The organism is Paenibacillus sp. FSL K6-1122 (assembly GCF_037977015.1).
In the GTDB taxonomy this organism is placed as follows: domain Bacteria; phylum Bacillota; class Bacilli; order Paenibacillales; family Paenibacillaceae; genus Paenibacillus; species Paenibacillus amylolyticus.
In genome coordinates, this window is record NZ_CP150272.1 from 1729818 (window position 1) to 1787488 (window position 57671).

The window sequence follows — 57671 nt, forward strand, 5'->3', positions numbered from 1 at the left end:
GGTGATTCTGATCTCCGATATTGATCGGGGCGGAGTGTTTGCTTCCATTGTAGGTACGCTGGAGTTGCTGGAACCCCATGAAGTGGTGCGAGTCAAAGGGTTCATTATCAACAAGTTCCGCGGTGATCTGTCCCTGTTGCAGCCGGGACTCGACTGGCTCGAAGAACGGACAGGCATTCCAGTATTAGGTGTATTGCCTTACATAAGAGATATTCAGATTGAAGCAGAGGATTCGGTGGTACTGGACTCCATGCGTCATGGGAAATCCGGCAAAACCGAGCTGGATCTGGTGGTGATCCGATATCCGCGAATTTCCAACTTTACAGACTTTGACGCACTTTCCCGTGAACCGGATGTGAATGTACGGTACGTGACCTCGCCAGAGGAATTGGGCAGTCCGGATGCCATTCTTCTACCGGGTACAAAGGATACCATAGGTGACCTGGCATTTCTGCGTGAGTCTGGGCTGGAGCAGGCGATTGCCAGTCAGACCGAGCGTGAGCATGTTCAGCTGGTAGGAATATGTGGCGGATACCAGATGCTGGGACGTCATCTGAAGGACCCGTTTGCTGTGGAGGCGAATCAGATCCAGGAAGCAAAAGGACTTGGCTGGCTCCCGCTATCGACAACATTTCTTCAGGAAAAGCAGACCGTCAGAGCTTCCGGACGGGTGCAGCCTGATCACCCGCTTCGTCTGTATGGTGAGCGAGATGTAGCAGATGCTTCATTACCCATTAACGGATATGAGATTCATATGGGCGTTACGGAGTGCCACGAGCCTGAACGTGTAACCGCGTTGTTTGAAATCTCACATCCAGGAGATCAACCTTTCCAAGAAGGCTGGGGCTCAGTAGATGGCAGGGTGTGGGGAACCTACCTGCATGGTTTGTTTGAAAGTGATCAATTCCGACGTTCTTGGCTGAATGCCTTGCGTGCAGGAAAGGGACTGGCTCCACTTCAGGAGACGTATAGTGCGCATGAGCGTAAGGAGATGGAGTTCGATCGGGTAGCTGAATCGTTGCGTTCGGCATTGGATATGAAGCGTGTGTACGAGATTATGGGTGTTCAGGCACCTGAGTGAAACAACAATACCCCCATGTCCGACAAACCGTTCTCTAGAAACGGAATGTTAGCGACATGGGGGTATTGTATATCCTATGATTAAATGAGGTTTAAAACAGGTGATGATAGGTTAATGGTTAACCTGTTAGTTTATTTTGAAATTTTTCATAGCGGATTGCAGCTCTACAGCTTGTTCATGCAGGTGACGAACTGTATTCGAATGTGAATCCATCTCGCTGAGCTGCAGATCTGCTGTTGAAGCAATCTGTAACATGCTCTCACGGGATTTGGTCGTAATCTGTGCCGTTTCTTCAACGGATGCACTCACTTCTTCAGCACCAGCAGATACTTGTTGTGTAGAAGCCGAGACTGTCTGAATGGTCAGATTCACGTTCTGAATCAATTCATTCAGTTGCTGGAAGGCTGAGCCTGCTTGTTGAACGACCGTTGTGCCTGAACCAATCTCCTGGGTTACACGGTTCATGGCATCAACCGAACGTTCAGCATCTTCACGAATGGTACCCAGATAATCCGATATTTCTTCCGTGGCTGTCTTGGATTGCTCGGCAAGTTTGCGAACTTCTCCAGCAACAACAGCGAATCCGCGGCCATGCTCTCCGGCACGTGCTGCTTCGATGGAGGCATTGAGTGACAGCATGTTAATCTGTTTGGTGATCTCAAAAATGGAAGCAACAATGGTGCCGATGGCTACCGAACGTTCATTCATAGTTTCCACATAACGCAACGATTCGCTTGCTGTCTGGCCTACACGCTCCATCTGCTCAATGGCATTCTGAGCCAGTCGGTTACCGTTAACTGCCTCGTTGGCTGCTTCACCAATCTGGTCAGACACTTCAGCGGAAGAAGAAGCAATATGCATGATACCTTGCGTAATTTCTTCCATAGCTCTGGCGTTCTCGGATGCGCTTGACGCAATGCTGATGCTGCCTTTTTCTGCATCTTCTGCAGAGCGGCTGGAGTTTCGAACCATACCGGACATCGATTCAACCCGCTGAAGCAGGTCATTGGAGCCTGATACAACTTCATTGGACGTGGACAAGGCACGGCTAATCATTTCTTTCAGGTTATGCGTCATCGTCTGGAAGCTTGCGGCAAGTTGGGCAATTTCATCTTTACCTTTGATCTCTAGTTCAGCGGTTAGATCACCCTGGGATATTTGTTTACTATGTTGGACGAGCTTGATGATTGGTTTGGTAACTCTTTTGATCATACTAGTGGAGATAAGCCAGCCGAGCACAAACACTAATGCTGTAATCCCAAGACACAACCAGAAAATCTGAGTAATCTTGTCTTGAATGAACTGGGCATCCATGCTCACAGCCATAATCATGTTACTTCCTGCAATGGGGATAAAGGCTGCTTTATGTACACCAAAGGAATCGGAGTAGACCTCACTGATTACCATTTCTTTGTTCTCAATAGCTGCATTCATTGCAGGTTCTACACTAATCTCATCCTGGGCTTTCATGTTTGAGGAAGAGTTTGCCACAACCACTTTGGCTGAGCCATCTTGAATAGCAACAACGTAAGCTGCATCCAGATTATGTTCTTTTGCTTTATCTGCCAGGTACGATTCCACGGTCATGGCAGCACCTTCAGAACCGGCTCCGCCACTCTGTACCTGCAGGATTTTGGATGCTGAAGTATTCTTGTATATATCCTGAATGGACGTGTTTAGGACTTTGTCAAACTGCGGTAGCACGTAGCTTTGAATAATATTCATCGATACGGCGTAAAAACTAATACTGAACAACAGGGAAGCAACCAGCAGAACGAGGAACAAAGTGCCTCTGATTTTACCGGCAACGGTGCGATTACGAAACATATGATCATCCTTTCACGTCATGTTCATTAACATTATCGCTTTTCCGTAATCATAAGACCTATCTACCAATGAAGAAAGACCTAAGTTATACGTTGAGAAAACTTGGGAATAAGCGGATATACCTATATTACAAAATTAACCGGAGGTTGAATAGAACAATTTTCACGATTTAGTGTATTTTTTTCAGAAATAGATGAATCTGTTACATGCATATTACATAATATCAATTAATACCTACCAGAATAGTTTGTTATATGTTATATTGTAAAATGTCTTTGTCGGAAGTACAAAAGATAGAAGAGAAAACTGGATATGTTCCGGTTACACACATGCCTGAGGAGGATTTAAAGAAATGGATACTTTTCTAGTCATATTGAATGTAGTGGTTATACTTGCCTTACTTGGCGTCCTCTACTGGATGCAGAAAAAGCATATCTCCTTTACGAAACGCGTATTTGCGGGTCTGGGACTGGGGGTTGTTTACGGGGTTATTCTCCAATTGGTGTACACATCAGGTTCTGATGTAGTTACGAAATCAGTCGATTGGTTCAATCTGGTCGGTTCAGGATATGTTCGTTTGTTACAAATGGTCGTGATCCCATTGATCATGGTGTCGATCATTTCTGCCATTATGAATCTGAAGGGCAAACAAAATCTCGGCAAGATGAGTGTTTCCATTATTGCCATTCTGTTGATCACCACAGCGATTGCCGCAGGTGTCAGCATTGTAACGAGCCTTGGCTTTAACCTGACTTCCATTGAGATTCAAGGAGGAGACCGGGAGAATGCGCAGATTCAGAAGGTGGAGGAACGGCTTGTTGATGTGAAGGATCAGACCATCCCGCAGCAAGTGCTGGAATTCATTCCTTCGAATCCATTTGCAGATATGACAGGAGAACGTCGTACATCCACACTGGCGGTGGTTATCTTCTCCGCGTTTATCGGTGTAGCCGTTCTTGGACTGGATCGCAAAAAACCTCAGCAGGCGGAGACGTTCCGCGGTATGGTTAATGCGGTATATGCGGTGGTTATGCGAATTGTTACACTGGTGCTGAGGCTTACGCCTTACGGGATTTTAGCACTGATTACAAAGGTAACGGCGACAACCAATGCGGAAGAGATATTAAAGCTCATCAAATTCGTCATTGCGTCCTACGTGGCCCTCATCGTGATGTTTATTATTCATCTGATCATTATCTCGCTGTCCGGCTTCAACCCGGTTACGTATTTAAAGAAGGTGCTACCAACACTGGTATTTGCCTTTACATCCCGTTCAAGTGCAGCGGCGATCCCGCTGAATGTGGAGACACAGACGAAGAAACTCGGCGTATCGGACGGCATTGCGAACCTGTCTGCAAGCTTTGGGGCTACGATTGGGCAAAACGGCTGCGCCGGGATCTATCCGGCCATGCTGGCGGTGATGATTGCTCCGACGGTCGGCATCGACCCGCTGAGCTGGGACTTCATTGTGACTCTGATCCTCGTAGTCATGATCAGTTCGTTTGGTGTGGCTGGCGTTGGCGGCGGGGCAACCTTCGCTTCCCTAATCGTATTGTCCACCATGAATCTGCCTGTGGCTCTGGTTGGACTGCTCATTTCCGTGGAGCCGCTGATCGACATGGGTCGTACAGCGCTTAACGTGAACGGGTCGATGACATCAGGACTCGTGACGAGCAGAATTTTGAAGGAAAACGATCGGGACACGTTTAACGATCAGAGCCGTGAGCTGGATTCTGCGGCTCAGGCTTAATACAAAATGGATTAGATAGAAGCTCACATTAAGATAACTAGAGCCGTCTACAAATCAAGTAAGAAAAGCCGTCCTTCGGTGGAATCCGGAGGGCGGTTTTTTTGCGGCAATCAAACTATGCTGTGCACAGTGGTGAAGGGGTCTTCTTTTTCTATACATGGTGCAAGGGGAATAGAGGTAGGAAAAACTAGTATGGTCGAGAGGGAAGCGGGAGGAATATAGAAGGGGTCGTAGTCACTCAGGCACGCTTGGAGTTATTTAGTTCTGTTCATGGGACGAGAAATGTGATAGAGTATTCATGTTTTGGCCCTGAGCCAAACCGCGGTTCGTAACCATCCCGCGTAATCAAAACTAGGAAGGCAGTGTATGTATTTATGTTTAACTTAGGGTGGGGAGCAGTTTTTGTTCTCGTAACTTATGGATTTTTCCTGTTGTGTTACCGCTTGTTCGGTAAAAAAGGTCTCTATGCCTGGATTGGTGTGGCTACGGTTATAGCCAACATTCAGGTGACCAAAACGATAGATATCATGGGAATTGTGCTGACGCTTGGTAACACGATGTATGTCAGCATGTACCTGACCAGTGACCTTCTTAATGAGAAATATGGACCAGGTGAGGCACGCAAAGCCGTATGGTTCGGGTTTTTCACGCTCATCATGACAACGGTTCTGATGCAGATGGTGTTGTTCTTTGAACCGGCACCAACGGACTTTGCACAGGAATCTATGGCGAAGCTGTTTGGACTGCTGCCACGTTTGGCACTCGGAAGTCTGACGGCATACTTCATAAGCCAGTTCCTGGATGTTCGATTGTACTCTTGGCTGCGCAAGGTGGCCCCAGGGCGCAATCAGTTGTGGATACGCACCAACGGTAGTTCGATCATCAGTTCATTTGTGGATACACTGGTGTTCTGCACGATCGCGTTTGCGTTCATCTACCCTTGGGATGTTTGGCTGGAAATCTTCCTGACTACGTATGTTATCAAATTTGTATTAACTGCGGTCGGAACGCCATTTCTGTATGCTGCACGTAGCTTTAAGTTTAAGGATGAAGCTTAGACAATATTCAAAGAGTATCACTTAAAAAAAACCTCTGCGCGGTCAATTGTAATTCGGACTCTGCAAGGGTTTTTTTCATAGAAAAGACCCGAAACAAGAAAAATCCTTTTTACATTTTTATGAAAAAGTTATAATATAAACGACCTGTCGTTATGAGCGTGTATCAATAGGAATGATCATTTCATACAAAGGGGAATCGCACATGTACTCTACACTGCGTTATACACTGGAAAGCAATGGCACAACCTACGAGAATGATAACATTAATGCTTCGTTATTGGTGGAGTTGATCTCCAATCTGGAATTGCAGGAATTCGTAGTACTTCAACCTTCGGAGCTGGTGGAGGGAAGTATGTATATGCAGGCTGCTGCGCTTGAGGAACCAGGGCAGATGGTGGCGGAGATTCGTTTGCAGGAAGGCGAGGACGGTTTCCGACATTACAGCTGCAGAACAACAGATACGACTGGGATTATTCAATGGTTTCTGGATTACTGGGGGAAGCAACAGCTGCCACAGCTGGAGTCTTGGCAGGATATTACGCATGAGTTTGACTAATGGTAAATGAGTGAGCAGGAATAAAATTACGTAGAATGCAGACGGAGTAATTTAGGATATGCTTTGTATTAATTAAAATCCCGCAACCCATGATATTCATGGATTTGCGGGATTTTTGTGTTCGCGTGTGTACTTGCTACTTTTTCTGTATACAGGCCTGAGGCGTACGCGAAAAGAGTATATTATTTTGAAGATACAGTTCAGCACAGTTTCGTGCAGTTTAGTTCATGATGCATAATATCGGCTGAGCATTGATGTATATGGGCTGTTTTGACATAGATCCAATTGGATTAGTCGCTAAGGATTTGCAGTTCTTTTGGATATGTCGTCAGAACTTCGATACCCGTCTCGGTCACAATTACATCATCTTCGATACGGACGCCGCCTGCTGCGGTATAGATGCCCGGTTCAATCGTGAATACGGTACCTTCATTCAGGATGTCCATATTCTCTCCATGGAGAGAAGGATACTCATGTACGTCGATACCCAATCCATGGCCTACTCTATGCATAAAGCGCTCGCCGTATCCCGCTTCTTCCGTGACCTGGCGTGCTGCACGATCCACTTCGGCGCAGGTGATGCCTGGTTTCACGATTTGGATAGCAGCTTCGTTCGCTGCGAGTACAGTGTTATAGATGGTTTTGAGTTCAGGTGAGATGTCACCAAAGGCGAATGTACGTGTGATATCCGAGGCATATCCTCCAGCATACACACCCATATCAAACATCAACAGGTCACCATGTTGCAGTTTCCGTTCACCGGGTGTACCGTGTGGCAGACCTGTTTTGGGTCCCGTGAGCACCATGGTATCAAAGGAAGGGCCGTCGGCACCCAGCTTTTTCATCTGATACTCCATCTCGGCGACAAGTTCGATCTCGGTTACACCTGTGCGAACATGAGAGAGTCCTTGACGCAATGTTTCTTCAATCAGATAAATGGCGTGGCGAATGCGGGCTACCTCATCCGGTGTTTTTTTCACACGTAATGTGCGAAGCAGGGGGCCAACATCTTCAAAGCTGGCAGCACCTAGCGCGGCGGTCAGCTGCTCATAACGTGCGACCGTCACGTATTCTTTCTCGAGACCAACTCGGCCCAAGCGCCCCTGATAACGATCAAACAAAGCGTATGGATTATCCGTATCCGTGTGAGTGGCAATGTTGGATACCGAAGAAGCGGCTGCGGCAGCTTCAGCATCGAGCGCAGGTACAATCAACAGGGGCTCTTCGCCGCGTGCGAGAACCAGACCTAGGAAGCGTTCATGCGGATTGCTCGCAAATCCAGTTAAATAGTAGATATGTTTTGGATCTGTGATCAGCATGGCGTCCAATCCTTGCCCGGACAGATTGGCTTCAAGACGAGATAAAGGGTTTTGATTCATAAGTGTAGTTGTCCACCTTTCCATTCATACTATCCTTCTATTATAAAAGATTATGATGGAATTCCAAACCGCAGTGATTTCATGTCCTCGAAATCCCTTGAATTCTCGGTTTAAGTGGTTGGTATGAAGGGTAATACAGGGCGAAACCGCTTTACAGATGAATAATAACACCACAACTATAGCGAACAATAAGTTAACAATACGTTGAAGCTTGGCTTATTTATTTTATACAGAAGAACGAAATACGAAGGGAGATGTAATCATGAATAATCGAGTAACCGTTCCGCTGTATGCTTCATTATTAAGTGTGGCACTGTTAACCGCGTCATGTTCTTCAGGCGAACCTTCTACGGGAGGAACAGAGCAGACGTCTCAGGGACAGGGAACAGGTCAGGGACAGACGGCCAACGGAGGCAATACCGGTGCAAGTGGAAATGAGAGTGGAGCGCAGGGAGAGACGGTTATTCCGTATCAGGCTTCCGTACTGGTTGAAGGATTGAATGCACCATGGGAGATTGTGAGTGTGCCTGATGGTCGGATGTTTGTAACGGAACGCCCTGGTGCGATTCGGGCCATTGAGGATGGAAAACTAGCCCCTGAACCACTGATTGAATTCTCAGCCCCATTTAATGAAGAAGGTGAGGGAGGTCTGTTGGGTCTTGCAGCTGATCCGGACTTCGAGGATAACGGTTATTTGTATGCATACCACTCCTACCTGGAAGGCGACGACATTGCGAATCGAGTGTTACGTCTCAAGGTGAATGATGGCAAAGCGGTCATAGATCAAGAGTTGCTTGGTAACATTCCAGGCGGAACAAATCATAACGGTGGGCGGATCAAAATTGGCCCGGACAAGTTGCTCTATATCACGACAGGTGAACGTTATGAACCGGAATTGTCACAGAACGAAGATAGCCTTGGAGGTAAAATATTGCGGATAGGTCTCGATGGATCGATCCCGGCAGACAACCCATGGCCGAATTCACCTGTATACAGTATGGGACACCGTAACGCACAGGGACTGGCATGGAATCCGGACAACGGTTACCTCTATTCTACCGAGCATGGTCAGCGGAATCATGATGAGATTAACCGGATTGTAGCTGGTGAGAATTATGGCTGGCCCGAGGTGGAGGGAGACGACGATGACAATGGCGCATATCAGGCTCCGCTTGCACATAGTGGGAACGATACATGGGCGCCGTCTGGTGTAGCTTTTGTAGAAGAAGGACCTTGGGCTGGATCAATGATTGCTGCAAATCTGCGTGGAGAGCAGCTGCTGAAGGTCACTCTTTCGGAAGATGGCACACAGGTGGAGAAGGTGGAACCCATCTTCGAAGATGAATGGGGCCGGATTCGCAATGTGAGTGCTGGTGAGGACGGGAAGTTGTATGTGCTTACGAACAATCGGGATGGACGGGGATCACCACGAGATGGAGATGACAAGCTGATTGTACTTACTCCGGAGAGTTGAGTCGGGGTTAAGGGGAAAGATACTGTGCAGATGCCAGGTGTAATATAAGATACTGCGTGCATACCGTGCGCAATAGGTGCTACCATACGGTCAACTCCAGTGCAGTAGTAGAAATGCGTGGTTAATTAATTAAAGGAGCTGTCCCCGTCAAATTCATGACTTATGGGACAGCTCCTTTATTGTAATGTATGTGTCATCCTAATCTTGAATGAGCTACAACGCACAATGCCGCACGAAGAGAAACAACGTTAACAGGATGCTTGTGTCATTCCAAAAATACTCACAAGTCCGCGTTCTTTACTATTCTGCGCTCTCCGCAAGTGTGGCAATACGCTGAGCCGGATCATTCATGTACTCTCCACCGTGATAACAGAGAACCTTATTGAGCTTAAGGTCGGTCAGTTTCTTCAGGCTTCGCAGCGCTTCAGGCATGTCCGGTGTCGCTTGTGGTGCAGGGCCAACCAGTTCATCATCAACCACACGAAGTTCATCGGCAGCGAGCAGGAACTGTTGCTCCCCGAAATACAGGCAGATATGGCCTGGCGTATGTCCCGGTGTATGAATGACCTGTGTACCACCTTGAAGGGGTAATATGTCCCCGTCTGCCAGCGTTCTGCTAATGTTCACTTCAGGCAACTGCAAGAGCAGTTGATCTGCCAGTGCCAAAACGGGCGCGGGCAGCAGAGCACGACGTTCAGGTGTGAATTTGATCAAAGGCTTCTCACCGGTTAGATATGGAATCTCATCGGCATGTGCCCAGATTTCCAGATCAGGGATGGCATCCAGCAGAGCACCCACGTTACCGATATGATCGATGTCCTGATGAGTAATAATCACACGTTTGACGTCCGAGAGCTGTACGCCCTCTTGTTCCAATGCGGATTGAAGTTCTGCAAATTGTCCGATCATGCCTGTATCCACCAAGGTAACGCCATCTACATCACGAAGCATGACGGGGAATATGGGGCTGTTCCCGGAAGGTGTGGGAATCTGAAGATTTAGCACAGTAATCGAAGTTGTTGGATGGCTCATGGTTATTCGGACCGTAGTCCGGTACACCTCCTTATATTTTTTAGCGATGATTGTTGTTATTCAGGGCGATTATATTTCAAGTGTTTTCTATATTTTTTAACGGTATGGAGCAGTGCTTCGAACGTTTCTTCTTCATTACTGCCGTCCTTAACGATGGTGACAAATGAGAAATTATCATGAACAAGTTTGTTCCTCGTCTGAAACACCAGACTAAGGGCTTCAGCGAAGTTTTCTTTTTCGGGTTCCAGAGCAATAAACTCTTTACTCAGTTCGGACTGAATAATCTCCATATTGGAGCGTGCACGGTAGGCAGGAGTTTTCATCAGCTGGGTCGAATTAAACTTTTTCTGATATACGTCTCTATACAGTTGATGTAACATTTGTTCAATAATGGCGCATAGTTCGATGACCAGTGAAGCATATCTTCGGTTTTTGCGTTTTCGGGTGAAGTCACGTGTTTCTTCTTTGTCCAAAATACCGTATTTTTCATACAGCGTAGAATCAACGTTCTGCAAGATTTCCTGATAATCCTGTTCGAGTAGTGCGATTTCAAGTTTGGCTTGTTTTTTAACTTTTTTAAAATCTTCTTTGGTCAGCATACTTGTCCTCCCATGGAAACCGAGATGTGATCCTATCATTATCTCATATTGTCCGTCGTCGCGCCTCTAATTTCGGAACCTCAGGTTCAGAAGGGAAGTACCTCATGTCCAATCAGACAGCAATTGTAACAGGAGCTAACTCAGGTATGGGGTTGGCAACCACCATTGAACTTGCAAGGCAAGGATATCGCGTAATTATGGCATGCCGCAGTGAGAAGCGCGGACAGGAGGCTCTTCAGGAAGCTGTGCGTCAGTCCGGTTCTTCTGCGATTGAATTGATACTGTGTGACCTGGGTTCACTCGAAAGTATACGCCAGTTTGCCGGCACATTCCGCGAGCGTCATGATCACCTTGACGTTCTGGTTAATAATGCGGGGGTAGTGATGGTTAAGCGGAAGGAAACCTCAGACGGGTTCGAACAAAGTATCGGTATTAACCATCTGGGACATTTCCTGCTGACCTTACTTTTGATAGAACCTCTGAAAGCTGCGAAGCAGGGACGGGTTGTGAACGTTTCGTCAGGTGCCTACAAGGCCGGCAAAATCCACTTCGAAGATCCACATCTGCACAAAGGTTATAATCCGATCAAAAGTTATGCTCAATCCAAACTGGCGAACGTGCTGTTCACTCGTGCACTGGCTAGCAAACTGTCAGGTACGTCTGTCACAGTGAACTGTCTACACCCTGGTGCGGTGGGAACGAGTATTGGCGTAGATCGCAATACCGGATTTGGCACACGCATTATGGCGTTTGCAGGTAAACTTCCATTCTTTCTGTCCCCTGAAGAAGGGGCGCGAACGGCTGTTTATCTGGCCACAAGCCCTGAAGTCGTCGGCATCACCGGTCGTTACTTCTATCAACAGAAAGAGCAGCAGCTGAAGGCACATGCCGTTGACGATGCTTCAGCTGAGCGTTTCTGGACGTGGAGCGAAGAACAGGTGGGGCTAAGAGATGACGAGAAGTTGTAATTCAGCACAAGCTGATGAGTGACCCATGAAAAGAGTCGTTACATCTTTTATACTTTTGCTTTTACAGCTTGTTGAATCATTTCAATAACAGCTTCAATACGTTGAATGCCTTGATCTCCCTGACCGTGTGCACGGACAGAGGCGGATGAGGCATTTTTCTCATTCTCACCAAGTACGAGCGAATAAGGCACTTTTTCCATCTGGGCTTCACGGATTTTGTATCCGAGCTTCTCGCTGCGAAGATCTGTTTCTACCCGAATGCCCGCAGCCCGGAGCTCGCTCTGTACTTGGAGCGCATAGTCTGCGTAATGATCTGATACAGGCAGCAGCTTCACTTGTACAGGTGCGAGCCAGAGTGGAAATGCTCCTGCATAGTGTTCAGTCAGGATGCCGATGAAACGATCGATGGAACCGTAGATGGCACGATGGATCACGACAGGACGGTGTTTCAGACTATCTTCGCCAATGTAAGTGAGGTCGAACTTCTCCGGCATTTGAAAATCAAGCTGGATTGTTCCGCACTGCCAGCTGCGCTTCAGCGCATCAAGGATATGAAAGTCAATTTTCGGTCCATAAAAGGCACCGTCCCCTTCGTTAATGCGATACTCCACGCCCCGACGATCCAGAACATTTTGCAAAGCTCTTTCAGCTTGATCCCACAGTTCTTCCGATCCCATGGAATCTTCCGGGCGAGTGGACAATTCAATCTTATATTCGAACCCAAAGATGTCGTACATACGTCCGATCAGTGAGATCGCCTGATTGATCTCGTCTTCGATCTGCTCTGGCATGACGTAGAGATGGGCATCATCCTGGCAGAATGTCCGCACACGCATCATACCGTTCAGGGCACCTGAGAATTCATGGCGGTGAACCTGACCAAATTCCATCATGCGAATGGGTAATTCGCGATAGGAATGAAGTGTGTTTTTGAAGATCAGCATGTGTCCAGGACAGTTCATCGGTTTCAGTGCAAAAGTGGCATCGTCCACTTCCGAGAAATACATGTTGTCCTTGTAATGCTCCCAATGGCCGGATTGCTCCCACAGCCGGTTGTTCATCATGAGAGGAGTCCGAACTTCCTGATAACCTTCCTGTAATTGCAGCTCACGCGAGAATTGCTCCAGTTCAGTGCGAACAGTCATGCCTTTGGGTAGATAAAAGGGCATGCCGGGCGCTTCTTCGGAGAACATGAACAGTTCAAGCTCTTTGCCAAGTTTACGGTGATCCCGTTTCTTCGCTTCTTCGAGCATGTGCAGATGTTCATCCAGTTGGGCTTTGTTCGGGAAAGCAGTGCCGTAGATGCGTTGCAACATCTTATTATCCGAGTTCCCCCGCCAGTACGCACCAGCTACATTCAACAGCTTGAACGCTTTGATCCGACCAGTGGATGGAAGATGGGGACCGCGACACAGATCGAAGAACTCTCCTTGATCATAGATCGAAAGCTCGGCGTCCTCTGGCAAATCCTGAATGAGTTCAAGCTTGTAGGGGTCCTGGATTTCTCCGAAGATACGGAGGGCTTCTTCCCGGCTAACGACCCGCCGACTGATCTTTTCATTTTCCTGAATAATTTTGTTCATTTCCCGTTCAATGGCAGCCAAATCACTGATGGACAAGGCATGATCCAGATCAACATCGTAATAGAATCCATCTTCAATGACTGGGCCGATACCCAGTTTCACTTGTTCTGCACCGTAGATGCGTTTGAGTGCCTGTGCGAGCACATGTGCTGCGCTGTGACGATAACGATACAGACCTTCCGCACTTTCTAAAGTAACGATAACAAGTTCGCAATCTTGCTGGAGCACCCAATCGAGATCGACATTTTGACCATCTACAATACCGCCGATAGCCTGTTTCCCAAGACTTGTGCTGATAGATGAGGCAACCGCACCTACAGTGATGCCTGCTTCGTAAGAACGTATCGCGCCACCTTGCAGATGGACCTCAATGGAATGACTGGATGGTTGAAGATCATTTGCTTGGTTGTTTATTTCGTTACCTGATTTGTTGCTTACTGAGTTACTGTTTTCTTGTTTGCTCATGTGAACCACTCTCCATTTCTTAAAATGAAAGCGCAAAAAACACCCGTCCCGGAAAAGGGACGAGTGCGCTTGGCTCGTGGTTCCACCCTAATTTTGGTTATGGTGCACCCTGCTCTCGGCCAGCCGCCGGAACAGAAAACATCATAACCCTCATTGGAATCCGTTATCGGGGATCAGGCGGTGAACTCTACTGGCAGCATGCCAAACATCCGAGGGAAGTTCGAAATGCTGAGGTTCGAGGTCACGGCTGCAGAGGGGTAATTCCGGTCCGTTCGCTGAAGAAGGTTTCACCAATCCCCTCTCTCTCTGGGCAGCACGCAAACGAAATCATGTCTCTGGTCATCGCCAAATATGTTAGGTCAACTCATTCAAATTATTCTGAAATGTGTTGCATTCAATATTAATATATTGGAACAGGTGTTATTGAGTGTCGATTATATAGACTGAAAATGGAAAGGTCAAGCGGAACATTTTAATTGGTTTCGGACGGCCCATCCCATATTAAGCGAATGATCGTTCCTTCACCAGGGGTGGACTGTACCTCAATACGACCATTCATGGCTTCGATCAAACCTTTGGTTACCGCCATGCCCAGCCCTGATCCAACGTCCGATGTACCTGTATCTGTACCGCGATAGTATCGTTCAAATAACTTCCATACCATCTCGGAGTCCATGCCTCTTCCATTATCGGCAAACTGAATGCTGAATTCATCTGCTTGCTTACCTGAATGCACACTGACAACCAGGATGGACTCGGGCGGATTATGAAGAAGGGCATTGGCGGTCAGATTATCCACAATTCGTTCAAACGACGGAATATGGACAAGTCCATACACAGGCACTTCAGAAGGTTGGAATAGGATGCGACCTTCTCCATATGCCGGATTCCGTTCAGCGCGCTGGACCAGATCACGGAGCAACGTATTTACGTCAGTCTCTTCCACTGCAGGTTGATATCCACCACTGCGTAATCGATAGGTCATGGCAAGGTCGTTGACAAGCCTGTCCATATACATGGACTTATCGAGCATTATGCCTGCGAATTCCCTGACTTCCTCCGCGGTCCAGCTATACTTATCCGCCTCAAGCATATGAGCATATCCCTGAATGGAGGAGAGGGGTGTCTTCAGGTCATGTGTTATGCCAGCGATCCACTCCTCCCGCAGAGAATCGGTCTGTTTCCGAAGTTCTTCATCTTGCTTCAAAGTGTGAGACAGGGCCTGCATGGAGCGAAGCACTTCAGCATACACGTTGTATTTTCGTTTCCATTTTCCGTTACGACGCTGACTGCGAGGCACTCCAGAGGCTCCGGCAGGTTCCTCGTAATGTCCTCGCTCCAGACGTTGTAACCATTGGAGCATATGCAGCATGGGTGAGCCAAATCGGTTGGCATACCAGAAGGCAAGCAAAATGAGCAGCATGATGATAGACACGATCAATACAACCAATGCCGGTTCCAGAATAAAACTGTAGGGGTTTTGAGTTCCGGTCGTCAATGGATCACCAGGTATGCTAATCAGCCAGGTGGTTTCATTCTGTTCGTCGTACCACGTTGCAACAGACATACCTGATCGACTCGGATAGCGAATTTGCAGAACCAGTTCCTGAATGGTGTATTCGCTTGGTACGCCCATGGCTGGTTTGTTATAGGAGGAGAGTTCGCTTCCTGATGCGTCCAATACTTGAAGATAAGCATTGGCGGCACGGAGGGCCTCCTGTTGGTCGGGCTGAAGATTAAGCTTCCCGTTGGTGAAAGCAAGGTCTGAACGAATGTTATTCATTAAGGACTTGGCCGGGTTACTCTCGCCATATAACAAGGTGAAGTTCTTCCCGTTTTTCTCCCGGATCAGCATGACGATCTGATAAGGAAAAGGCTTCTGGCCTTCCCAGTATGCAATCAATTCCCCCGGTTTATAGTGAGTAGGAACATCGGCGGGTGTGTGGTATTCATCAATGGCGTAACCTTGTTCATCCAAAACTTGGAGCCAGCCTTGATATTTATCCACTTGCTTTAGCAATTCGGGGTCATATCGGATCGTATCATCCGGCATGATTTCTGCTGTACTAATCAATTGGTCCAGACCATTGGCAGCAAAATCATCTACCAGATTCACTTCATTTACCTTTTGCACGACCCAGTAAGTGGCTACAGACCCAAGCAGGATGATAAGAACGACTGCACCGGCAAGCATCCCGATAAACCGGGTCATTAACCTGCGACGAATACTCATGGGCGTGACACATGTTCCGGCTGAATCAGTTTGTACCCCAGACCCCGGACGTTAACAAGAAACACCGGATTGGAAGGATCGGCTTCAATGCGCTCCCGAATGCGGTGAATATGAACCATCACAGTATTGTCATCACTAATGGCTTCCGAGCCCCAGACCCGCTCATATAGATCTGATTTGGTGAAGATTCGATTGGGATGTTTGCAGAAAAAGAGTAACAGTTGGAACACAAGTGCCGGACAAGATACGGACTCACCTTCAACACGAAGTTCACCAGCCCACTCCAGCACTTGAAACCGTCCAAAGTCGTACACGCCTTCCGATGTGCTGGGAGATGACGTATTTACGTTAGATGGGACGTGATTCGAGATCGCTGCGGTTTTAGATGGTAAATAACGCTTCAGTAATGATTTAATTCGAGCAACGACTTCCAGCGGATTAAAGGGTTTGGCGACATAATCGTCGCCACCAACGGCGAATCCGGTTAATTTGTCATAATCGGTTGTTTTGGCCGTTAGAAACAGGATAGGCGCATCGGTGACCTGCCGTAGAAAAGGACAGATTTCCAGTCCGCTTTTGCCAGGAAGCATGATGTCGAGCACGATGCAATGATACGTCTTGTTGTTGCATGCCTCCATGGCAGCTTCGCCTGTTGTAACGGTATCAATATCGAGAAACTGCTCTTTGAGCAGAACGGTTTTGAGCATATGCAGAATAGCCTGTTCATCATCCACAAGCAGTAATGAGACGTTATCCATAGTTTAAAATTGACCTCCTGATCCTTCCGTTGTGTGTATTGCTAATCATACCATCCAAGAGGGCTGTATAACGTATGAGCTATCTTAACGGAATCTTAATTATACAGCCTCAAAAGGCGTTGCAAGTTTAACTACATGTAAGATGGGGTTAGACGAAGGATAAGACTCATTCTGTACACTTAACTGGAAAGTATAACGATCAGGGCGTGTCTAAAAACTCTGAAGGAAGCAGATTTTGCCGAATTTTCGTTCCAAGCAAGGAAGTTTTCCGCAGGCGTGCCGGGGCACGTCAAGGGAAATTGACGTAGCAGGGGGCGAAAAGGCGGTAAAAGATGCACTTCAGCGAGTTTTGAGACACGTCCTAGCAGAAGGGATGTTGAGAATGAACAGAGAAGATCATCTGAAATCAGAGCAACATACACATTCGAAATTACAGAATAAAAGGGGCTGGAAGGTGCTTGTGATTACCCTTGGAGCTTGCGTGATATTGTCTGCTTGTGGCAACAGCAACTCGATTACTTCCGACGAGGCGGAGCTACAGTCAGCCGAACAGGCGTCCAATAATGAAGCGAGCGAGAACTCCAATCAGGAGCAGAACTCAAGTTCAGAGGTGAGCGCGGTGGTTACACCGGACAATTTCATAGATACGCTGATGAACGGTTCAAAGGATGCAATCTATAATCAATTCTCTCCCGAATTGAAGGGGACGTTAACGCTTGAACAGTTCAAAACGACGGCCGATCCTTTTTTGGAGGGTGTTGAATCATGGGAGCAAGTGGTAGACGCCAAAATGAATCAAATATCTGAGGTGGCCTGGAAGGATCAGACTGGGACGAAAGGAATTCGAGCCTATTTTTCCGAAGAAAATCAAATTGAAGGTCTCTCGATCCAACCGCTGCAAGCTCATGAGGACACGGATGCCAAATTCTCCAAAACGGAATTTCAATTGCCGATGAAGGGGGAATGGTACGTATTCTGGGGAGGCAATGATGCCTTGTCAAACTATCATTATGAGCACGAAACGCAGCGTTATGCACTGGATATCGTTCGGACCAAAGAACAATCCAGTTATCAAGGTGATGCAACGGCAAACGAAAACTATTATGCTTTTGGTGAACCACTCTATGCAGCTGCCGATGGTACTGTCGTCGATATCAAGAACGATATACCGGACAATGTGCCGGGTGTCATGAATCCGGAAGAACCGGCCGGTAACTATGTGGTAATCGACCATGGCAACAGTGAATACAGCATCACAGGACACATCAAGAAAGGCAGTGTTTCGGTCAAAAAAGGAGATAAGCTCAAGCAGGGAGACCCTATCGGTGAGCTTGGTAATTCGGGGAACTCCAGTGAAGCTCATCTGCATTTCCAGGTTTCGGACGGCCCGGATCTGTTCACATCTCGCTCAATTAACATTCGTTGGGCAGACCAGAGTCAGCAGTTAACTCGTGGGAACACAATTCAGGGACTTCCAGAGTAATGCTATATATAAGTTAAAGCATTGAATTTACACTGGACTACTACGCGGTCAGAACCATCTTCGGATCGCTGTTATCCCCAGATTTTATTGATTCCCTTATATAAAGGGGCAAATCCGGGGATAAAGGCGCAGTGTATGCTTCCGAAGTAGCTTTCTTGCAGAAAGCTTTTAGCTTCGCTTCTTCTGATTGGTTCTGTCCTCTCCGTTGTCGTGTAAATGTTTACTTAAACATTTACAGATTTCTCTGTCAGAATGTTAGGGATGACGAAGACTTCTCTTCTCCGTTATAATATCTTCTATAATTAGAGGTTTGATCTGGAATGATGGAGGAATAGCGATGAAACTGGAAGATGTGCAGATTGAATATGCGCGCCTGGAGGACTTGCCGAGGATTGTGGAGATTTATAATTCTACTATTGAGGGCCGTATGGCAACAGCGGATTTGGAGCCAGTGACGGTGGAGCAACGTTTGCCTTGGTTCGAGGAACATACACCGGAACATCGTCCGCTTTGGGTGATGAAGCAGGCAGGGCAGGTGGTAGCTTGGGCAAGTATCAGCTCGTTCTATGGGCGCCCTGCATATAACGGAACGGTGGAAGTCAGTGTATACGTGGATCAGCAATGTCGCGGAATTGGGGCTGGTGGACGTTTGCTCGAAACGGTATTTGCGGCGTGTCCTGCACTTGGAATTACGACCATTCTTGGATTTGTCTTCGGACATAACGAACCGAGTCTGGGGTTATTGCGCAAACATGGTTTTGAACAGTGGGGATATTATCCCGAAGTGGCCGTGCTGGATGGTGTGAATAGAGATCTGGCGATTTTGGGCAAAAAAATATAAGTGTCGTTCTTATTCGTAACATAAGAACACTGAAAACCTCCAACCTAAATTAATAGGATTGGAGGTTTTTTTGTCGTTCGACTATATTTTTCGCTATGTGAAAAAGGAGGTTGTGTTTATACGCCAAGCTGCTGTTTAATCTCTTGGATCTGTCCTAGATGACGTTCCTCATGATAACTTGTAAAGTCAATCCATTGGGTTAGATCCATCTCACCAAATACGGGATGAGGAAAGGACTTGCTACGCAGCAGGTCAGGATCATGATCCAATGCAAAGTTGTTTAAAGCTTGGTGAGATTCGTCCAGATCACTGCGTACGTCTGCAAGTGCTTCAGGTGCTGCTGGAGGCTGAAGATGGGGTGGTGCCTCGACGGAGCGGCTGCGGTCCAACGATAGTTCATATGGTTTTTTGTCCACAGACACCGTCTGTTCCTTTTCGAGGGCCAGGCGGGCTTGTTTTCCAATTACATTTTCCATCAGATTCAGATGTCGTAGTACTTGCATAATACTCCATTGTTGGGGTGAAGGTTTTCGGTTCAATTGTTCTTCTTCGAGTCCCGAGACTGCTTCCCAGATTTGGTTGCGTATATTGTCATTACGAGTAAACATTGTGGAATCCTCTCCTTATATACAGGTTCTATGATGCGGGTAGTCTGTGTATGTTCATTACCCCAAATGTGGATGCTTATTCTATAAGCATTGAGAATGGAAAGAGTGAATGCGAATCTAGGCAACATTATCCTTTGTTAGATGTAATTCGTGGCAAATAAAAAAAGCCGTTCTCCATGAACGGTTCATTTAAATCCATCCCAAGTCCAAAAAAAGATTGACGGGCAGACCCCGGCAAACTATAATCGGTACAAGTAACTTGATATGTAAGGAGTCCTGACATGATATGTTAGTAATCGACGAGGTGTATCACCATACAGCATTGCAAATATCATCGTCCGATTTATTGTACCTTATCGAACGGCTGAAGGTCAAAAAAGAAAATGAGATCGAAACGCTCAAGAAAAAGATCGAACAGTTCGAACAAAAGCGTCGAGCGGAAGAGGTTGCTTATCAATCGTTGTCGCCTGTACGCAAATGGTTTGCGGGACGCCCCGCATCCCATCATCAGGCGGTGGAATATATGGTTCAGGTGAAGGAACGTTTTCGCAAGATGGAACAGATTCGCAGACGCATACGTGATCTGGACCAGATTGCAGAACGAATTAAGCATCCGGACAGCATTGAGCGGGACGAGATTGAGCTTGCGCCCGATACAATCCGTGAGCTCAGACAGCTTAGTGAAACGGAGGATGTACAAGCATGACTTTGGAGACGTTAAGCACCGGGATTGATACGGTCTGGGTCGTATTGAGTGCAGCGATGATTTTATTGATGGAGGGTGGATTCGCCCTGCTCGAGGCTGGCTTTGTGCGTTATAAAAATAGTGTGAACATTATTATGAAGGTATTTGCTGACATTACGATTGGAACGTTGCTGTTCTATGCCATCGGTTTTGGACTGATGTATGGTTCGGACGTAGGCGGTTTTGCGGGAGTAACGGGATTTTTCCTGAATGGGGATTTGTCTCACCTGGACGTGCCGGTATCTCTGGAGACATTCTGGTTGTTCCAGGCGGCCTTTACCATTGCCGTTATTTCCATCGTTTCGGGAGCGGTGGCCGAGCGGATCAACTTCCGTGCTTATCTTTTGTATATCATATTGATGACGGCGATCATTTATCCGATTGGTGGACACTGGGCATGGGGCGGCGGCTGGCTTAGTCAGCTGGGGATGCAGGACTTTGCCGGTTCGGCTGTCATCCATGCGCTCGGCGGATTCTCAGCACTGGCTGCTGCGATTATCATTGGCCCGCGTAAAGGGAAGTACACGCCACTTGGCGTAAGTGCCATTGCACTCCCAAGCAATCTGCCACTGGCATCTGTAGGTGCATTTCTGTTATGGTTCGGTTGGTTTGGCTTTAATGCTGGTAGTACACTCAGCGCGACGGATGTAAGAATTGGTCACATTGCGATTGTCACGATGTTATCTGCGGCTTCGGGTGGTGCGGTTACGTTGCTGTATACGTTATTCCGCTTCAATCGTTCAGATGCACCCTCGGTCATTAACGGTTCGCTTGCTGGACTGGTCGGTATTACGGCAGGCTGTGCTTTTGTTGGTGATGTAGCAGCGATATTTATTGGGGCAGTGTCCGGCTTGTTGATGATGGCTGCCACTAACTGGCTGGACCGTCGACAGATTGATGATCCGGTTGGTGCTTTCCCGGTGCATGCCGCATCAGGAATGTGGGGCACGATTGCTGTAGGTCTGTTTGCCACGGATGGTGGATTATTTATGGGCGGCGGCTGGAGGTTGCTGGGTGTTCAGGCACTTGGCCTTACAGCCTTGGTCATCTGGGGATTCGCCATGACCTGGATCGGGCTGAAGTTGATTGGCAAAATTGTGCCTGTACGTTCGACAGAAGAAGAGGAAGATCTGGGTCTGGATATCAGCTATCATGGTGTGATGGCAGCCCATCAGGCCCATGAATTCCTGGACGGTGAGGAGCATATGCGTGCTTACCAGGAAAAGTCTTCTGATCCAAATCGTTAAATGGAATATAGGATGAAGAAGTAGACTGACAGGGGATGTCAGTCTCTTTTTTTGCTAGAAGCAGGGAAAGACGTCCGGGCGGAAGAATATACAGGTGTGAACCTGAATATGTCTCAGCATAGGTGTATTGTCAAAAGGGGAGGATCTATATGATTAAGCCAGAACAATGTGAACGTCTGACCAGAAAAGCCCGTAAAACACTTGAGGAATATGGTTTGGGAGTTGCTGCCGATCTGCTGTTGTCCTCAAGCCGCTGGGGAATTCGCCTCGATGTATCCACACTGGACGAATATCGCAGAACAGGAAACTCACGTGTGGGTGGACATCCGGATTTGCCAAGTCGCATGGAATGGCCCGTAACACAAGAAGGAGTTCCAATGACTTTCCTGGCCCAACTGAACCTGGTGGATTTGTCGCCGTATACGCCGAATGATGGGCGCGGGACTTTGCCTGAACGTGGAATGTTATACTTTTTCGTTGGCAAGGATGAATCTGCTTGTCCCATTGAACATCGTGTGATTTTTGAGCCAAGTTCTCATAACCTCATAAGGCGAGAGCCTGAAGGTGATACCGCGCTGGATGGAGCACCGTTTGTTGCACATTCGGTGACTGTGCTGCCTAATCTTGAGTTTCCTACATATGCATATATTGACGCCAACGCGCTGAATGAGCTCTCGCCTTCTCTGCTTGAGACCGATGAGGCCGAAGCGGAAGTGAGTCTGTATGACCGTTACCTTGAATTCGAGTCGAGTTGGAATCATCCAAGTACGCTGAATTGGGGTGGGATGTTTGGATATCCTGACGGGCAGCATCCGGATGCCGAGCATCGTGCCTTGTTACAGATCGCACTGGGAGAAGAGTACGATTATAATGAGCAGGAGTGTGAGAAGAAGCTGACCAAACATTACGGCGGTGATGAGGATCGGACATGGCAGGAACTATCCGATACGCTACTGCTGTTGAAGATAGATACACATGATGCTATTGGTTTCCAATGGTGGGATTGCGGGGAACTGCAATTTTTCATTCGCAAGTCTGACTTGGAGGCTGGACGATTCGAGCAAACGTATTGTTCGTTATACTCAAGTTGAGCAAAGATTTGAAAACAAATAGGCAACAAAATGTCCTGAATCCCGTCTATATGAAGGAGGAAGGACTTTTTTTGTTCGTAGATTGTTATATAAATTGAACTAAAGAATATTTACACTGCACACTCCGATGATAGAACAACCTTCCGATCGCTGTTATCCCCAGATTTTTTTGATTCCTCCTATAAAGGGGAAATCCGGGGATAGCGTATGCTTCCGATGTAGCTTTCTTGCAGAAAGCTTGTAGGCGAAGTGTATGCTTTCGAAGTAGCTTTCCTGCAGAAAGCTTGTAGCTCCGCTTCTTCAGGTCCTTTCTGTCTTCTCCGTTTTGTGTAAATGTTTTGTTCAATTTATATAGATTTGGGGTATATATTAAGGAGGGATATCTTGGTTGATAACCGATCATATGTTCTGTATAATGGGATAAAAAGGAAGTGTAACTGTTGATTCAATCTGCGTTTAAACATATTGACGTGGCTGTAACATCTTTAATCGATATATGTGATCAGCTGTCGGAAGAAGACTTGGCTTTGACTCCAATTGAAGGTAAACGACCTGTTGGAGAATTACTAGCCCATCTGTCTGTGATCTGCCGAGCGGATGTTTATATTTCCGAAGGTGCATCGGAGGAAGAGATGGCTCAATTCTATGCAGAGAATCAGGTGCATTCGCTCGGTGAGATCAAGCAGGCTCTGATTGATAACCAGATGTATCTATACCAACGGTACAGGCAGTTTAACACGGAAGAGTTATTACATGTGACGGATTCGTACTGGGGAGCTTCCTATAGTCGGCTGGAGTGGTTACTTGAGATTATGGGGCATGTATATCATCACAGAGGACAATTGTATACGATGCTGACCCTGACGGGCAAAGAACCCGAATCAGTACTTTTTAAATAGAAACGGATAGAATACATATAAGCATGTTATAGGAAATATCATGGGTTAAAGTGGGAATAGACCGACGATACTACACGCCATACGTGAAATAACGGAGGATTCGGGACGTGGAACAACACGATACATGGAATGCATCGATGGACAATACGTTGATTGACAGGTTAAAACAGATTCCTGAACTTGGTCAGGCCACGCGGATTGAACCTGTTATGAAGGGTTATTCAGCAGATACTAAATTCAAAATGTTTGTCCCTGGTCAAGGCCATGTGCTGGTGAGGGTGTATGATATTGCTGAGGAATGGATGAAGCAAAGGGAATATCAATATTTGCAGAGCATGCAACAATTAGGTGTACTGTGTCCAGCAACGTTGGGCACAGGTAGATTGGATGAGAAGAACGGATATATGATTCTTAGCTACATTGAAGGCGAAGATGCTTCTGAGAGATTGCCTCAGCTGAATGAACAGCAGCAGTGGGCGGTTGGTTTGGAAGCAGGAGCGCAGCTACAGCTGATTCACCAGTTGCCGATGGAGGAACAGATCGAATCATGGTACATACGCAAGAGCACCAAGCATCAACGTTACGTGGAGCGCTATAAACAGTGCCCTATTGTGATGAAAGAGGATCATGTTATTCTAACGTTTATTGCAGACCATCTCGGTTGGATGAAAAATCGTCCAGATGGATTTCAGCATGATGACTTTCACCCGAGCAATCTTGTCGTTAAGCAGGATAAACTCGTAGGAGTGATTGATTTTAATCGTTATGATCAAGGTGATCCCATTCATGAATTTTTGAAGCTGGGTTTGTTTGCTTCAGAGATCAGTATTCCATATTCCATAGGTCAAATTCAAGGCTATTTCGATGGCAATGAACCGGATGAGTTATTCTGGAGATTGTATTCACTGTATACGGCTATGGCGCTGGTGTCTTCTGTAGTGTGGATTCAGCAGGTGAAGCCTGAAGAGACGCTTGAGATGATGGCCAAGATCGAGCGTGTCCGTGAAGATCACGATGATTTTCGCAGTTTCATCCCTCGGTGGTATACTTTGAACAGGTAAGGAATTATGGAAGGGAAAGGAATAATGCCGTGGCACAGCCAGCAACCATTCTGCTTGTGGATGATGAGCAGGAGATTATTAAACTGATGGAAATTTATTTTGGCAACGAGGGTTATCGGATTCTCACCGCGAATGATGGGCTTGAAGCACTGGAACAATTGAAAAAAGAGTCGATCGATCTCATTATTCTGGATGTCATGATGCCAAATATGGACGGAATCGAAGCTTGTATGAAAATTCGGGAAGAGCAGAAAATGCCGATTATTATGCTGTCCGCCAAAAGTATGGATATGGATAAAATCACAGGGCTAAGCATCGGTGCCGATGATTATGTGACCAAGCCGTTTAACCCGCTTGAACTTGTCGCACGGGCGAAATCCCAGCTGCGCAGGTATCATACCTTCAATGAAGGTCGGGAGAACAAAGAGCACGAGTGGGTTATTGATGATCTGGTCATTAATACCGATACACATGAAGTTTGGGTGGACGAGCAGCCGGTTCGTCTGACTCCGCGTGAATTTGCAGTTCTTGAATTACTGGCTCGTCACCAAGGTTCAGTACTTAGTATGGAACAGATCTATCGTCAAGTATGGAAAGAAGAATTCATGGAGTCGAATAATACAGTCATGGTACATATTCGCAAGATTCGTGAGAAGATTGAACTCGACAGCAAACACCCCAAGTTTATTCAGACCGTATGGGGTGTTGGTTATAAGATGATCAAACCGCAATAAACATGTACATTCACAGGATGTCGTGTAACATGAACACATTCAGGGAGTTCCTACTATGAATTCAAAGTTGATTAATACAGTCCGATGGAAATTTATCTATGCATTTTTGCTGAGCGGCATATTAACTGCAGTTATTTTGTACGGGGGCAGTAAGGTGGGGCAGACCATCCTGGAAGCTCAGACGTATCCGAATTATTCCATTCCAGCCCAAGGGATCAGGTGGTTGGTGAATAATATCGGTTCGGTGCCTTTGATGATTGTGGTAGGCGTGCTGGGTTTTGTGCTGTTTTTTTTCCTGTTTTCTCGTAAGGTGATGCGGGTTCTGGATGAAATTACGGCAGGAATTCAGGAGGTTGCCAAAGGAGAGTTATCCCATCGCATCGAAGTGAAGACCTCGGATGAATTCGGAGTGGTTGCTGCAAGCATTAATCAGATGGCTGAACAATTGCAGTTATCTCTTCAGGAAGAGCGTAATGCGGTAGCTGCCAAAAACGATCTGATTACGGGGATATCACATGATCTGAGAACACCACTCACTTCTATTCTGGGATTTCTGGAGTACATCGAGAAGGATCGCTATCAGGATGAGATTGAGATGCGCTATTACGTTAGCATTGCCTATGAGAAATCCTTGACCCTTCGCAAGTTAATCGATGACTTGTTCGAATATACGCGTGTGAGTGGCGGAAGTCTTCCGATATCTCTGCAAGCGTTGAACCTGAATTCGTTTCTGATGCAGCTGGCTGAAGAGTTTGCTCCCATGCTGGAGGATGCTGGCATGACCTACAAGATCATCGGCGGGCAAGATCCACTATGGATACAGGCTGCTCCCGGGGAGCTTGTAAGAGCATATGAGAATCTGTTCAGCAATGCCATTCGGTATGGTTCGCAAGGTAAACGAATGGAGATTGGGCTGGCCCTTGAAGGTAAAGAGGCTGTAGTCCGCATCAGTAATTATGGTGATCCGATTCCGGCACAAGATCTGCCACATCTATTTGATCGATTCTATCGGGTAGATAAATCCCGTTCCCGCGATACGGGAGGTACCGGTCTCGGCCTGGCGATTGCTAAATCGATGATTGAATTACATCGAGGAAGTATCGTTGCTTACAGTGAAAATGGCAGAACGGATTTTGTTTCCCGTTTCCCTGTAACCGCTGCTTCACCAAGTACTTACTCAGAGGAATAATAATTAAGAATTTGGTAAGAAGTTAACCACTATCTCATTAAGAAATATTCGGTATTCTACCTCTATTACCATATTATTGTATAGAGGAGGATACCGAATATGAAGTCTCAATTTAGTACAGTAAGACTAAGATACATATACATTGGAGGAGCAAGCGCGTTACTGAGCGTAGCGCTCCTTTTTGTCGTTTATCACGTGCTACGGTTTGCCCACAATCACATCCTTCCAGATGCAGCATGGATAACGCGTATGATGAACTGGGGAATCAATCATATCGGAACAAAGCCGCTCTTTATCTTCATTGGAGGAGCCATGTTTGCGATCTTTTTCTGGATTCGATCCCAGAAGATTGCGGAAGATCTCAGTCAACTTGCACGCGGAACAGCCGAACTTGCATTGGGCCACAATCCTGGAAGAATTGATGTTCTAAGTGGGGGTGAACTACGACAAATTGCTGCCAATCTGAATGTAATTACGTTTCTCCTGCATGAGGAAGGGCTGAGCAGATCAGAACCGAAACATGAGAGAAGAGAGGTAGAGGGAGCGTCTATTCAGCATGAGCAACCCTGCCTTCAGCAACATAATGAAGAAGACAAGGAGAACACTCAATTTATTTCTACACAGGTTGACCTACCGATAAAACTTACTCTCTACGGTATTCAATCTTCTCTGGATGAGATCATCCAAGGGCGGTGTCAGGACGAGATGGAAGTTCAGCATTGGGTCAAGTTGGCGTATGAACAGACATTGCTGCTTCATCATGCTCTGGAGATTACACAACGAGATAGACAGGAACACGAAGTTTCAATTGAACGGGTACACAAGGAGCCTGAATGTTGAAGCACGGGAGCAAGCGATGGATGTATTACGTTTTTGATGCCGCAGTGGTTGTAGTTTTGATATTGACCCTTTTCTATCTCTATCTGATTACTTATGGCGAAGGAATGCTTCGCAATCGTCCAGAGGCCATGCAGGAGGCCTCTTCAACCATTATTACGAATGCAGAGGGGACCGAAATTTCGAGGTTGCATACGCAGACCAAAGGGTATTCCGAATATGCTGAACTGAACGCTATGCCAGATTTATTAAAGATGGCTTTTTTGGCTACAGAAGATCGACGTTTCTACAACCATGATGGACTGGATTTCATCGGACTTGGCAGAACCATTATGCAAGACATCTTACATATGAATCTGAGTCAGGGAGGAAGCTCCATTACGCAGCAACTGGCAAGAAATCTGTATTTGAATGGGGATAAAACGTTGAGTCGAAAGGTGAATGAGATATCGATTGCGATGGCCCTGGAGAAGAAGTATAGCAAGGATGAAATTCTGGAAATGTATCTGAATCAGATCTACATGGGACGCCAGCAGTATGGTGTAAAAGCGGCAGCCTGGCGGTATTTCGGAATTAAGGATATGCACCAATTGAAACTATGGCAGATTGCTACATTAGCTGGAATGCCCAAAGGTCCATCCATATACAATCCAGTAGATCATCCTGAGCTTTCCAAACAAAGACGTGCCGTTATCCTTGGACTAATGCATGAACAGGGACTAATTACACGAAAGCAGATGCTCCAAGCCCGTGACGTCGATTTCACGCCGCCTGAAACCGTATTGAATGCAACAACTTCACCGGGCTTGAGCGAGCCCGCATATGTGTCTGCCGTGGATGCTGTGATTCAGGAGGCTTCTCGGCTCACAGGTAAAAGTGAAGCAGAGATTCAATCGGCAGGTTGGGTTATTCAAACTGGGCTAGACGAACAGGCACAACTGGCGATGGAAGAAACATTTGCAGACGCTACCCGATTCCCCGATGATCGCCAAGACGAGCAGGTCCAGGCAAGTATGGTTATTATCGACCAGCACAACGGTGAAGTGAAAGCGATGATGGGTGGACGTAATCCTTTAAAAGGGGGCATCAACCGGGCGATTATGGATGCAAGGCAGCCAGGTTCATCTTTTAAACCGATTATTGCATATGGCCCTGCGTTGGAGTCGGGGAAGTTCAAGCCAGAGAGCATACTACCGGATAAACGCATGCAATATGGCAGCTATCAACCTTCCAATCTCGGTGGGCGTTACAGTGGTTCAATAGCCATGTCCCAAGCCTTGCAAAAGTCTATCAATGCCCCAGCCGTATGGCTGCTTCATGAGACCGGACTGAACGATGCACATCAATTTGCAGCACGGCTCGGTATTGAAATGGGGAAAGAAGATCTAAACCTCTCAATTGCCTTGGGAGGTGTGCATCAGGGAGTGTCGCCAATGAAGATGGCGCAGGCCTATACGGTGTTTGCGAATAATGGCAAATTGAATACGGCCCATCTGATACGCGAGATTACAGATTCACAAGGACGGACAATATTTGCTCATAAGTCGGAAAACAAGCAGGTAATCTCCTCCAGTACGGCGAATGCCATGACCAGAATGCTGCAAAATGTAGTCAGTCAGGGAACAGGAAGTCGTGCACAGTTAGGTCAGCACAAGGTAGCGGGTAAAACGGGAACAACACAGGCTGCATTACCTGGTGTGGGAAGAGAGGCCAATCGGGATCTATGGTTTGTGGGCTATACGAGCAGCTGGACTGCGGCGGTCTGGATGGGATTTGATCATACGGATGCAAAACATTATATGAAGTCAGGAAGTGGTGTTGCAGCGGAGTTGTTCGCAACAGTGATGAGACGTGCTACCCAATAGAATGCAAGAGAGAGACCTTAGTCCAGATGGTTCTTTCCTTCTCTTGGATAACACAGAATATAGCTTCTAGTGTATAATATGTGTCTTATCTATCGTAAACGGAGGCTGAAATGAACTATAAATATAGGGACTCGGAACTGGATACAAGTTCGCTGCAGCCTAAAAGTGGTATCAGACCGGAACGGCCTGGCATCTCCGGATTAGGCGGATGGCTTATATTAATTCAGATTGGCCTGTGGGTCACACTGGTGCTTCTTATTGCGGATATGTCGCAGGTAAATGTCATTATGGATCCGGTGAGATGGGAGGGTGTCCGTGGTGTTGATTCGGAACTTTATACTGAAGGGATACGCCCGCTCCTTTGGTTCGGAGTCATAAGCAGCGTCATGTTACTCTTGCTCGTTATCGTGAATCTCGTACTGCTGCATAAGAAAAAAAGGCAATTTCCGCGCATGATGATTATTCTGTACATTGCAAATGTATTCATTGGAGTCGTGACATGGATCTTGATCGCACGAATTGAGATTCCGAGAGAGCAACATGTGCTCGATCCAACATCAGCATTTAATTTGACGATACGATCCATTCTGACATGTTGTATCTTTATCCCGTATTTTCTAAAGTCGGTACGTGTGAAAAATACGTTTGTGAAGTAAATAGAATATTGATTGATCTGCTACTCTATAATGCTCTATAAAAAGCGATACTTAAGGCCCGTAGGTATACAAGATTTTATCCTGTATGCTAACGGGCCTTACGTGTGCTGAATATGTGAAAAGAACGATTATTTCGATGATGATTTTGCCCGAAGTGAGGCGGGAATTCGGCGTATCATCTGGTTTAATACCTCGGATAACACAAGGCCTACGGCAATAGCGCCAGATAACATGAGTGCCTTGGCGGCCATCTCCATAGCGGCACTGTAGTCATTTTGCACAAAACTTCGCATTGCATTATACGCCAGTCCACCAGGAACGAGAGGAATGATGCCTGCGACGCTGAAGATGATGACGGGTGCGCGAAACATGCGAGAGAATACCTGGCTGATGACACCTACGGCTATGGTCGCTGCAAGTGTAGCAGGAACCGCATCCGCTGCATATTCAAGCACGATATAGATAATCCAGCCGATCATGCCGACAAATCCACCGTGGAGCAGCATGCGCCGTGGTGCGTTGAAGATGATCCCAAACGCGGCTGAGGCGACAAAACTGGTCAAGGCTTGTTCAATAAAATGGAGCATATCCTGCATTCCTCCGTCTTACATAAAAAGTGAAAATACAACTGCAATGCCTGTACCTATAGCAAAAGCAGTCAGAAATGCCTCGGCTCCCTTGGATAATCCGGAGACGAGATGTCCGGCCATCAGGTCGCGTACAGCATTGGTAATCAGCAGCCCCGGAACCAGCGGCATAACCGAACCAATGATGATTTTGTCCCGTTCATGACCTACTCCCATATAGATCAGGAGAAAAGCGAGTAAGCCAATGACAAAGGATGCCGTAAGCTCGGCAAAGAATTTGACCCGCACCAACCTGTGAAAGGCAATAACGGCTGCATAACCTATGCCCCCGCAGATTAACGCCGGAAGAAAGTCGCTCCAGCCCCCGCCAAACATAATGGTAAAACAACCACTGGATAACGCTGCGGCCGTAAGCTGCACAGCCGTTGAATAGGAGGAGGGCTTTCCTTCGATCTGTATCAACAGATCATGGGCTTCCTGAGCGGATAGCTCACCTTGTCCGATGCGACGGGAGACCGCATTCACCTCGGACACCTTGTCCAGATCCGTCGTACGCTCGGAGATACGAATGAGCTTGGCAGGTTCGGTTGCATCAACAGAGAAGAAGATGCCTGTCGGAACAACGTAACTGTGCGAATGGGGTAAGCCCAGCGCAGCTGCCATACGTTTCATCGTATCTTCCACACGGTAGGTTTCACCACCGCTTTGTAGCATGATTTTGCCTGCGAGCAGACAGATTGCAATCACGCGTGATTGTTCAGTAGGATTGCTGCCAATCATACCCGTCTCGGCTTGTGATACGGGTGATGAATCATGACGTATGTATTCCAACCGGATCAAGCTCCGTTTCATATGAGATATGGGGTGGTGCGACACCATTGTATCATATTTCACACGCTCGCAAGGAATCATACGGCACCATCGCCAAGACGATAAAAAAGCCTCGTTCCCAAGACTTGAAGATCTCAGGAGCGAAGCTTCTTGGAACAGGTTCGGATATAGAAGTATAATACCACTACATCAACAGTGTGATAACCAACAATTCATACAGCACAAGCGGCAAAATCGTTGGTCCAAACAAGGCGCGCGGTTCAGGATATCCATGCATCGGGGTAACCTGGAGATACAAAATTCCCCGGTCTGCACTGATGATGACACCTTCCCACACTTGCCCATCGATATTCTGGACTTGTACCTTCTTGCCTACATGCTGCCGGGCTGTATGATGAAGCATATTCCGCACACTTTGCACGGATTGAAGCATCGGTTGATTGGCTTGATACACGACACCTGTGGATGGCGTGGATGTGGATTCAGACATGATGCACAACCCTTCCTCAAAATAAGTTCTTACTTCAAGGTATGCATCTGCCTATAAAAGGTGATTACACAAACGCCATCTCAAGGCTCCCGCGTCCATTTTCATAAGCGACTTTGCCTAATGCTCCATTCACAAAGGTGAGCTGGGGTGGAACATGGCCGAGATCCACATCGTACAGTACAGGGACATCCAGATCCCCAAGTGCAGAGGATAGGGCATCGGTAAAATTGAAATCGGCTGTATCGGAATAACCCGCAGGTCGGCCAAACATGAAGCCTTTCACACCAGCAAACCAGCCGGCCTGTCTCATCTGCCACAGATGACGGTAGATATCGCCCGCATTCATTTCACAGCTCTCCAGATACCAGATCGTTCCTTCGTCTGCACAGTACTGATCCAAATACGATTGGACGGGTGCATACGGCGTACCAATCAGACTGGAGATCGTATCCATACAGCCACCGATCAGCCGACCGGAGAACGACACAGCGGTGTCTGCATCTTCCGAGTGGCCGAGCTGTTTCCATTGCGAAGGTGTATCCAGGTTAAATCCAGGAGATTCCGGTTTCCATGCCGATTGATAATGTGTAGAAGACGATTGTGTGATCTGTCCGCCGTATTTGGTCTGTAACACATCAATCCAGCGCGCAGTCACGGGATCGAGGGCGTTTGATCTTAGATCAACATAGTTGGTGCCATGTGCTGATGCTGTTCCGGTGATCAGGGTATAGGCTAACAGGAACGTACTGATATCCGAATATCCCATGACCCATTTGGGCGGTAATGTTTTCAAAGCTTCCCAATCCAGCAGGGGGAGGATATCCATCAGAAATTCCCCGCCCCATGGAGGGATAATGGCTTGAATATTTGGATTGCGGAAAAACTCATTCATCTCTTCGGCGCGTTCCTCTTTGGAGGCACTCACACATTTGATATTGTGGCGGAGCGATGGGCTTTCCAGCACGTCAAAACCAAGGCGCTCCATATTACGTTTGCTCTCCTCAAGATAATGGTATAGGGATTCGCCTACACCGCTGGAGGGGGCTGCCACACCGATGGTATTTCCCGGAGCGAGTGGCTGCGGATAACGGATGGAACGTTGATTCATATCTAAACACACCTTCCCTATGAACATCATTGCTCGTAATAATGAATGTTTCCATTATATAGAATATTTGCGATAATCACAGCCTACTGGTAGAAAATTAAGGATTAACAGGGATGTCCAATGAGAAGGGAGACTTTACTTTCATCGGATAGGTGGAGATGTTCATTTTCACTTCCCCTTTTAATTTGGCTCCATTTTTGATAGTAGAAGAAACAATCGTATGACTGTCATCCGTTCCCTCTCCACTACTCCAACTGGCGCCAGGGACTTCATATGACTTCCCTGTACTGTCTGTAACTTTCCTGAAAGTTAGAACGAACCCACCGTCCATCCTGCCAGCAACGGAGAAGTCAATAATTAGATCTTTGCCTTCGACCTTGCTGCCTACCATCTTCAATCCAGGTGGTCCACCTGTAATCCGGTGTGACTTCAGATCAAGGGTAAGAGCCAACTCATCTTTATCCAATCCGGAGAAGCCAGATCCCTGTAACGTCAGCTTTTTCGGTATGGAGAAGTACATGCTTTCGAAGTAAATGGAACGTTCATCCTCACCGGTTGAGGTATCTGTTCTCCACGCGCGGCCTTGCTCATCAACCAGTTGAAGATCGCTGAGGCCAAATACCTTCTTGGTATTTTTAGGATCAAAATTCACATCAAGCACAAGACGTGTTGGATACATAGTAGCCTGTTTCACATTAATACGCTGTCCATCCACTGTTAACGTCTGATTCACAGGAATGACCTTTTTCATGCCTTTGGTAAGATTCTTGTCTACCAGGAACGTTATTTTCCACTTTTCTGCACGCGTTGTATCTCTGGCCTTAAACACGACGCTCAGCTCTTCAGGAGGAGAGGTTCCATCCGTGAAGATCACGTCTATCATATTCTCATTCACATTCTCGTCTGGTGAAGGTGTTGGATAAGCGTGAGTAAACGCAACTGGAAGATCTTTACCGTTCTCATCGAGCAGATCAATATCATAGTTGAATTTCTCGGGATCTTTCATGCCTTTCATCGTGTAAAAAATAACCATACGTGACTCGTCTGTGATAATGCCATCAACGGTCAAGGAAGTACCATCATGCTCGTCGGTGACACCGACCTGCTGTAAGAGGGACTTATCGATGGCCATCATTAATCCTTTGTCCTGGCGAATCATACTCACAATGCCCTCCATTCCGGGCAATTGCTCCACGAAGGATGCAAAAGCGGGAGAGACACGGATACATCCGGTAAACAGCAGGATGAAGGCCGCTGCCGAGATTGAACTCATGTACCAGCGCAGCCGGGACTTTCGCTTACGGGCAGCCTGGCGGATTCCGGACTGCACAGCCTGATAGGCGGCGGAATCGGGCACAGGCATTGTTTCGTACTCCGTCTTTCGAGCATTCAGACGTTCTTCCAATGTGTCGAATGAGTTTTGTTCATCCGTCATGAGGATACATCTCCCTTCGTTTCAAGTTGATCACGGAGCTGTCCGAGCGCCCGATGTAATCGAGATTTTACGGTTCCGGTCGGGATTTCGAGAATATCGGCAACTTCAGTTAAGGAGAAACCTTCGAAATAACTCAGGATAATAATCTGTTTGCAATCCCGGTCAAGGGTGGATACGGCCGCAGCAAGATCGGGGTCCGCAGGACGATCCCAGCTGCTGGATTCATGAATCTCGGTGACGGGACTGAACCGACTTTTGCGTTTGCGTTCGTCCGCACAGTAGTTGAGCAGAATGCGGATGAGCCAAGTGCCGAAGTAGGATGGTTCTTTTAATTTTTTGAGCTTACGGAACGCCCTGAACGTTGATTCCTGAATCGCTTCGAGCGCATCACCTTCGTTATGCAGATAGGCATAGGCGATACGGTACAGTTGGCTCTGATGTAATTCCATTAAGGCTGCAAAAGCCTCGGCATCCCCTTTTTGTGCGGCTATGGTGAGCTGAAGAGGGGTCACATGGCTCCTCCTTTCATGATATGTTGAGTATTAGACCGTGTAAGGCATCAAACGGTTCTTATTTTCTTAGAAAATATGTATATACCTGATTTCTATATAGTTGAACTACGTATTTGAATGAGAACATACAGGACAACAAATAACCGTCAGACCTTCTCTTTGTACTCCAAAAAGAGTCCTGACGGTTATTCGCGTATTACTCACGTTATCTAATCATTATTGCTGATGCGCTGTAACGGCTGCTCGCAGACATGAAGCTGTAGACGTGTTACCATTTTCAAGTGAAATCTCTAGTGCGGTCTGGCCTGCTGAGTTTAGCACGTTTGGATCAGCTCCATGCTGAAGTAACATCTCGATAAGTTCGATCTGATCCGTATGAAATGCTGCCGAGTGCAATGCATATTGTCCATCGCTGTCCAGAATACTTGTGGATGCCCCATATTCGAGTAAAAGTTGGATAACTTCTGACGAACGTTCTCCGGCAAGTGCGGCATGCAGTGCAGTATTGGAAGGGATAAAGGAAATCTTGGAATGAGAAAGGGCGTTAACATCCGCTCCATGCTCCAGAAGAAGACGAACTACTTCTACTTGTCCATAATGAGAGGCATATCCCAGCGGAGTTAACCCATCCTGATTTTCAGTATTGGTGAGTTCCGGGTGAGAAGCGAGTAACAATTGCAGGTTGGCCAAATCTCCAGACTGTGCAGCCTGAAATAGTTGATTAATCTGTTCTGCATGATTCATAAGGAATACCTCCATCTGATGAGATAATGTAATTATAGATGTTCCTCTTCAGAGGTTCTTCTTCATAATCACCTTTTTGCCCGCAGCTGGGAAGGAGAGCTATGGAAGCGTCTAGTGAATAATGAACTGAACGAACCGAGGCTTTCGAAGCCCACATCATAACAGATAGTGGTGACAGACCTGTCCGAATATAGCAAAAGCCGCTTCGCAGCCAATAGTCTACATTCAGTCAGATAACGATGGGGTGAAGTACCAAACAACTTTTTATAACTGCGTAGAAAATGATTCACGGATAGTTGTGCAGCCGATGCTGTCTGTTCTAGCGTTAACGGCTGATCATAATAGGCGGAGATATACTCATGCCCGATATAGACTCTTCGGTACAACTCTTCTCGGGTTGAACGTCTGATCATATCCAGTTCGTTGATCTCTTGCTGAACGTTACGGTGTAGATCCAGCATGTGAACAGCAAGCTGATGAAGCTGCTCCGCTATTGCCCAGGAATCCAGCCTGTCTTGACTGTAGAAATTACGCAAATGATTCAGGGCTGCGCCAAGCCGATTATCTATCGCGTATGTACGTTCTACCCATTCCATCTTGCTTGAGGGTGAATAACTATACGGCTCATCAAGTAGCCGAAGATCACTGGTAATTAGATTCCGACCGATCTCTTCCACATAACCGGGAGGGAAGAAGATACAGAAGGATTCAACGGGAGTAGATGAATCAATGTGAAGACTATATTCCTGACCCTCATTCAGAAGCAGATAGTTCTCATTATTGACTGCGAAGTGACCGCGCCCCGCTTCATAGAGCGTTTTTCCGTTACGGAATGTTTTCAGTGATAGCGAGCCGCTGCCTTTCCAATCGAATTGAGAACTCGATTCATGCAGAATGAAGGGTACAGGTCGAGGAAGAGGAATCTCCAACACTTGCAAGCACCTCCAAGCTTAATTCTGGTTATACAGCTTCTTCACAGCTTCCAGCCCAGGTACCGCAAAGCAGGCGAGTGGAGAGGGCAAATCATTCAATGGGAACCAGCCGATCTCACCGATGGCTCCGCCTTCTTCCAGATTACGAGCATGACCGCCAATCACCTTGGTGGAATAGAGCACGGATATCCAATGTTCCTTCTGTTGTGGCTGGATCGTCTCCGCCGTGCAGAGCAGACTGTCAATGGCGATATCCAGATTCACTTCCTCCTTGATTTCACGGATGACGGCAGTTTCGAGTGATTCATAGGGATCGACTTTCCCGCCGGGAATACTCCAAGTATGCTGTTCAGGCTGACGATTCCGCCAGGCGAGAAGCACTTCGCCCCGTTCATTCAGGATGACCGCACCTACGCCGATGCGAGGTGAAATTTCAGATTCACCTTTTGGAACAGAACTTAATTCCGACATTGACAGCGCAGCTTGTTCGTTCCCATTACGTTGTGAAAAACCACCCGCTACCATATCCCCAGATTCAGGAGTACGAGTAGACTGGAATGACAAGGGAAGCCCAGCCTGTGCGGACCATTCTTCAGCAAGAATACTCATTGAGATCAGGTCATAATGCATGCCATCCCGCAAAACTGCTGAACGCTGGCGACCCTCTTCCCGGAATCCGGCTTTTAGGTACGCACGTCTCGCGGCTTCATTGTATTCAATGACTTCCAGTGCAATCCGGTTCAGGTTCAATTCGTGGAAGCCATATCGAAGAATCAGAGCCAGAGCGTCGCTTCCGTAACCTTTACCTCGATCATTTTCTTCGCCGATACCAATGGCCAGACGAGCCGACCGATTGTTCCATTCAATTCGGTAGAGGGCTGTGAATCCAATGAATCGGTTACCCTCCAGTGTACGTAATGCAAATTCAAATCCGTTGTCTCGGCGGACAGACGAAGAACCCGTTTCATCCGGCGTTAACGGGATCGCGATATCGGTATCCATGTTGCGCAAATATTCATAATCATCTGTGAAGCGGGAGAGACGCATGCAATCTTCCGGGCATGGGGCCGCTAATCTGACTTTGGAACCTTGAAAACCATTTAAATGACGTGGAGACATGTTGCACCTCTTTTGTTCGATATGAAATCAATCGTTTCTCCCCATTATACTACGAACAGGAGAGGATACCGAAAAATGGCACCAAACGAGCTACACTCAGGGAAAAACAACAAAAAAAAGCAGCCATTTCGGGCTGCTTGTACATTCATTATTTCAGATCATTCAATAAATTCTTCATTTTTTTGTAATGTCCACTGACCCGATCAACCATGTAGTTATACATGAGCTGATTCTCCGAAAGATTCGCCATTTCCTTGTCAATGTCAACGTTATTGTTGTTATTGTTCATGGCTGTTTCGTTGTTCTCGACAATTCGGTACTGTACGATGGAAGAATTGGGATCACTGATAGGAAAGTGTTTGTCATGAGTCCGCTTCATGGCGAGCTGATCTGTTTTGCCATTTTCAACGATACGTCTCAGTTCTTCCTGAAACTCTACCGTTTTCTTTTTGTAGTTAGGCGTGTCTGCATTGGCTATGTTGTTGGTAATGGCATTGTGCTGTGCAGTAAGCGCTTGTAACAGTGATTCGTTACGTCTTGTCGTATTCGTTTCGATCACGGGCTCAGTCTCCTTCACTGTAGATTGTACAGTTACTTCTATAATAAGAAATAAAGTTGCACACTGTCAACATAACAAAGAAAAAGACAAGCACATGCCGGAGGTCCCCCGATAAGAAGAACCCTGCCTTCATGAAATCTTGTCTTAGATTTTGCCCTCATGGATCAGCGTTGAACAACCTCTTTAAGAGGGACGATTAATATTTTTGCCGTAATAGATCTCGTCCATCTCCAGCTTCAGCCATTCTGTAATCTCCTGTTGTTCCTTTTTGCTGAGCTTATCCTTGGTGTACCCAAACAGATAATTGTCGAGATCAAATTCCCTCAGTTTACATTTGGTGTGAAAAATATTCTCCTGATAGACGTTCACGTCAATCATGTCAAAGCTGCTCTTGATCTCATCCGGAATATAATTCTGAATCGAGCCGATCTCATGGTCAATGAACAGCTTGCGTCCGCTCGTATCCCGCGTAAAACCACGCACCCTGTAATCCATCGTCATAATGTCCGTATCAAAGGAGTGGATCAGATAATTCAGTGCCTTAAGCGGTGAAATCTCACCACAGGTGGAGACATCAATGTCCGCACGGAAGGTACTGATACCTTCACTAGGATGAAACTCAGGGTAGGTATGCACAGTGATATGGCTTTTATCCAGCTGCATGACAACGTTATCGGGCAGAGGGCCGGGAGATTCATCAAGTGATTCTTCGGGGATCTCCACGATTGGACCTTCCGAGACAAGCATCGTCACACTCGCACCTTGAGGCACGTAATCCTGCTGAGCGACATTCAGCACGTGGGCTCCGATGATGTCGGAGACGTTGTTCAGAATTTTACTCAGCCGGGCGGCGTTATACTGTTCATCAATATATTCAATGTAAGCTTCGCGTTCGTCTTTGGTTTTGGTATAACAAATATCGTACATATTAAAGCTGAGCGACTTGGTCAGGTTGTTAAATCCATGCAGTTGAATGCGCTGCTCTGGCGTAATTGTCATGGTTGCAGTTCCCCTTATCCCATACGACATATCATCGCAGTTATAATACTACTTATACCCAACCTGCCTCGAAAAAAAACATATGTACGTCATTCAAAATACGGTTCCCCTCTGATGAAAGCTATGCATGATTGGACCTCTGACAAACTATACTGATCCACAAGGAATCAGAATGAAGAATCGTCGAAGTCCGCAATATCGTTCATGCGCTCATCCTCAGCTACAGATTGAATATCCTCTGAAGTGACACTGATGATTGTATAGTCCTCGTTCTGCTGTTTCTTCACGGCTTTTTCCTTCACAAAACGGGGGCTGCCTTCCCCAGCATCTTCGTCATAGACGAGCAGAAGACCGTCGCTTTTACGCAGCAACAGGTCATCCCGTGCAGTGAACTGCCACGGCCCGATATAAGGTTGATTGCTAATCGCACCGTAATAGTCCACACCCGAGAGGATGGAACGGTAATACTCCTGCTTGTCTTCTTTCCATTGCTCCTCCGGGTTCTGAAAGGCAGTGATGATCGACAGTTTCAGATGTGGGTACGTCTTCTTCAGATCAATGACCACTTCGCAGGCCCACAGGTCCACACCGTATTGTCCAGGCGTCAGCACCCATTCCAAACCATCCTCGACAAGGGGAGTGAGGCGGGAGGAGATGGCTTTTTTGATAAAAGGAATACCTTCATGCTTCTGTCCAAAAATCTGCAATTCATGTGCCCGGTAACCGGTGATTAACAGGTTTTTCAGTGTCCGTTCCTCCTTTCAGGTATGATCAATCGATCAGTGAATTTTCTATATATGCACACATTAGAGGTGCAGTTATTTCGGAGGTGGAGTTTCTGCACGGAACGGATACAGGAATGGCTTCGGAATATCCGTTTCGAATGACATTAACTCATCCGTTGTGGGATGAATAAACGAGAGTATACGTGCATGAAGTCCGAGACGGCCAAGGTCTCTTGTGCGTGCGCCGTATTTTCTGTCACCGGCGATCGGATGTCCGAGATCTTCCATATGCACACGAATCTGATTTTTACGCCCTGTCTCCAGACGCACTTCCAGCAAGGAGAATTCGCGGTTCGACTTCAGACGTTTGTAATGTGTAATGGCATGTTGTCCATCATTCGGACGAGAGCTGGAATACATTTTCAGCGTTTTGGTTTCCTTCAACCAGGAAGAGATGGTGCCTTCTTCTTTGGCTACTGAACCTTCAACAAGGGCAACGTATACGCGGTCCTGCACATTTTCCTTCCAGTTGTTTTGCAGCTTCTGCTGCACCTCTTCACTTTTGGCAAACATCATCACACCCGACGTATCCCGATCCAGACGATGGACAACAAAGATCCGGTTGAGCGGATTGGTGCGGCGCACATGCTCTGTCAGTTGGCGATAAGCCGTCAGGTCGTCCGTCTTGTCAGCGGCAATGGACAATAGTCCGGCTTCCTTGCGGATCACAATGATATCATCGTCTTCATGCAAAATGTTAATACCCGTCAAGGATGGAGCAGCGACTGCACCTTCTTTTCGAATGTAGACAATCTGACCTGGCGTCAGCGCTTCATTAAACTTGGTTACAACCTTCTGATCCACGGATACCTGTCCACGACCCAGAATGGACTTCACTGCGTTCCGTCCTGATTTCAAATGCTGCAACAGGAAATTCAACAGTTCATCCGGTTCGGTCACTTTGTACTGGCGTGGTGGTTCCTGCTTGCGATAGTAGGAATTGCCTGGTCGTTTGGATGCGCTGGCATTTTTGGGTTTGTTGCCTCCAGCTTTCTTGGGTGCACCCGATGATTTAGCGGTTATTGGCTTCTTATTCTCCTCCGTATTACGTGATGCGGAAGCACCTGATGTTTTGGCAGATGAGAAGTTGGACTTGCCGGAACGTGCTGAAGATGAACCTGTATAAGATTTCCCCTTGGCCGAGGCCGATGTCTTGCTGGTTGGACGTTTGCGTTTATTCATGAATAGTAATCTCCTTCTGAACAGCCTGTACCGCTTGTGTGCATACGATCCGTTCATTTTCGTTATGCAGTTCAATATACCATTAACAGTCGACAAATAAAAATAGGTTCATACAATCTGCTATACATCCAATCATAAGAGTAGTGAGATTCATAGGATAGGGTATCCCATAGCATTGGAGGTGTTACTCATGGGCGTGTTTCTCGATATGAGAACTTCGATGAACTCGGCAACCGTAGGACAGCCCGGTTTGTCACTGTCAGAATCCCCGACAGCTTTTGGCACCATTGGTCTACAGACGCAGGGTGTGGTGAATCCCATTATTACGTTGAACGGGACAGTAGGTGTTACGGGAGAACTGGGAGATACCTTTGTTGTGGAGCTTGTGCGGGGTTTTTTATATGATCCTTTCTATATCATCTACCGTGCTGAAGGTACGATTGGACAGAACGGAGGTGCCGAATTCCATTCGTTCACAGCTCAGGATCTGTCTGCACCACCAGCATTGGAAAGTGTGTATACTTCGTTCATCTCGGGGGTGTCCACAGCAGTAAGAACCGGGCCGGAGATGTTATACGGTATTGCAGCCACCGGTTAGTAGTGAAAGGCGAAATATAACAGGCAGAGTGCTTCGTCATCACTTCTGTTGACGGCAGAGTTCGCTTCATACCCCAGAGACGTAAGACAATGCATCGATAGGTTTCGACTAGCGCTCAGCAAGAACCCCCCGGCTTAAGCAGTCGGGGGGTTTTGCCGTACAAGCATCTGCACGTTTCAATACAAATCACGAATCTAAAGTTTGAAACTGTCCAGGATCAGTTGGCACGGCCTTTCAGAATGATGTTGTTGGCTTTGCCAAAGTCGATGGCAACTTTGCCTGCGAGTGCAGCTGTTCGCTCCGCAAGGATAACCGCATTGACGCCACAGGAGAAGAGAGCGACGTCGAAGGTATGTTGATTATTCTGAATCCAATGCAGCGTTTCATCCATTTGATCATAGCTATCGAAGGGCAGGGCAGTCACAATGTTCAGATTATAGGGCTCACGTTCGAGCATGGCACGCAGAGCCTCAATCTCACGAGTAACGAGTAACACACGCTTGCCTGCAAGCATCTGCCAGAAACGCGGGTTCTGCGCCAGTTCCCGATTAACACAGGCGTGACAAGTCATCGGAGGAGAGATGCCAAAGTGTGCAAATACCATGTCGGTCAGGGGTCTTTTGAGATAATCGGGAGCATTGATGGTGCTGTCACCACGAGGAAGAATGCCCACGATATCGGCACGTTGCAAGGAAGCGGCGACTTCATCCCGTAGTTTCGGGTTGGGAAGACGAAGTCCCTTTTGCCCTAAGTTGGCTTTCTTAGCCCAACGCTCCTGAAGGACCTGTTCCGTGGGCCATACGGTTTCTTGAGACATGACGATATTCTCGCCATCACCGACTCTTACAAGAGACAGCGGTCGGTGTTCCAGAAGTGCCGCTTCGAGCTGATCAAGCACACCTTCCATTTCAAGATAGATCGAATTCATGTGATGGGTTGCCTCCTTTGAAAATTGAACTGTTCTATTCTATGTTGCGACTACCGTAACGATATGTACGTTCGACCCAAAGGGCGCCATCCTTGGTTGAATATCAATCTATTTATATGAAAGTTAGTACATCTGTCGGTACCGCTTCTATCAACGTTTCATACGATATAGAGTGCTGGATTCACAAGCGAGATGTCGCTTGTAAGCGATCAGATAGATCGAAGATGATTTTCATAGGAAGACGGCATCAAAACTATGAAAACAGTCTGTATCCGACAAACGGAACTTGCAGCGTTCATGAGGAGGCATGTTATGTCCAGGAAAGTTGTGATTGAGATTAACTTCAACAATTATGGGATGGACCCGCAGCGATTAACGCGGGAATGGCTGGAGCGTCGGATGAGCATCTTCCGCACGTTCACATTGCATTGCCTGAAGGCACAGACGAATCAGGATTTCCTCACAGTGGTGAAGTTGTCCAAGGAATCCGGGGAATTAATGCAGGAGATTCTGGCGGGTCAGGAGCCGCTTCCTTCCAATATTCGTTTTGGAACCAATATGGAGAGTGTGCGTGCCATTTTGGCGTTTGCCAATGGTTCGGAGCAACTCTATATTGCCCGTCTGGATTCGGATGATTTATACCATAAAACCTTTGTTCAACAGCTCTACGATATTCAACCACAGCAGCAGACGATGGCATTGATTAACCAGAACGGATATCTGTGGGACAGTGTGAATAACGAGATGGCCCCAGCGTTTCACCGTTCTCCACAGTTCTATGTCTACTTATATAAGACAGCCGAATACGCAGCAGGATACCGGGTCAAGCTTCCGGGCAGAGGTACACATGGCAATGTCATTGAACTTCCGCACGAGCTGCTTGCTCCGCCCAATTATGTCAACATCGTGCATTCGAGCAATACTTCAACCAAAAAGGTACCGCCCAAAGACCGGTTAAGCCGGGATGAGATGGCACAGGTACTACGCGAATTCATGATCTGATCAGGGAGGGATTCATCCATGATTCAAGGACAAACGATTCTGATCACCGGAGGAACAGGCTCCTGGGGTCAAAAGCTGACTGAGGTACTGCTGGAGCAGGACCCGGCTGAGATTCGCCTTCTGTCACGTAATGAATACGCCCAGATTGCGATGCAGCGAGAGTTCAATCATGATCCGCGTCTGCGATTCATCATTGCGGATATCCGCGATTATCGGGCAGTGGAAGATGCATGTAGAGGTGTGGATGTGCTCTTCCATCTGGCTGCGCTGAAGCACGTTCCGGTCTGCGAGGACCAACCTGATGAAGCGTTCAAGACCAATGTAATCGGGACGCAGAATATTATTCGGGCTGCGATACGTATGCAGGTTGCCAAAGTCATCGATGTGTCCACCGATAAGGCGGTAGATCCGATTAACGTATATGGCATGACAAAGGCTTTGGGTGAAAAAATGATGATCCGTGCCAACTGGCTAAGTGAAGGTACCCGGTTTGTCTGCATCCGCGGGGGCAATGTGCTTGGAACCAGCGGCAGTGTCGTGCCCTTGTTCCGTCGTCAGATCAATGAAGGCAAAAGCCCGACCATTACGGATATAGGCATGACCCGTTTTTTCCTGACGCGTACCGAAGCTATACATTTACTTCTTAAGGCGGCTGAGGCGGCCGTGGGCGGAGAGACTTTTGTGATGAAAATGAAAGCTTGCAAGATGACGGAACTTGCATCCGTCATGTTGGAACAGGCGGGTCGTCCATCCTTCGATTATAAGGTGACGGGAATACGTCCAGGCGAGAAATTACATGAAGTGCTGATCTCGCCCTTTGAAGCGCCGCGTACGTACCAATACGATGCGCAGTATTATGTCATCCTGCCGGAGCACAAGGACAAGAGCCTGACGGATCAGTACAGCAGTCTGCCACATGTGAACTTCTCCGAGTATCGCTCGGACAGTGCCATGATGAACAAACCAGCGATTGCCCGGTTTTTGCGTGCAGGTGGCTATATCGATTAGGGTGTGTCTCAAAACTCGTTCGGAGTTTTCAGACACACCCACCGAGGGGAGGCGGAGCGTTTGGAGGTGGTAGGAATGGAAGAAAATCATCAACACAACCAGCACGAAGGTAATGAAGAGTTACAGCAACGTACCCTCATACAACATATTAATGACCGCTCCCTAAAAGCTGTTGTCATTGGTCTCGGTTATGTTGGTTTACCCATGGCTGTAGAGATGGCACAGGCAGGTTATCAAGTCCACGGGATTGACATCGATACTTCCAAGGTAGCCAAGCTGAACGCCGGGAATTCGTATGTCATAGGTATAGAAGATGATGTTGTGCAGTCGCTTATGCAGGCTGGGTTATTCACGGCAAGCACCGATTATGCAGCAGTGGCACAGGCCAATGTCATTGTAATCTGTGTGCCCACTCCGCTGACTGCCGAGCATCAACCGGATATCTCGTATATCTCGGCCGCGGTGGATGGCATGACTCCGTATTTGCAGGAAGGCAGCCTGGTTATATTGGAAAGCACGACCTATCCGGGCACAACGGAGGAACGCGTGAAACAACCGATTGAAGCGGCAAACGGCTGGCGAGCTGGAGAACAGTTCTACGTCTGTTATTCTCCAGAGCGGGTAGATCCGGGCAGTGTGCATTATGGTGTGAAAAATACCCCGAAGATTATTGGTGGCTCCACACCCGCTTGTCTGAATTATGGTAAACAGTTCTACGGCTCGTTCCTCAACGAAGTTGTTCCGGTTAGTTCAACAACGGTAGCGGAGACGGCAAAGCTGTTCGAAAATACATTTCGCAGTGTCAATATTGCACTCGTGAATGAGCTGACCCCGGCCTGTGAACAGATGGGGGTAAACATCTGGGAAGTACTGAATGCGGCGGCAACCAAGCCGTTTGGTTATATGCCATTCTATCCCGGTCCCGGCATCGGAGGGCACTGTATCCCAATCGATCCGATCTATCTGTCCTGGGCTGCAAACCGTCAGGGATCGGAGCTGCAATTCATCCAGCTGGCGGATGCAACTAATCGGCAAATGCCAGAGAGAGTGGTGAAACGTGCCGCGGAGCTGCTGGAGCAGAATGGTGTAACTGTGCGAGGAGCACGTGTTGTACTGGCGGGTATGGCTTATAAAAAAGACATTGACGACTTGCGCGAATCGCCAGCATTGGACGTTTTTCGGCTGCTAAGCGCAGCGGGCGCAAATGTGGTTTTCACCGATCCAATGGTGCCTGTCTTCCGTAAGGATGATGGTACAGTGCTGCACTCTTGTCCAGCGGTGCCAGAATTATGGACAGGAGCTGATCTGGTGATCATCACCACGGATCATTCGGGATTCAATTATCAGGAGATGGCAGATCATGCAAAGTTGATTTTTGATACACGCAATGCAACGGCCGGATGCCTCGGGGGAAATATTGTGGTGCTGGGTCAGCCGGTTCACCGGGTGAAAACGGGAGAAACCTATGGCCAATCATGATCGAGTGAGTGAACGCTATTACGGCGAGATTAATTCGGAAGATTCTCATGAAGCGACGAGAACGCGTATCCACTGGATGTGCCGTGAGGCGACAGGCAAACGCATCCTGGATGTCGGGTGCAGTCAGGGCATTACGTCCATTCTGCTGGCACGTGAAGGATTTCGTGTGACAGGGATTGATCTGGAAGAAGAAAGTGTCCGATATGCGCAAGCTGAGCTTGCCAAAGAATCCCGGCCGGTTAGAAATAATGTAGATTTTCGAATGCTGGATATTACGCAATGGAAAGTAAGGACTGCCTTTGATACTGTGCTGCTTGGAGAAGTGCTGGAGCATTTTGCTCATCCGGAGACGTTGTTGATCCAGATTTATAGGCTGTTGCAAGGTGATGGGACGTTGGTTGTGACTGTGCCGTATGGGTATCACCCGTTCTATGACCACAAGCAGACCTTCTATGCGGGAAGCCTGGCGATGTGCCTGATGCCGTATTTTGAAGTCTTGAAACTCGAAGTTCATCATAAATATCTATGTTGCGTGGCCCGCAAACGGCGGAGTACACAACTGCATATGTCGCCAACTTTGGACCAACTGATGGAGTGGATGGAGCTGGATCATGTCCATTTTGCCGAGGTGGAACATCAGCACCTCCGCGTAATGAAGCAGCGCAAGAAGGCACTGGACAGTGCGGTGGAGCAGGTGAAACGCCTTCGCCGTCAGGAGAGTGGGGAAGGGTAGCAGTGAAGGTAGGGACAGTGGCAAGGGCAGGGGTATTCTAACGAATCTCACACGTCTTATTTTGATGAATTAGACGAGATGAGAAATGTAACGAATCTCAGCGGCGCTATTTCATCTGAAAGCTGCGATAAACGACGAATGGATGCCTATACTGCGAGAATAGCGGGTCTCAGATTCGTTACATTTACCAACTGGCTGAAATACACCGAATAGCGTCGCCTCAGTTCGTTAGCCACAGTGAAGATGAAATAAATTCTTTATTGAACTTTGAGATTTGGGAGAATGAGTGTGAAAGCAGCCTCTTGTAGTGGTAGCGCTGATTCTTGGTTTACAAGTTAATCGTAAGTTTGAAGAGAAAATTGGAGTGGCTTAGTACCAGTACCTGGTCAATGAAAGAACAAACCCGTTATGACATTTCGCAATACGCGTACGACAGGAAGGGGCTCAAAACGTGATCACCATCAGTCTGTGCATGATTGTGAAGAACGAGGAACGCACGCTGGCGCGCTGTCTGGACTCGGTTGCCGGCATCGCGGACGAGATCGTCATTGTGGATACCGGTTCATCGGATCGCACGATTGACATCGCTGCGCAGTATACCGATCATGTCTACACGTATGAATGGAAGGAAGACTTTGCCGCAGCGCGGAATGAATCATTCGCCAAGGCCACGCAGGAGTATATCCTGTGGCTGGATGCGGATGATGTGCTGCTGCCCGCGGAACGGGCGAAGCTGGAGGTGTTGAAGCAGCAGCTTCCGTCCGGGGGGAAGACGGAAGCTGTGATCTTGAACTACACGCTGGCCGAGGGAGCGGAGGGGAGTCCACTTGTGACGGACCGACGCCTTCGCCTGGTCAAGTGGGATGCCGGGTGCCGCTGGCATGGCCGGCTGCACGAGCAGCTCAGCTTCCCGCGGGGCGAGGTCATTACGGCAGATATTGCCGTCACGCATCGCCGCGAAGCGGGACATCATTCGGCGCGAAACGTGCGCATTCTGCGCAAATGGATCGCCGAAGAGGGCGTAGCCCAAGGTCGCCTGCTGTTTTATTATGCAGGCGAATGTTATGACCGCCAGCGTTATGCGGCGGCGGCACGCGGGTACACGAAGCTGCTGGAGCAGCCAAGCGGATACCGCGAGGATCGCCTGATTGCCTGCGCGCGGCTGGCGGAATGTTATGAACAACTGGGTGAGCCGGGCCGTAAGCTCGGCGCATTGCTGCAATCGTTCCAGTATGATCTGCCACATGCCGATTTCTGCTGTGCCATTGCGGCCTGTTTTCATGAACGGCAGGAACCCGTCTCGGCGATCTACTGGTATATGCAGGCGGTGGACGTGAGCAGCCGCGATCCGGGTCTGCGCCCGGTGCCTGTGGCCTGCCGCACATGGTTGCCACATGCCCGTTTATCCCTTTGTTATGCCCATCTGGGCAACTGGGAGCACGCATTGATGCATAACACCAAAGCCCGTGAGTACTTGCCCAACGATCCCGGGTTGCTTGCCAATCGCCAGAAGCTCGAAGTTGTGGTACGCAAAGAGATGAAGGAGCGGGAAGAACGTGGTGAAGTGTCACCGCGTAAGTAGGGAGACGAACTGGGACAGATGAGGACAGAAGGGTTTGAAGCGGGGGTAGAGATAGAGAAAATAGATTGAAGTAGAAGTGAAATAACAACAAAAACTAATCCGTTGCTGGTAGGATGCGATAGGGCTTATCAGTGAAAATAAGGGTTGAGTGGAAATAGAGTGTAAGGCACAATTGCGAGCAGAAGCAGAAGCAGAAGCAGAAGCAGAAGCAGAAGCAGAAGCAGAAGCAGAAGCAGAAGCAGAAGCAGAAGCAGAAGCAGAAGCAGAAGCAGAAGCAGAAGCAGAAGCAGAAGCAGAAGCAGAAGCAGAAGCAGAAGCAGAAGCAGAAGCAGAAGCAGAAGCAGAAGCAGAAGCAGAAGCAGAAGCAGAAGCAGAAGCAGAAGCAGAAGCAGAAGCAGAAGCAGAAGCAGAAGCAGAAGCAGAAGCAGAAGCAGAAGCAGAAGCAGAAGCAGAAGCAGAAGCAGAAGCAGAAGCAGAAGCAGAAGCAGAAGCAGAAGCAGAAGCAGAAGCAGAAGCAGAAGCAGAAGCAGAAGCAGAAGCAGAAGCAGAAGCAGAAGCAGAAGCAGAAGCAGAAGCAGAAGCAGAAGCAGAAGCAGAAGCAGAACAAGATTAAGAGGTAGAATAGATATGATAGATAAATTATGATGCTGCCATATGTTTAAAGTCCGATAGCTACGAAGTTGGCAGTAAATAAGGATATCAGACCACAATGAAGTATAAGTAAATAAACGATAAAATGCAGAACAAGAGCAGCCCCGCTCAACCGAAAGAGTCGGTGAGAGGGGCTTTTAACGCTTCTCGTGCCGCGTGTATCTCTTGCCATGGTGTAATGATAGTAGCATTTGGTGAAATTTTCACAAGGCATACAGAGCGTTGGAACTTCTGACATGCGGTGCAGTGAGGATAACTCATCAAGATAAGTCGTCGAGTGTTCAGAGCCGTCATATTATCTGCTAAGATGTTTTACTTTTCGGGTGCCGGGCATCGCACAGACTTGTCCTTCATTCGTAAGCTTTTGCAAGCCCAGCCCCAGCCATCATATATTTCGTCATCGATATTGAGGGTCATGGTCTCATCCGTATATTCATTCCAGTTTTCAATCCGAAGTGTGTTTTCACTGTCCCATTCGAGATGGTTATTTCCGTGGTGCTTGGCACGATAGATCGTTTTTACTGTGGCGTCCTCAGGTGCATTTGTCTTCTTAACATCGACCCAGATTGTAACGCCGCCTGTCGCACCACCGTAAGGTACACCGTAAATTTCAGCAGTATACTCACCATTACGTGAAGGCATGGAATAGCTTAATTCTCCTTTCTCAGAACGGTCAAACGTAGAGAAGTATGGACGGAGCCAGAAATACAGGAATACGGCAACGAACAGTATAAGAATCAATATTGTAAATGTAGTGAGAATAGGGTGTCTACGTATCCAAGATTTGCGAGAATTTGTATTGGATGAACTTGAATTAGCTTGAGTATTTGAGTCCATAAGGTTGAACCTCCATATGCAGCTTACAGTGAAATTTGCTTTGCAGGAATATAAATGTCCAACTCTCCGTAGTGGTCCTGAGCCAGACTGCCATCAATTCTTTCAAAATAGTAGGGATCACTCTTCTCATACCCCGAATGGCTCTGCCAATATTCATCGATAAATGTCCAGACACTGTCCAGATGATCAATGTTGATCAGACTTGGGTGGAAATCACAGACAAATTTGAATACGGCATACTGGTTGGCCGGGACCTCAATTCCGTCCAGTTCTTCAGGGATATGATCCAGACTGGTGACCTCTACAGACGGCTGATATGTACTGTAATCCTCGTTAATTTCATTGGTAAATCCGATATATACGTTGGGTTGCAGCACGTTAGGAATCGAATGAAAGTGTTTGTCAAAAAAGTCGTTGCCTGCTGAATTGGCTTCATAGTGCTCTTCGTTATCTGCATACCGAATGTGGGACCGTTGCCCAATGAGTTTCATAGCCGGTTTTCGTACATACGTTGGTTTGAAAATGTATCCATATGGAAGCGTTGTGATCATGGACGAAGTCATGCGGGCTGTAAATTCAAGGTCTCCAGCTCCCTGTTTGCGATACTGCAGGGGGGTAATGCCGAAGGCTTGTTTGAAAGCACGTATGTAGGATTGTTCATGTTCAAAAGCGTAATGTCCGCTGATATCGATGATTTTCCAATTCAGGTTCACCAATTGCTCCAGGCTGCGTGCCAATTTGCGTGAGCGAATGTATTCTCCAGGCAATTGTCCGCTGACATGTTTGAACATGCGATGCAGGTGGAATTTGGATATATGAGTCACAGATGCCAGATGATCCAGCGTTAATTTGTCTTGAATATGGTCTTCTATGTAGTCGAATAGCTTATCCAATGTGTCTAGCAGATCATGTTGCATATCAATCTCCCTACTTCTAATAGTACTTACAGCAATAAATGTTCATTTTTTCCTTATCACCGATGATATCATAACCAAGTACATAATTTAATGACAAGATTGGAGAAAGCATCCATGTTTGCTGACAAAAAAAATTATACAACGTTAGGCATGTTAACTCGATTATGGACACTAACGGGCAAGTACCGTATGTTCATCATTCTGTTACTTTTCGCCGCATGTATGGTCTCCCTGATTGAGGTCGGTTATTTGGAATCGATCCGAAGACTGGTCAAAGGCGCGACTGAAGCACAGTTTTCGTTACTCTACTCAGGTTTGATCATAGGCGTTAGCATTGTAGTATTACGATTGATTGTAACCGCATTCATGACGAGGGTCGAGACGTTATTCCAGCAAAAGACATTATTGTCTGTGCAGTCTCTACTGCTCTCATCCTTTAGCAACACAGAGACACGCGATCTGGCACATTATCATACAGGTGACCTAACCTCTAGGATCTGGACTTCAGCTAAGGAAGCACAGAAGGGGATCAACCAACATGGCATTGAACTCGCGAAAAATATCATTCAGCTGATTCTTGCCTTTGCTTACTTCAGCTGGGTGAACTTGCCGCTGTCGTTGGCTATCATTGCATTCACATTGATCTATCCTCTTGTAACGGTAGGACTTGGTAAACGTCTACAAAGACGGCATGATCAGTTGAATGCCAGCGCAGCGTTAAGAGATGAGATACTGACTGAAATCATCCAAGCCCCAGTTGAGATTCGAAGTTACGGACTCGCGGGTTATGTACACCATCAATTTAAAGGTCGAATGGATCAAGTGTTCAGACATACAATGTCCGTATCTGTGTTACAACGACTTTCGGAAGCAGCCGGACGGGTCTCCACGTATGGTGGCATGATTCTGATTCTCTATCTAGGCGGCATGCAGGTCCTGAATGGACATATGGATGTAGGAGGACTGGCAGCTTTTCTGGTAGCAAGCAGTCAGTTAACACGTCCGATTGAATCGTTATCTGGGTTGTGGAATGATTTTATTGGTTCGGCTTCTCATGCGTCCAGAATCTTTGAAGTGCTGGATTTGGAGAGAAAGAACACGGTTGCTAATACCGGTACAAATACATATGTACGGTCCGATACGCATTTAGGCCAGCTTGAAAAACAATCTAAACCGGCTGGCATCAACGTGCAGCATGTGTCTTATAGGTATGCGGAGCAAGAAGAAGTGTTAACGGATATTTCTTTTGAGGCCAAGAAAGGAAAGCTTACTGTAATCACGGGGCCAAGTGGATGCGGGAAAACCACGTTATTGAAATTGATAGCTGGATTAGATAGACCTGTTACTGGTTCGATCCAGGTCATGAATCAGAAGAATTCACTGAAGGATATGCACGAAGTTCAGACAGGGCATGTCAATCAGGTGTATGTTCCGCAACAAGCCTTTATTTTCACAGGAACAGTGGAAGAGAATATTGTTTTTGGACAAGAGGGGGTATCTGCCGATCAAGTAGAGGTCGCGGCCCACATGACACATGCACATGACGCGATTATGCGTCAATCGCTCGGCTATGGGACAGAGCTTCAGCCACAAGGCGGGACGATGTCGGGTGGTGAGCTTCAGCGTATTAGTTTAGCCAGAGCGATGCTGAGGAATCCGGATATTCTATTGTTGGATGAACCGACGTCATCTCAAGACCCGTGGCATGAGCAACGGTTGAATGATCTTTTTGCAAGAATCACTGCTGACAAAGGCACAACGGTTATTGCTGTTACTCATCGATTATCGCTGATAGAACGGGCAGATCAGGTCATCTATATTCAGAAGGGACGCGTCGAAGATACGGGAACTCATCGTGAATTGCTGGATCGTCCAAACGGATATCGAAGTTATATTGCGGAGCAGGATACGGGAGTGGAGGAACAGCATGAGTAACAAGATCGAAGATGCAGCATATGCCGATGACGTTGAAATGAAAAGCAGTCATGAGAAAAGTGGAGCATATGAGATAAATGAAAAGTCTGAAATAGAAGCTCATCATCAGATGAACGAAAGTGATGTTCCAGATGACCCAAAACAAGCTGTATCATTGGCAACGGTATGGCCCGTTATTTTTCGCTGGATGAAGCCTTATGGATTAGCTGTAGCGATCTTGCTCATTTTTATCGCAGCAGATGCGGTATTTGATTGGGGACTTGCCTTTGTACAGGGATTCTTCGTGGATGCTATTCATGATGGGGGACAGGAGCAGTTAAACGCTACAGCGTTGATCTTCATCGCCATTCTGTCAGGGTTTATCGTTTTACTCGCGATGCATCGTTATGTGCTGGTATGGCTCAAGGAATCGATGCAACGGGATATGTCCATGGATCTGTTGAAACTGTTAAACCGGATGCCCTATTCCTGGGTGCGCAGACAGAAGTCCGGGGATGTGATGCTTCGTATCAAGGAAGACACGAAGCATGGTGCAGAAGTTGTGGAGGCTATTGCAGAGGGTGTTACGGTTGTATTCATCATTGCTCTATCGCTGGGATACTTGTACAGAGCAGATGCATGGGTTGCGGTTATTGCCTTGGTAAGTGCAGGGGCAATCTGGTTCACGGCGAGGTTGTATGATCAGCGAATTCTACATCTGTCCGATGAGGTCGAATCCAGGGAAGGCGAGTCCCAAGAACAGATTCAACAGTATGTTGAAGGGATACCGGTGATTCAGATTTATAATGCTTCACCGTGGTTTCTCGCTCGTTTTCGGACACAACAGCAATCACTGAATCGTGTTCAGGCTAAGTTACAGATGACCCTGAGCATGTCGGATAATGTGGCGATGGCGGTGTTTGGTCTGGCTCAATTGGCAGCTTTGTTCCTTATTGCTTTGTCAGCGGCTAGGGGAACTTTGTCTCCGGGCATGGTTGTTGCAAGTAGTCTGCTGTTTGAACTGGTGGTGTGGCCAGTACTCGGCTTGTCCAGCCAGTGGAGTCAGATGCAAGCCAGCGTGGGTGCATTTGGACGTATCTCTGCATGGTTGAAATTGGCGGAGAACAAGAAGGCAGACACATCCAATACTAAGCACGAGGAGCTTGCACAGGGAATTTGTACCCAAGATCAAGGGAGTACACAAAAAGGGGCACATAAAGAGAACGAAATTGCTATGCTACGTCTTCAACAGGTTACGGTAATAGATGAAAACAGTGGTCGGACGATTTTGGATCAAATTACGCTTAATCTGGTTCCTGGTGAACTGGTTGCGGTAGTTGGCGCCAGCGGTGCTGGCAAATCTACACTGTGCCAAGTGTGTGCAGGGTTGATCGAGCCAATAAACGGAAGCGTATTACTGGGTGATAAACATGTTGCAGAGTATGTAGAGATGGATAACCAATCCAGACTGACGTATATGCCACAGAGACCAACTTTTTTCACAGGAACGATTGAAGACAATATTCGTCTGAGTTCAGACGTTACATTGGACAGAGTGAAGTTTGCGGCAGAGCAGGCAGGTTTGCATGAATATATTGAGGCACAGGAAGGACAATACGCAGCAATGTTGCATGAGAAAGGGGCCAATCTATCTGGAGGCCAGCAACAGCGACTGTCGCTTGCTAGGCTCTTTACGAGGTCATCTGATCTGTATATTCTGGACGAACCAACGTCATCCCTGGATATTCAGACAGAACAGAACGTGATGAATCACTTGCTGAATTTTATGAAAGGCAGCATAGGGTTGCTTGTCACACATCGAATGGAGGTAGCTCGTCAGTGCTCTCGCATCCTTGTGATGGAACATGGCCGAATTGCCGAGGATGGGACGCATGAACAACTGATGCAGAGGAAAGGATTGTATTATCGCATGAATGCAAAAGGCGGTGATACAACATGAATGAATCTGGGGTTAAGATAGTAATGGATACGCTGGAGTTCTTGAGTCAGGATCGTGAAGCACGTCGTTTGTATGAAGAGCGGCAGAAGTATTTGCATGACGAAGCTTCCATGATTGAATGGGCAACGGAAAAAGGCATAGCTAAGGGGATAGAAAAGGGATTAGTAGAAGGGGAAAAAAGAAAGGCAATTGAGATTGCAAAAAACATGCTCTCATTTGGGATTGAAGTTTCAGTTATTGCCAAAACAAGTGGTATAACTGTGTCTGAAGTTGAGGCGTTGAAAGATTAAAGTGAAGTTGTAAAGTTGTGAGGTATAGTAGCTTCAACAGATGAATGGGTACGGGTACACTAACGTGATATGAGTGTGTCGGTTGTGAATAAAAGTTTACAACAATCGTTTTGTCCAACTAGGGCAGGACGGTTGTTTTTATTTTAATGAAGAAGCTTCAAACGTTTTACAGTAAAACGCGGTTGCTCATTCGGGGCTGGGCCGTTAAACTAAAGGGAGCGGCGTTTGCTTGACGGACAAGTCATGAGAACGCCATTTTGTTGTCAAGGATGCGGGATATGAGCCGCTTTCGGATGTCAGAATCGGATCGGACCAAGCTGGTGGAAAAACACCGGTGATAAGTAAGGAGTCTTTACATGAGTGTGCAAACACCTACATTAGAAGAAGCGCAGGGTCTCCTGCAAAAATATTATGGCTACCCCGACTTCCGTGAGGGACAGAAAAAGATCGTAGCCAGTCTGCTGGAACGTGAAGATACGTTGGGTATTATGCCAACTGGGGGCGGTAAGTCGATCTGTTATCAGATCCCCGCTCTGTTATATTCGGGTCTGACGCTTGTTGTCTCCCCGTTGATCTCATTGATGAAGGACCAGGTCGATGCGTTGACGACCGCCGGAATTGCTGCCGCGTATATTAATAGTACACTTAGCGGCAAAGAAGTGAATGATCGCATCCGCGCGGCGCAGCGCGGTGAGCTGAAGTTGCTTTATGTCGCGCCTGAGCGACTGGAGCTGGATTGGTTCCGCGAGGAGATGGGCTATTTGCCGATCTCTTGCGTTGCCGTGGATGAGGCCCACTGTGTATCGCAGTGGGGGCATGATTTTCGGACAAGCTACCTGGCGGTAGCGCCGTTTGTGGACAGTTTGCCGGAGCGGCCGGTAGTTGCGGCCTTTACGGCGACAGCGACGCCCGAGGTCATGGGCGATATTCTGCGGTTGCTGCGTTTGCAGGACCCGCAGACATATGTGACCGGACTTGGGCGGGATAATCTGGCGTTTAGCGTGCTGCGCGGCGAGAGCAAGAAGGACTTTGTCCTGAATTATGCGCGCGAGCATGCTAGCGAGCCGGGCATTGTGTACGCCGCGACTCGTAAGGACGTGGACGATCTGCATCAGCGTTTGTTGCAGGCGGGATTACCCGCAGGACGCTACCATGCTGGCATGACGGACGATGAACGGTCCCAGAGCCAAGAAGCTTTTTTGTACGATGATATCCGAGTGATGGTGGCGACCAATGCGTTTGGGATGGGGATTGATAAGTCGAACGTGCGTTACGTTATTCATAACAGCATGCCGAAAAATATGGAGGCATACGTGCAGGAAGCCGGACGTGCAGGCCGGGATGGAGAGCCAAGCCAGTGTATTCTGTTATTCGGGGCACAAGACATTATCACCCAAAAGTTCCTGATTGAGCAGAATCCGATGGACGGCGACCGCAAACAAAATGATTACCGGAAGCTGCAACAGATGGTGGATTACTGTTACACAACGCGTTGTCTGCGCAGTGCGCAGCTGGATTATTTCGGTGAGGTGCATGACGATACACCTTGCGGTACTTGCAGTTCCTGTACGGACGACCGCGAGTTGGTAGACATGACGATTGATGCACAGAAAATATTCAGCTGCATTCACCGGATGCGTGAACGGTATGGTGTATCGCTGGTCGCTTCGGTGCTCAAAGGCTCCCGTGCCAAAAAGGTGCTTGATTATGGATTCAACTCTCTGCCAACCTACGGCGTGATGGGTAATCGGACAGAACGTGAGATTTCGGAGATCATCAACGTGATGGTATCCGAAGGATATCTGATGCTGTCCGAGGGACAGTATCCGGTCGTTCGTCTGCAACCACTTGCGGTGGAAGTGCTCAAAGGCCAGCGTGAAGTGATGCAGCGTGTTGTCCGCAAGACAGCGGCAACGGCTTCGGGTACGAACTACGGCGGACGTCGTGGTCGCGATGCCATGCCATCTGCGGTCAACGAGACCGTATTTGAACAGCTTCGTCTGATCCGGCGAGATCTGGCGGCGAAAGAGCATGTGCCATCGTACATTATCTTCAATGATGCGACCCTTCGTGAGATGAGTGTGGTATGTCCACAGACAGAACGTGACATGCTGGATATCAAAGGGGTCGGTGAGGTCAAGTACCGCAAGTACGGACTGCCGTTCCTGGAGTTTTTCCAGAAGCAATCGGGCGAAGAAGTGGATACAGATGATGATGCGTTTTACGAGTATGAGTGAGTATGATCAATTATGAGCGAGTTTAGCTGGCGTTATGGAGTGAGAATTTTTTTGCATTCGCCATTTCAAGTCTTGAAGTTCATGACACGTAAAGCTTAATTGATCAAAAAGTTGATGGATATGCTTCATACAAGTCGATGGTTCGTCCATGATACGGGGGAAGCGTTCGGCAGGAGGTTCGAGGCTAAAGCCTAAAGGCTCAAGGCAGTAAAATGTGGATATCGAATTGTGGA

Annotated in this window: 53 protein-coding genes and 1 pseudogene (1 of these 54 only partly in view); 29 read left to right on the top strand and 25 right to left on the bottom strand. The window is 47.4% G+C overall.

The genetic code is table 11. The features are described from left to right. Positions 1-1081: the 3' portion of a cobyric acid synthase gene (locus tag NSQ20_RS07615; protein WP_051449630.1), read on the top strand. It extends 521 nt beyond the left edge of the window; only the last 1081 of its 1602 coding nucleotides appear in the window; its start codon lies off the left edge, out of view; its stop codon occupies positions 1079-1081. A 126-nt stretch (positions 1082-1207) separates the two neighbouring features. Here NSQ20_RS07615 and NSQ20_RS07620 read toward each other — a convergent pair whose 3' ends face one another. After that, positions 1208-2908, bottom strand: coding sequence for a methyl-accepting chemotaxis protein (locus NSQ20_RS07620; protein ID WP_036669134.1), 1701 nt, complete (start codon positions 2906-2908; stop codon positions 1208-1210). 352 nt (positions 2909-3260) lie between these two features. Between NSQ20_RS07620 and NSQ20_RS07625 the strand changes: the two genes are divergently transcribed. The 3 genes from NSQ20_RS07625 to NSQ20_RS07635 all read left to right on the top strand — a co-directional run bounded on the left by NSQ20_RS07625 (position 3261) and on the right by NSQ20_RS07635 (position 6272). Further along, on the top strand, positions 3261-4658 hold the full coding sequence (locus NSQ20_RS07625) for an L-cystine transporter (protein WP_036669135.1): 1398 nt from the start codon (positions 3261-3263) through the stop codon (positions 4656-4658). Positions 4659-5032: 374 nt separating this feature from the next. Next, positions 5033-5716, top strand: a complete 684-nt coding sequence (locus tag NSQ20_RS07630; protein WP_036669137.1) for a queuosine precursor transporter — start codon at positions 5033-5035, stop codon at positions 5714-5716. Between the two features lie 202 nt (positions 5717-5918). After that, positions 5919-6272 carry a hypothetical protein gene (locus tag NSQ20_RS07635; RefSeq protein WP_036669139.1) on the top strand — a complete coding sequence of 118 codons (354 nt, stop codon included), beginning with the start codon at positions 5919-5921 and terminating at the stop codon, positions 6270-6272. A 290-nt stretch (positions 6273-6562) separates the two neighbouring features. Here the strand turns inward: NSQ20_RS07635 and NSQ20_RS07640 are convergent, their stop codons facing one another. After that, complete coding sequence (locus NSQ20_RS07640) at positions 6563-7651, bottom strand: Xaa-Pro peptidase family protein (RefSeq protein WP_036669140.1); 1089 nt, start codon at positions 7649-7651, stop codon at positions 6563-6565. Positions 7652-7913: 262 nt separating this feature from the next. Between NSQ20_RS07640 and NSQ20_RS07645 the strand changes: the two genes are divergently transcribed. Further along, positions 7914-9125, top strand: a complete 1212-nt coding sequence (locus NSQ20_RS07645) for a PQQ-dependent sugar dehydrogenase (protein ID WP_036669142.1) — start codon at positions 7914-7916, stop codon at positions 9123-9125. 300 nt (positions 9126-9425) lie between these two features. On the opposite strand, the gene NSQ20_RS07650 is transcribed toward NSQ20_RS07645, so the two are convergent. Further along, entirely contained in the window at positions 9426-10157 is a 732-nt protein-coding gene (locus NSQ20_RS07650) for an MBL fold metallo-hydrolase (RefSeq protein WP_051449631.1), read from the bottom strand. Between the two features lie 56 nt (positions 10158-10213). Continuing rightward, the gene (locus tag NSQ20_RS07655; protein WP_036669147.1) at positions 10214-10756 is read right to left on the bottom strand and encodes a hypothetical protein; all 543 of its coding nucleotides are present in this window, start codon (positions 10754-10756) and stop codon (positions 10214-10216) included. Positions 10757-10860: 104 nt separating this feature from the next. Between NSQ20_RS07655 and NSQ20_RS07660 the strand changes: the two genes are divergently transcribed. After that, positions 10861-11724, top strand: coding sequence for an SDR family oxidoreductase (locus NSQ20_RS07660; RefSeq protein WP_036669149.1), 864 nt, complete (start codon positions 10861-10863; stop codon positions 11722-11724). Positions 11725-11771: 47 nt separating this feature from the next. Here the strand turns inward: NSQ20_RS07660 and thrS are convergent, their stop codons facing one another. The 3 genes from thrS to NSQ20_RS07675 form a co-directional block, all read right to left on the bottom strand. Further along, a complete protein-coding gene (thrS, locus tag NSQ20_RS07665; RefSeq protein ID WP_235193758.1) occupies positions 11772-13772 on the bottom strand; it encodes a threonine--tRNA ligase in 2001 nt (666 codons plus the stop codon). A gap of 472 nt (positions 13773-14244) precedes the next feature. Further along, complete coding sequence (locus NSQ20_RS07670) at positions 14245-16005, bottom strand: HAMP domain-containing sensor histidine kinase (protein WP_036669151.1); 1761 nt, start codon at positions 16003-16005, stop codon at positions 14245-14247. After that, positions 16002-16763, bottom strand: a complete 762-nt coding sequence (locus NSQ20_RS07675; RefSeq protein ID WP_036669152.1) for a response regulator transcription factor — start codon at positions 16761-16763, stop codon at positions 16002-16004. Before NSQ20_RS07675 ends, NSQ20_RS07670 begins: the two co-directional genes overlap by 4 nt. 382 nt (positions 16764-17145) lie before the next feature. Here NSQ20_RS07675 and NSQ20_RS07680 point away from each other — a divergent pair, with 382 nt between their 5' ends. Together NSQ20_RS07680 and NSQ20_RS07685 are read left to right on the top strand one after the other, a co-directional pair. Continuing rightward, a complete protein-coding gene (locus tag NSQ20_RS07680) occupies positions 17146-18246 on the top strand; it encodes a peptidoglycan DD-metalloendopeptidase family protein (RefSeq protein ID WP_051449633.1) in 1101 nt (366 codons plus the stop codon). 337 nt (positions 18247-18583) lie between these two features. Further along, complete coding sequence (locus tag NSQ20_RS07685; RefSeq protein ID WP_036669154.1) at positions 18584-19087, top strand: GNAT family N-acetyltransferase; 504 nt, start codon at positions 18584-18586, stop codon at positions 19085-19087. A 116-nt stretch (positions 19088-19203) separates the two neighbouring features. Here the strand turns inward: NSQ20_RS07685 and NSQ20_RS07690 are convergent, their stop codons facing one another. Next, entirely contained in the window at positions 19204-19695 is a 492-nt protein-coding gene (locus NSQ20_RS07690) for a DinB family protein (RefSeq protein WP_036669156.1), read from the bottom strand. 286 nt (positions 19696-19981) lie between these two features. On the opposite strand from NSQ20_RS07690, the gene NSQ20_RS07695 reads away from it, so the two are divergent. The 10 genes from NSQ20_RS07695 (at position 19982) to NSQ20_RS07740 (ending at position 30019) form a co-directional block, all read left to right on the top strand. After that, positions 19982-20401 carry a hypothetical protein gene (locus NSQ20_RS07695; RefSeq protein ID WP_036669157.1) on the top strand — a complete coding sequence of 140 codons (420 nt, stop codon included), beginning with the start codon at positions 19982-19984 and terminating at the stop codon, positions 20399-20401. Further along, on the top strand, positions 20398-21687 hold the full coding sequence (locus NSQ20_RS07700) for an ammonium transporter (protein ID WP_036610695.1): 1290 nt from the start codon (positions 20398-20400) through the stop codon (positions 21685-21687). The genes NSQ20_RS07695 and NSQ20_RS07700 overlap by 4 nt, the downstream gene beginning before the upstream one ends. 149 nt (positions 21688-21836) lie before the next feature. Next, complete coding sequence (locus NSQ20_RS07705) at positions 21837-22778, top strand: YwqG family protein (RefSeq protein ID WP_036669159.1); 942 nt, start codon at positions 21837-21839, stop codon at positions 22776-22778. 440 nt (positions 22779-23218) lie between these two features. Beyond that, on the top strand, positions 23219-23677 hold the full coding sequence (locus tag NSQ20_RS07710; protein WP_051449640.1) for a DinB family protein: 459 nt from the start codon (positions 23219-23221) through the stop codon (positions 23675-23677). Positions 23678-23784: 107 nt separating this feature from the next. After that, positions 23785-24738, top strand: a complete 954-nt coding sequence (locus NSQ20_RS07715) for an aminoglycoside phosphotransferase family protein (protein WP_143781382.1) — start codon at positions 23785-23787, stop codon at positions 24736-24738. A gap of 29 nt (positions 24739-24767) precedes the next feature. Further along, positions 24768-25472: a response regulator transcription factor gene (locus NSQ20_RS07720; RefSeq protein WP_026081203.1), complete on the top strand. Its 705-nt coding sequence runs from the start codon at positions 24768-24770 to the stop codon at positions 25470-25472. 55 nt (positions 25473-25527) lie between these two features. Next, entirely contained in the window at positions 25528-26661 is a 1134-nt protein-coding gene (locus tag NSQ20_RS07725) for a HAMP domain-containing sensor histidine kinase (RefSeq protein ID WP_340032198.1), read from the top strand. Between the two features lie 99 nt (positions 26662-26760). After that, positions 26761-27501 carry a hypothetical protein gene (locus NSQ20_RS07730; RefSeq protein ID WP_340032200.1) on the top strand — a complete coding sequence of 247 codons (741 nt, stop codon included), beginning with the start codon at positions 26761-26763 and terminating at the stop codon, positions 27499-27501. Between the two features lie 20 nt (positions 27502-27521). After that, positions 27522-29363 (top strand): PBP1A family penicillin-binding protein, encoded by a 1842-nt coding sequence (locus NSQ20_RS07735; protein WP_340032202.1) that lies wholly within the window; start codon positions 27522-27524, stop codon positions 29361-29363. 110 nt (positions 29364-29473) lie between these two features. Next, on the top strand, positions 29474-30019 hold the full coding sequence (locus NSQ20_RS07740) for a DUF2569 domain-containing protein (RefSeq protein WP_340019681.1): 546 nt from the start codon (positions 29474-29476) through the stop codon (positions 30017-30019). Positions 30020-30147: 128 nt separating this feature from the next. Here NSQ20_RS07740 and NSQ20_RS07745 read toward each other — a convergent pair whose 3' ends face one another. From NSQ20_RS07745 to NSQ20_RS07810, 14 genes and pseudogenes are all read right to left on the bottom strand, one after another. After that, positions 30148-30606 carry a threonine/serine exporter family protein gene (locus NSQ20_RS07745; RefSeq protein ID WP_036610676.1) on the bottom strand — a complete coding sequence of 153 codons (459 nt, stop codon included), beginning with the start codon at positions 30604-30606 and terminating at the stop codon, positions 30148-30150. 18 nt (positions 30607-30624) lie between these two features. Next, positions 30625-31386 (bottom strand): threonine/serine exporter family protein, encoded by a 762-nt coding sequence (locus NSQ20_RS07750; RefSeq protein WP_036669533.1) that lies wholly within the window; start codon positions 31384-31386, stop codon positions 30625-30627. Between the two features lie 235 nt (positions 31387-31621). Next, on the bottom strand, positions 31622-31927 hold the full coding sequence (locus tag NSQ20_RS07755) for a hypothetical protein (protein WP_340032204.1): 306 nt from the start codon (positions 31925-31927) through the stop codon (positions 31622-31624). Positions 31928-31991: 64 nt separating this feature from the next. Further along, a complete protein-coding gene (locus NSQ20_RS07760; RefSeq protein ID WP_340032206.1) occupies positions 31992-33035 on the bottom strand; it encodes a S66 peptidase family protein in 1044 nt (347 codons plus the stop codon). 97 nt (positions 33036-33132) lie between these two features. Then, a complete protein-coding gene (locus NSQ20_RS07765; RefSeq protein ID WP_340032207.1) occupies positions 33133-34470 on the bottom strand; it encodes a DUF4179 domain-containing protein in 1338 nt (445 codons plus the stop codon). Beyond that, on the bottom strand, positions 34467-34982 hold the full coding sequence (locus NSQ20_RS07770) for a sigma-70 family RNA polymerase sigma factor (protein ID WP_340032209.1): 516 nt from the start codon (positions 34980-34982) through the stop codon (positions 34467-34469). The genes NSQ20_RS07765 and NSQ20_RS07770 overlap by 4 nt, the downstream gene beginning before the upstream one ends. Before the next feature lie 216 nt (positions 34983-35198). Further along, positions 35199-35726 (bottom strand): ankyrin repeat domain-containing protein, encoded by a 528-nt coding sequence (locus NSQ20_RS07775; protein WP_340032210.1) that lies wholly within the window; start codon positions 35724-35726, stop codon positions 35199-35201. A gap of 68 nt (positions 35727-35794) precedes the next feature. Continuing rightward, the gene (locus NSQ20_RS07780; RefSeq protein ID WP_340032211.1) at positions 35795-36658 is read right to left on the bottom strand and encodes an AraC family transcriptional regulator; all 864 of its coding nucleotides are present in this window, start codon (positions 36656-36658) and stop codon (positions 35795-35797) included. An 18-nt stretch (positions 36659-36676) separates the two neighbouring features. Next, on the bottom strand, positions 36677-37129 hold the full coding sequence (locus tag NSQ20_RS07785; protein ID WP_036611088.1) for an NUDIX domain-containing protein: 453 nt from the start codon (positions 37127-37129) through the stop codon (positions 36677-36679). 159 nt (positions 37130-37288) lie between these two features. Next, a pseudogene (locus NSQ20_RS07790) lies at positions 37289-37777 on the bottom strand (GNAT family protein); the annotation flags it as partial. Between the two features lie 148 nt (positions 37778-37925). After that, a complete protein-coding gene (gene flgB / locus NSQ20_RS07795) occupies positions 37926-38336 on the bottom strand; it encodes a flagellar basal body rod protein FlgB (RefSeq protein ID WP_036610664.1) in 411 nt (136 codons plus the stop codon). Between the two features lie 183 nt (positions 38337-38519). Continuing rightward, complete coding sequence (gene speD, locus NSQ20_RS07800; RefSeq protein ID WP_036610662.1) at positions 38520-39335, bottom strand: adenosylmethionine decarboxylase; 816 nt, start codon at positions 39333-39335, stop codon at positions 38520-38522. Between the two features lie 167 nt (positions 39336-39502). After that, positions 39503-40081, bottom strand: coding sequence for a DUF1273 domain-containing protein (locus NSQ20_RS07805; RefSeq protein ID WP_026081201.1), 579 nt, complete (start codon positions 40079-40081; stop codon positions 39503-39505). Between the two features lie 72 nt (positions 40082-40153). Then, entirely contained in the window at positions 40154-41302 is a 1149-nt protein-coding gene (locus NSQ20_RS07810) for an RluA family pseudouridine synthase (protein WP_340032212.1), read from the bottom strand. A gap of 190 nt (positions 41303-41492) precedes the next feature. Between NSQ20_RS07810 and NSQ20_RS07815 the strand changes: the two genes are divergently transcribed. Continuing rightward, a complete protein-coding gene (locus NSQ20_RS07815; protein ID WP_036610660.1) occupies positions 41493-41900 on the top strand; it encodes a hypothetical protein in 408 nt (135 codons plus the stop codon). A 217-nt stretch (positions 41901-42117) separates the two neighbouring features. Here NSQ20_RS07815 and NSQ20_RS07820 read toward each other — a convergent pair whose 3' ends face one another. Then, a complete protein-coding gene (locus NSQ20_RS07820) occupies positions 42118-42828 on the bottom strand; it encodes a GT-D fold domain-containing glycosyltransferase (RefSeq protein WP_036610658.1) in 711 nt (236 codons plus the stop codon). Positions 42829-43140: 312 nt separating this feature from the next. On the opposite strand from NSQ20_RS07820, the gene NSQ20_RS07825 reads away from it, so the two are divergent. The 6 genes from NSQ20_RS07825 to NSQ20_RS07850 all read left to right on the top strand — a co-directional run bounded on the left by NSQ20_RS07825 (position 43141) and on the right by NSQ20_RS07850 (position 49245). Continuing rightward, on the top strand, positions 43141-43830 hold the full coding sequence (locus tag NSQ20_RS07825; protein WP_036610656.1) for a glycosyltransferase: 690 nt from the start codon (positions 43141-43143) through the stop codon (positions 43828-43830). A gap of 18 nt (positions 43831-43848) precedes the next feature. After that, positions 43849-44838: an SDR family NAD(P)-dependent oxidoreductase gene (locus NSQ20_RS07830; RefSeq protein ID WP_036610652.1), complete on the top strand. Its 990-nt coding sequence runs from the start codon at positions 43849-43851 to the stop codon at positions 44836-44838. Between the two features lie 75 nt (positions 44839-44913). Next, positions 44914-46317, top strand: a complete 1404-nt coding sequence (locus tag NSQ20_RS07835) for a nucleotide sugar dehydrogenase (protein WP_051447173.1) — start codon at positions 44914-44916, stop codon at positions 46315-46317. Beyond that, a complete protein-coding gene (locus NSQ20_RS07840) occupies positions 46304-47050 on the top strand; it encodes a methyltransferase domain-containing protein (protein ID WP_036610649.1) in 747 nt (248 codons plus the stop codon). Before NSQ20_RS07835 ends, NSQ20_RS07840 begins: the two co-directional genes overlap by 14 nt. A 451-nt stretch (positions 47051-47501) precedes the next feature. Continuing rightward, positions 47502-48632, top strand: a complete 1131-nt coding sequence (locus tag NSQ20_RS07845; protein WP_340032214.1) for a glycosyltransferase family 2 protein — start codon at positions 47502-47504, stop codon at positions 48630-48632. Positions 48633-48780: 148 nt separating this feature from the next. Continuing rightward, on the top strand, positions 48781-49245 hold the full coding sequence (locus NSQ20_RS07850) for a hypothetical protein (protein ID WP_340032215.1): 465 nt from the start codon (positions 48781-48783) through the stop codon (positions 49243-49245). Positions 49246-49595: 350 nt separating this feature from the next. Here NSQ20_RS07850 and NSQ20_RS07855 read toward each other — a convergent pair whose 3' ends face one another. Both NSQ20_RS07855 and NSQ20_RS07860 read right to left on the bottom strand, forming a co-directional pair. Then, a complete protein-coding gene (locus tag NSQ20_RS07855) occupies positions 49596-50120 on the bottom strand; it encodes a DUF5412 family protein (RefSeq protein ID WP_051447172.1) in 525 nt (174 codons plus the stop codon). Positions 50121-50143: 23 nt separating this feature from the next. Continuing rightward, positions 50144-51037, bottom strand: coding sequence for a helix-turn-helix domain-containing protein (locus tag NSQ20_RS07860; RefSeq protein ID WP_036610642.1), 894 nt, complete (start codon positions 51035-51037; stop codon positions 50144-50146). A 114-nt stretch (positions 51038-51151) separates the two neighbouring features. Between NSQ20_RS07860 and NSQ20_RS07865 the strand changes: the two genes are divergently transcribed. From NSQ20_RS07865 to recQ, 4 genes are all read left to right on the top strand, one after another. Further along, a complete protein-coding gene (locus tag NSQ20_RS07865; RefSeq protein WP_340032217.1) occupies positions 51152-52972 on the top strand; it encodes an ABC transporter ATP-binding protein in 1821 nt (606 codons plus the stop codon). Then, positions 52965-54911 carry an ABC transporter ATP-binding protein gene (locus NSQ20_RS07870; protein WP_036610636.1) on the top strand — a complete coding sequence of 649 codons (1947 nt, stop codon included), beginning with the start codon at positions 52965-52967 and terminating at the stop codon, positions 54909-54911. Before NSQ20_RS07865 ends, NSQ20_RS07870 begins: the two co-directional genes overlap by 8 nt. Beyond that, a complete protein-coding gene (locus NSQ20_RS07875) occupies positions 54908-55201 on the top strand; it encodes a hypothetical protein (protein ID WP_036610634.1) in 294 nt (97 codons plus the stop codon). The genes NSQ20_RS07870 and NSQ20_RS07875 overlap by 4 nt, the downstream gene beginning before the upstream one ends. 356 nt (positions 55202-55557) lie before the next feature. After that, positions 55558-57438, top strand: a complete 1881-nt coding sequence (gene recQ / locus NSQ20_RS07880; RefSeq protein ID WP_036610632.1) for a DNA helicase RecQ — start codon at positions 55558-55560, stop codon at positions 57436-57438. Positions 57439-57671 lie beyond the last annotated feature (233 nt).

Coding starts and splice junctions, on each gene's coding strand:
- NSQ20_RS07620 (WP_036669134.1), bottom strand. CDS start 2,908: ATGTTTCGTAATCGCACCGTTGCCGGTAAAATCAGAGGCACTTTGTTC.
- NSQ20_RS07625 (WP_036669135.1), top strand. CDS start 3,261: ATGGATACTTTTCTAGTCATATTGAATGTAGTGGTTATACTTGCCTTA.
- NSQ20_RS07630 (WP_036669137.1), top strand. CDS start 5,033: ATGTTTAACTTAGGGTGGGGAGCAGTTTTTGTTCTCGTAACTTATGGA.
- NSQ20_RS07635 (WP_036669139.1), top strand. CDS start 5,919: ATGTACTCTACACTGCGTTATACACTGGAAAGCAATGGCACAACCTAC.
- NSQ20_RS07640 (WP_036669140.1), bottom strand. CDS start 7,651: ATGAATCAAAACCCTTTATCTCGTCTTGAAGCCAATCTGTCCGGGCAA.
- NSQ20_RS07645 (WP_036669142.1), top strand. CDS start 7,914: ATGAATAATCGAGTAACCGTTCCGCTGTATGCTTCATTATTAAGTGTG.
- NSQ20_RS07650 (WP_051449631.1), bottom strand. CDS start 10,157: ATGAGCCATCCAACAACTTCGATTACTGTGCTAAATCTTCAGATTCCC.
- NSQ20_RS07655 (WP_036669147.1), bottom strand. CDS start 10,756: ATGCTGACCAAAGAAGATTTTAAAAAAGTTAAAAAACAAGCCAAACTT.
- NSQ20_RS07660 (WP_036669149.1), top strand. CDS start 10,861: ATGTCCAATCAGACAGCAATTGTAACAGGAGCTAACTCAGGTATGGGG.
- thrS (WP_235193758.1), bottom strand. CDS start 13,772: ATGAGCAAACAAGAAAACAGTAACTCAGTAAGCAACAAATCAGGTAAC.
- NSQ20_RS07670 (WP_036669151.1), bottom strand. CDS start 16,005: ATGAGTATTCGTCGCAGGTTAATGACCCGGTTTATCGGGATGCTTGCC.
- NSQ20_RS07675 (WP_036669152.1), bottom strand. CDS start 16,763: ATGGATAACGTCTCATTACTGCTTGTGGATGATGAACAGGCTATTCTG.
- NSQ20_RS07680 (WP_051449633.1), top strand. CDS start 17,146: ATGAACAGAGAAGATCATCTGAAATCAGAGCAACATACACATTCGAAA.
- NSQ20_RS07685 (WP_036669154.1), top strand. CDS start 18,584: ATGAAACTGGAAGATGTGCAGATTGAATATGCGCGCCTGGAGGACTTG.
- NSQ20_RS07690 (WP_036669156.1), bottom strand. CDS start 19,695: ATGTTTACTCGTAATGACAATATACGCAACCAAATCTGGGAAGCAGTC.
- NSQ20_RS07695 (WP_036669157.1), top strand. CDS start 19,982: ATGTTAGTAATCGACGAGGTGTATCACCATACAGCATTGCAAATATCA.
- NSQ20_RS07700 (WP_036610695.1), top strand. CDS start 20,398: ATGACTTTGGAGACGTTAAGCACCGGGATTGATACGGTCTGGGTCGTA.
- NSQ20_RS07705 (WP_036669159.1), top strand. CDS start 21,837: ATGATTAAGCCAGAACAATGTGAACGTCTGACCAGAAAAGCCCGTAAA.
- NSQ20_RS07725 (WP_340032198.1), top strand. CDS start 25,528: ATGAATTCAAAGTTGATTAATACAGTCCGATGGAAATTTATCTATGCA.
- NSQ20_RS07730 (WP_340032200.1), top strand. CDS start 26,761: ATGAAGTCTCAATTTAGTACAGTAAGACTAAGATACATATACATTGGA.
- NSQ20_RS07735 (WP_340032202.1), top strand. CDS start 27,522: ATGTATTACGTTTTTGATGCCGCAGTGGTTGTAGTTTTGATATTGACC.
- NSQ20_RS07740 (WP_340019681.1), top strand. CDS start 29,474: ATGAACTATAAATATAGGGACTCGGAACTGGATACAAGTTCGCTGCAG.
- NSQ20_RS07745 (WP_036610676.1), bottom strand. CDS start 30,606: ATGCTCCATTTTATTGAACAAGCCTTGACCAGTTTTGTCGCCTCAGCC.
- NSQ20_RS07750 (WP_036669533.1), bottom strand. CDS start 31,386: ATGATTGGCAGCAATCCTACTGAACAATCACGCGTGATTGCAATCTGT.
- NSQ20_RS07755 (WP_340032204.1), bottom strand. CDS start 31,927: ATGTCTGAATCCACATCCACGCCATCCACAGGTGTCGTGTATCAAGCC.
- NSQ20_RS07760 (WP_340032206.1), bottom strand. CDS start 33,035: ATGAATCAACGTTCCATCCGTTATCCGCAGCCACTCGCTCCGGGAAAT.
- NSQ20_RS07765 (WP_340032207.1), bottom strand. CDS start 34,470: ATGACGGATGAACAAAACTCATTCGACACATTGGAAGAACGTCTGAAT.
- NSQ20_RS07775 (WP_340032210.1), bottom strand. CDS start 35,726: ATGAATCATGCAGAACAGATTAATCAACTATTTCAGGCTGCACAGTCT.
- NSQ20_RS07785 (WP_036611088.1), bottom strand. CDS start 37,129: ATGTCGGAATTAAGTTCTGTTCCAAAAGGTGAATCTGAAATTTCACCT.
- speD (WP_036610662.1), bottom strand. CDS start 39,335: ATGACAATTACGCCAGAGCAGCGCATTCAACTGCATGGATTTAACAAC.
- NSQ20_RS07810 (WP_340032212.1), bottom strand. CDS start 41,302: ATGAATAAACGCAAACGTCCAACCAGCAAGACATCGGCCTCGGCCAAG.
- NSQ20_RS07815 (WP_036610660.1), top strand. CDS start 41,493: ATGGGCGTGTTTCTCGATATGAGAACTTCGATGAACTCGGCAACCGTA.
- NSQ20_RS07820 (WP_036610658.1), bottom strand. CDS start 42,828: ATGAATTCGATCTATCTTGAAATGGAAGGTGTGCTTGATCAGCTCGAA.
- NSQ20_RS07825 (WP_036610656.1), top strand. CDS start 43,141: ATGTCCAGGAAAGTTGTGATTGAGATTAACTTCAACAATTATGGGATG.
- NSQ20_RS07830 (WP_036610652.1), top strand. CDS start 43,849: ATGATTCAAGGACAAACGATTCTGATCACCGGAGGAACAGGCTCCTGG.
- NSQ20_RS07835 (WP_051447173.1), top strand. CDS start 44,914: ATGGAAGAAAATCATCAACACAACCAGCACGAAGGTAATGAAGAGTTA.
- NSQ20_RS07840 (WP_036610649.1), top strand. CDS start 46,304: ATGGCCAATCATGATCGAGTGAGTGAACGCTATTACGGCGAGATTAAT.
- NSQ20_RS07855 (WP_051447172.1), bottom strand. CDS start 50,120: ATGGACTCAAATACTCAAGCTAATTCAAGTTCATCCAATACAAATTCT.
- NSQ20_RS07860 (WP_036610642.1), bottom strand. CDS start 51,037: ATGCAACATGATCTGCTAGACACATTGGATAAGCTATTCGACTACATA.
- NSQ20_RS07865 (WP_340032217.1), top strand. CDS start 51,152: ATGTTTGCTGACAAAAAAAATTATACAACGTTAGGCATGTTAACTCGA.
- NSQ20_RS07870 (WP_036610636.1), top strand. CDS start 52,965: ATGAGTAACAAGATCGAAGATGCAGCATATGCCGATGACGTTGAAATG.
- NSQ20_RS07875 (WP_036610634.1), top strand. CDS start 54,908: ATGAATGAATCTGGGGTTAAGATAGTAATGGATACGCTGGAGTTCTTG.
- recQ (WP_036610632.1), top strand. CDS start 55,558: ATGAGTGTGCAAACACCTACATTAGAAGAAGCGCAGGGTCTCCTGCAA.